The organism is Arthrobacter sp. 05T410 (genome assembly GCF_056396505.1).
On sequence record NZ_JBFTLP010000011.1, the window covers coordinates 1 to 55,465 of the forward strand.

Sequence of the window (55,465 nt, forward strand, 5' to 3'; positions counted from 1 at the left end):
CGCCGCTCGGGGACGAAGCCGCCGAGTTGCTTGCGGCGGTCCATCAGGTACTGGATCTCCGGGGAGTCCATGCCGGGGTGGTAGTACGGCGGCCGGTAGAGGTCCGCTTCGAGCTGGTCGTCCGTGATCGGGATGCGCAGGTGGTCGCGGAAGGCCTTGAGGTCCGCGAGGGTGAGCTTCTTCATCTGGTGGGTCGCGTTGCGGCCCTCGAAGTGGGTRCCCAGGCCGTAGCCCTTGACCGTGTGCGCCAGGATGACCGTGGGCTTGCCCTTGAACTCGGTGGCGGCCTTGTAGGCGGCGTAGACCTTGTTGTAGTCGTGGCCGCCGCGCTTGAGGTTCCAGATCTGGTCGTCGGTCAGGTCCTGGACCATTTCCTTGGTCTGCGGGGTCTTGCCGAAGAAGTGCTCGCGGACGAACGCRCCGGATTCGGCCTTGTACGTCTGGTAGTCGCCGTCGACGGTCTCGTTCATGATCTTCACGAGCGAGCCGTCYTCGTCCTTGGCCAGCAGGTCATCCCACTCSCGGCCCCAGACGACCTTGATGACGTTCCAGCCGGCACCGCGGAAGAACGCTTCGAGTTCCTGCATGATCTTGCCGTTGCCGCGGACGGGACCGTCGAGGCGCTGGAGGTTGCAGTTGATSACGAAGTTGAGGTTGTCGAGCTTGTCGTTGGCCGCCAGYTGCAGCAGGCCGCGGGACTCGGGCTCGTCCATTTCGCCGTCGCCCAGGAACGCCCAGACCTGCTGGTCCGAGGTGTCCTTGATGCCGCGGTTGTGCAGGTACCGGTTGGACTGGGCCTGGTAGATGGCGTTCATCGGGCCGATGCCCATCGAGACGGTGGGGAATTCCCAGAACTCCGGCATCAGGCGCGGGTGCGGATAGGAGGACAGGGCGTGCCCTTCCTTGGACTTCTCCTGGCGGAACCCGTCCAGGTCCTCCTCGGAGAGCCGGCCTTCCATGAAGGCGCGGGCGTACATGCCGGGGGAGGCGTGGCCCTGGAAGAAGACCTGGTCGCCGCCGCCGGGGTGGTCCTTGCCGCGGAAGAAGTGATTGAAGCCGACCTCGTACAGGGTCGCGGCGCCGGCGTAGGTGGAGATRTGGCCTCCGACGCCGATGTCCGCCCGCTGYGCCCGGTGCACCATCACGGCGGCATTCCAGCGCAGCCAGGCRCGGTATTTGCGTTCGATCTCTTCGTCGCCAGGGAATGCCGCTTCCTGGTCGACCGGGATGGTGTTGACGTAGTCCGTGGTGGTGACCATCGGAACACCCACGCTCTGCGCGCCGGCCCGCTGGAGCAGGCTTCGCATAATGTACTGGGCACGTTCGGTGCCTTGTTCCTGAATCAGGGTATCCAGGGACTCCAGCCATTCGGCGGTCTCTTCCGGATCACGATCAGGCAGCTGGTTTGTCAACCCGCTGAGGATATGGGAGGTATCTTCTCCTGCAGCCACGTCCACTAGCCGTGCGGGCTGATGGATGCGTAGCCGCCCTATGGACCCGTCCCCGTATTTCACGGGCATACTGGTTGTGTGACGAAGCGCTGCCCGGCAGCCTCCGGATCGTCCTGTGTGACGCAGAATATGGCGGATCGCGGTGCCAACAGCTTGAAGCGAGAGCCCAAAGGGTGTTGGCTTGGAGTAATGGAAATCACTAGTGCCATTGAAAACATGAAGCAATTCAAAAAGCATAGGAGCAACACGTGAGCGAGGCCGACGCCGCCACTTCGGTAAATGTGGCGGAGAAACTGGGTTTCAAAGACGGGGACCTGATTCAGGAATTCGGTTATGACGACGATGTCGACTTCGACTTGCGGGACGATATCGAAGATCTCACGGGCTCTGAGCTTCTCGATGAGGACGATCACGAGGTGGTCGATGCCGCCATTCTCTGGTGGCGGGCAGGTGACGGAGACCTTGTGGACACGCTGGTCGATTCGCTGACCACTCTCACCGAGGGCGGCGTTGTCTGGGTCCTGACTCCCAAGTCCGGCCGGGACGGCTACGTCTCGCCCGCGGACATCCAGGATGCCGCGCCTACCGCAGGGCTCCACTACACCACCTCCGCCGGCGTCTCGAAGGACTGGAGCGCCACCCGGTTGGTCACGCGGAAGAACAAGTGACCCAAGCGGTCCAGCACGAGGCCTCCGGGCCGGGCTCCGCCGTGAGCCCCGTTCCCGGTTCCGTTCCCGGCGTCGGCGATGCCGCGCCGGATTTCGAGCTCGCCAATCAATTCGGCGAACCGGTGCGCCTCTCAGACTTCCGCGGCCGCAACGTCGCCATAGTCTTCTACCCGTTTGCCTTCTCCGGGATCTGCACCGGGGAACTGTGTGAAATCCGGGACAACCTGGCACTGTTCGAGGATGCCGACGCCGCCGTGCTGGCAGTCTCGGTGGACAGCAAATTCGCCCAGCGTGCCTATGCCGAAAAGGAAGGCTACGGCTTCGATCTGCTGGCCGACTTCTGGCCGCACGGGGCCGTGGCCTCGGCTTACGGTGTGTTCGACCCTGACAGCGGCATGGCGCTGCGCGGCACCTTCATCATCGACGCGGCGGGAATCGTCCGCTACGTCGTGGTGAATCCGCGCGGCCAGGCCCGGGACTTCGCCGAATACCGGGCGGCCCTCGCGGGACTCGGCGGGAGCTGATCCGGTGAGGCAGCGGCGGCCAGGAATCGGCATGACCGGGTTTGCCAGCCTCCCGCCGGTCACGGCCGCCGGGAGCGCCGCGGAACTCCAGCGCACCGAGTTGGAGGCCCTGCAGGACATCCATGGCCTCCTGTCCGGGGAGCAGTTCGCCGTGCTGACGGGTGCCGGCCTGAGTACGGATTCAGGCATCCCGGACTACCGTGGGCCCGGCGCCGCACCGCGGACCCCCATGACCTACCAGGAATTCATCGGCGAGCCGGGAAACCGGCAGCGCTACTGGGCACGCAACCACATCGGCTGGTCACATCTGCGCAGGGCGGATCCGAACGATGGCCATGCCGCTGTAGCCCGGCTGGAGCAGCGGGGGCTTCTCACCGGCCTCATCACCCAAAACGTGGACCGGCTCCACGAGGACGCCGGCAGCGTCAACGTCGTGGACCTGCACGGCCGGTTCGACCAGGTGGTGTGCCTGGACTGCCACCGGCGGTTCAGCCGCCGGATGCTGGCCGGTGTCCTGGAAGAACTCAACCCCGGGTTCCTGGAACGGGCGCAGGCGGCCGGGGTGGTTGAAATGGCACCGGACGCCGATGCCGCCGTCGAGGACGCCGAACTGATTGGATCGTTCATCGTCGCCCGCTGTCCGGCCTGCGGCGGCACCCTGAAACCGGACTTCGTGTACTTCGGGGAAAACGTGCCCAAGGACCGGGTGGAGCGCTCGTACGCCATGGTCGACGCCGCCCGGGCGCTCCTGGTGGCCGGCTCGTCGCTGACCGTGATGAGCGGCCTGCGTTTTGTCCGCCACGCGGCGAAGCAGGGCAAAGCCGTGGTCATCATCAACAGGGGACCGACCCGCGGGGACGGCCTCGCCACCATCAAGCTGGAGGCAGGCGTCAGCGGGGCCTTGACCTGGCTCGCCGCCGAGCTGCCGCCCCTGTAGCGACGGCCGGGCCGATTGGCGCTTGGCCGGTGACATCCGGTACAGTAGCTGTTCGTTGGTTGAAGCGCTGAGGCGCGGAAACCGCGGTTTGGGTCTTTAGCTCAGCTGGTAGAGCGCCACGTTTACACCGTGGATGTCATCGGTTCGATCCCGGTAGGACCCACCACAGAAAACCCCGTCTTTCCGGACCACACGGTCCGGAAGGGCGGGGTTTTGTGCGTCCCGGCGGGGGATGCTGCACGGCCCGAAAATGTCAGGGCTCCGCCCTACTGTGACGGGCATGGAACACGTGATGGTGAAAACAGGCCCGGACGGGCGGCCCCTGGCGGTAGTGCGCGGGGGCAGGGAATGGTTGATCGGCGCCGAGCCCGTGCGTTGGTTCGAGCGGGTCAGCTGGTGGGAGGCCGAGCGCCGGATGCCCAAGGGCCTGAGCCGCGTGGATGTCGAGGTCTGGCAGGTCCAGGCGAGGCTCGGCCGCAACCGCGGATCTGCCCTGACCACCATGGAACTGATCCGGGATGGCCTCGGTGGGGGCTGGCGGCTGCGGGGGGCCGTTGCGGACGCCGCGTAGGCTGCCTGCGCGGGCAACAATCGCCCGGCCCGGCCCGCTCAAAAGGGGACCCCGGACCCTGGAATCACCCGGGCATTGGAAAAGCCTTCCACCGCGACTATTGGGGGATGCCGCGGTGGAAGGCTTGTAATGAATATACCGTGAACGCTTGGAAATGTGAAACACCGGCGGTGTTTCTGCGCGCCAGAATTACGCCAGTCGATGGCCTAATCGCGGCCCCCGGGAGTCCGCCGCCTAGGATGTTTTCATGACCGCCACGAGTGCCCGCCGAATCGCCAGAGTCCGCCCGCTTTCCCCGGCTGCCGGGGACGAAAACTTCTTCGTCGCCAACGACGCAGCGGACTTTGGCAGTGCGGCCGGCAACGTGTGGACGGTGACACCCTCTCCGTTCCCGGGTTCTGCCGCCAATGCCGGCAGCCTGCCCCGCAGCGGTTGGGAGGTCGGCGCGACAGTGGAGGAAGCGTCGTTTACGTTCCTCGCGCCCTGTGTCCCGGCCAACGTCCTGGGCATGGCGCACAATACCGGTGCCGCCGGTCGCGGGCTTCCGCCGCAGGCCTTCCACAAGGCGTCCACCAGCGTGGTCGGCCCAGGGGACGCGGTTGAACTCCGGCCGGGCGTGGGACGCGTCGAGCCGGAGGCCGAACTGACCCTCGTGATCGGGAGCAGCGCCCGCGGACTGACGCCCGGCAACGCCATGGGCGCGGTCCTAGGCTACACCATAGGAAATGACGTCTCCGCCAGGAACCTGCAGGAATCCGATCAGCTGTGGATCAGCGCCAAGAGCCAGGACACGTTCACGCCCGTGGGGCCCTGGATTGTCACGGACCTGAACGGTGACGACCTGGCGATCGGCATCAAACACAACGGTCAGGAACTCCAGGCAGCCAGCTCCGCCGACCTTGGCTGGAAGGTCGAGGAAATCCTCGCCTATCTCACATCCTTCATGACCCTTCACCCGGGTGACCTGGTGCTGACGGGATTCCCCGCCGAGTGTGCGCCGATCGTCCCCGGCGACACCGTCACTTGCCACATTGCCGGCATCGGCGAGCTGACGAACCCCGTGGTGTCTGCCGCCTAAGGGGCCGGCGGTCCCCGACGAGGCCCGCCGACGGGGAGCAATGGATGCACGGGCCCTGCCGGTCCCGGTTCAGGGCGCCAGACATTATGATGGTTAGTGTTCAGCTGACTGGACGGCATTCGAACGAGTGGCGCGGCGACTTGCGCGCGATACCTGAAGGAGAATCATGGCCGATTCCCGAGTTTCCCGACCCTCCGACGGATTGGGGAGCGCGTCACCCGCGCCGGCTGTTACCCGTGCCGCCGCCGTGCTGGAAGCCCTGGCGGCATCCGCGACCGGACGCCTCACGCTCAGTGATCTGTCCCGGGAACTGGGAATCCCGAAGTCCTCCACCTCCAACCTCCTGCTCGCGCTCGAGGAGGCGAGGCTGATCAGCCGCCAGGGCGCGGAGTTCACCCTCGGCCGGAAGTTGGTTGAGCTCGGCGCTGCGTACCTCAGCCGCCTCGACGAGGTCCAGGAGTTCTACCGCTTCTGTGAACAGGCCCCGACGCTCTCGGGAGAGACGGTCCGGATCGCCATGCTGGACGGAACAAATGTCATCTACCTGGCCCGCTACGAAGGGCACCCGGCGGTGCGCCTGACGTCCAATATCGGCGACAAGATGCCCGTGTCCCTCTGTGCCGTGGGCAAGGCCCTGATCGCACGGCTGCATGACCACGACGTCGACGAGATGTTTCCCGACGACGCCACCCTTCCGGTCCTGACGCCGAAGTCGCTGCGCACGGGTGCCGAGCTCAAGGCGCAGCTCACGCTCATCCGGGAACAGGGGTATGCGTTCGAGGACGAGGAATCCACCACGGGCGTCGTGTGCCTGGCCGTCGCCGTCCCGACCCGGGGCGCACACGGGCCCAGCCTAGGCCTGTCGGTCACCGCGCTGAAGGCCACTTACTCGCAGGAGCAGGGCGCCCTGATGGTGAAGGAACTCCAGGACCTCGCCCGGTCCCTCGGCAATCCCATGGGCTAGGGGCCCGCGCCGCTGGGCGTTTCGGGACGCCCCGGAATAAAACTGATTATTCATTGGCTAGCCGATCACTATGCTGTACGCTGTTCAGCATAGTGATCGACTCCTTGGGGTTGCTCACACCCACCAGACCAACGGGGGTCTGGAGTGTTCTTGAGGGAGTGCTTGTGACAACTAGTACTAATACACCGCTCGCTGAAGCGGACGGCGCCGTCGTCGATCCGGAACAGCTGCGACGGGCAACGCTTGCCAGCTCTGTGGGCTCCGCGCTGGAGTACTACGACTTCTACATCTACGGGCTGGCCTCCGCCCTGATCTTCGGCCCGCTGTTTTTCAAGCCACTCGGCGAGGACGGGGCCCTGATTGCATCCTTCGCCACGTACGGTGTGGGCTTCGCGGCCCGGCCCTTCGGCGGGATGGTCTTCGGCTACATCGGCGACCGGTTCGGCCGCAAGATGGTCCTGATCCTCACCATCGGCCTGATGGGGACCGCCAGCTTCGCCATCGGCCTGCTGCCGACGTACGAACAGGCCGGCATGCTCGGCGCCGTTCTTCTGGTGACGCTGCGCATCCTGCAGGGACTGGGCGCCGGCGCTGAACAGGCGGGCGCCACCACGCTCATTTCCGAAGTCGCGCCGCGCCGCCGTCGTGGCTTCTTCGCGTCGCTCCCGTTCGTCGGCATCCAGCTGGGGACCCTGCTCGGCGCCGGAACGTTTGCGCTCATTGCCATGGCAGACAAGGCCGTCCTGGAGGGCTGGCTGTGGCGGGTGCCCTTCCTGGCCAGCGTGCTCCTGGTTGTGGTGGCCATCTTCATTCGGCTCCGGCTGAAGGAAACGCCCGTCTTCCAGGAACTGGAAAAGCACAAGAGCGTGGTCAAGAACCCCATCGGCCAGCTGTGGAAGCACTCGAAGAAGAACGTGCTGATCGGCATCGGCCTGCGGATGGGCGAAAACGGCAATTCCTCGATCTACTCCGCGCTGCTCATCGCGTTCCTGGCGGCCAAGGACGGCGTTTTTCCCGGCGACAAGTTCATCGGTCCGGTCGGCCTGCTCATCGCCGCGGGCTTCGCGGCCGTCATGGTGATCACCTTCGGTGCGCTGTCCGACAGGTTCGGCCGGGTGCCCGTCTACCGCTACGGCGCGCTGTTCCAGGCGCTCATCGCGCTGCCGGCGTTCTACCTGGTGACGCTGGGCAATGTCACGCTGGTCTGGATTGTCATGGTGGTGGGCATCGCCCTCGGCGTTCAGTCCATGCTCGGCCCGCAGTGCCCGCTGCTGCCTGAACTCTTCGGCTCGCAGTACCGCTTCACCGGCGTGGCCATGAGCCGGGAGCTCTCCGCCGTCCTGGCCGGCGGCCTGGTCCCGCTGGTCGGCGCCGCGCTGCTGGCCGCCACGGACCATTCCTGGCTGGTGCTCGCCATCTACTCGCTGGTCCTGGCGCTGATCTCGTTCGTCACCACCTTCTTCACGCCCGAGACGGTGGGACGCGACCTTCTCCTGACGGAGGATGCGCGCTAGGCGGGATCCGGGCTGCAGACCTCCGTCCGCGCAGCACAGGCCGTGGCCCCTTCCACCCAGGAAGGGGCCACGGCCGTTTCTGCGCCACGGAATACCCGCGTCGACGGGCAAAATACCCGGCGCGCCCGGATCCCGCGGCGCAGGCACGGTCCCGCGTCGCTTGGGCGGAACCTGCCTCGCCCAACGCTAAGGGCGGCCCAACCGTTTCCGGTGGGCCGCCCTGTGTGCGCTGCGGCGCTGGTGCAGTGCGGAAGAGTGGACTCAGTAGAAGTGCACCGTGTCCACCAGGTGGGGGAGTTCGCCACCGTCGAGGTAGGTCCGCAGGTTGCTGCAAAAGCGTTCGGTGATCAGCCGGTTTTCGGCGGCACTGAGCGCCGAGGTGTGCGGGGACACCATCACCCTGGGGTGGTTCCACAGCGGGCTGTCCTGCGGCAGTGGCTCCACGGCGAAGACATCGAGGCAGGCATAGGAGACCTGGCCGTTGCCCAGGGCCTCCAGAAGCGCCTCTTCATCGACCACGGTGCCGCGGCCCACGTTGACGAAGACTGTTCCGGGCTTCATGGCGGCGAAGACGTCGCGGCTGAAGAGCTTCTCGGTGTACGGCGTGCCGGGCAGGGTATTGACGACGGCGTCTGCGGTGCCCAGCAGGCCGGCGAGGCCGTCGTTGTCCGTGACCGTCTCGATCCCGTCGATGGCCTCCACGGTCCGCTTGGTCCCGCTGACGCTCATGCCCAGGGCGCGGGCGATCCGTGCGGTCTCGAGCCCGATCTCGCCGAGCCCGGTGACCACCAAGCGGGAGCCGTTGACCAGGCGGGTGGGGGTGCGGAGCTCGGGCCAGAGCTTGGCCGCCTGGTCCTGGGCCAGCTCGGCGCTGCGCTTGAAGCCGTTGAGGATGCCCAGGGCGGCGAACTCGGCGAGCGGCAGGGCGTGCACCCCGGCCGAGGTGGTGACCCTGAACTTCTGCAGCGTCGCGGCGTCCAGCCCCGATGCCTTTACGGCACCGCCGGCGCCGGCCGCCATGGCATGGATCCACTCAAGCCGGGGATTGCTGCCGGCGATCCGGGCGAGGCCTGCCGGGCTTTCGTTGGGGAGCCCGTACAGGACCTGGGCCTTGTTGAGCATGTCCCAGTAGCGCTCTTCCTGCTCCGGCGTCCGGCGGAAGTCCGGGTCACCCGCATGGTCGGCGGGAAAACGTTCCGGCGGCAGGAGCTCGGGGTCGTAGAGGACGGTCACGGACGGATCTACGGCGCGGATGCGGTCCACCAGCTCTGCTTCGAGTGGGACGGCGATCGCGACGGTGGTTTTGGTCGTCATAGTGTTCATCATACTGAATGGAGGCTAGGATGCTGAACAGAATTCCAAGATTAACCACGACGAAGTGAGGCAACGCATGGAGATGGACCGCAGGGAGGCCGGGTTCGTCGGCCTCGGCCTGATGGGCGCGCCGATGGCCGCCAACCTCCTCGCGGCGGGATGGACCGTCACGGCCTGGAACCGTTCGCCGGCGGCGCTGGACGCCTTCGAGACCCTGGGCGGCTCGCGCGTGGCCAGGGTCGAGGCGCTCCGCGACCAGCCCGTCATTGTCTTCATGCTGCCGGATCTGTCCGACATTGAGGATGCGAGTGCCGCGCTCCTGGCCGGCTGGACCGCCAGCCCGCCCGCGCCCGGAACCGCCGTCGTGGTGATGAGCAGCGTGTCGCCGGCCGGCGTGCGGTACTTCGGGGCACGGGTCGCGGAGGCGAGCGGGGGCAACGCCGTCGTCGTCGATGCGCCGGTCAGCGGCGGCACCAAAGGCGCGGCGGACGGAACCCTCGCCATCATGGCGGGCGCCAGCGACAGCGACTTCCGCCGGCTCCTGCCGCTCTTTGGCGCGATGGGCAGCACCGTGCGGCGGCTGGGACCGCTGGGATCGGGGTCGCTCGCCAAGGCGTGCAACCAGCTGATCGTGGGAACCACGACGGCGGCGCTCGCCGAGGCCGCGGAGCTCGCCGAACGCTCCGGCATGGAGGTGCCCGCCCTTTACGAGGTGCTCGCGGGCGGACTCGCGGGCAGCCGGGTCCTGGACATCGTGGGGCCACGGCTCGCCGCCAGGGACTACGAGCCCACCGGGCCCGCCAAGTTCATGCACAAGGACCTCTCCTTCGTGCTCGAGAGCGCCGCGGCCGCGGGTGCCGCAGTGCCGATGGCGGCCGCCGGCGCCGAGCTCTACGCTGCCCTGCTGCGCCAGGGGCTGGGGGACCGGGACCTCGCCGTCGTGCGGCAAACCATCGCCAATCTCAGCGACAACGCACGTGACAACCCCAGCGACAAGCCAACAGCCAACACAGCAGCAAAGACCAATGAGGATCAGTGAACCATGAGTGGACTTTTTGACCTGACCGGGCGTGTGGCCCTGGTGACCGGTTCGAGCCGGGGGATCGGCAACGCCCTGGCCCGGGCCCTGGCCGGCGCCGGCGCCACCGTGGTGCTCAACGGCATCAACCCCGAGCGGCTCAAGGCCGCCGAGGCCGCGATGGCCGCGGACTACGCGCCGGGCCGGGTGCACAGCTGCGCCTTCGACGTCACCAGCGACACCGGGGCCGCCCAGGGCATCGCCTGGGTGGAGGAGAACGTCGGCCCGCTGGACATCCTGGTCAACAACGCCGGCATCCAGCACCGGGTGCCGATGCTCGAGCTCGACGTGGCCGACTGGGAACGGGTCATCTCCACGGACCTGACCAGCGCGTTCCTGGTGGGGCGGGAAGCGGCCCGGCACATGATCCCGCGGGGCCGGGGCAAGATCATCAACATCTGCTCGGTCCAGACCGACCTCGCCCGGCCCACCATCGCGCCCTACATCGCGGCGAAGGGCGGCCTGCGGAACCTGACCCGGGCCATGACCGCGGAATGGGCCGCCTCGGGCCTGCAGATCAACGGGATCGCGCCGGGCTACATCCACACCGAGATGACCCAAAACCTCGTCGACGATGAGCAGTTCAACGCCTGGATCCTGGGCCGGACCCCCGCGCACCGCTGGGGGACCGTGCAGGACCTGGCCGGACCCGCCGTGTGGCTGGCCTCCGACGGGTCCGACTTCGTCAACGGCCAGACCATCTTCATCGACGGCGGAATGACGGTGGTGGTCTGATGGGCGGCGTGGCAGCACTTCCGGCCACGGCCGCGGCGGTGGTGGCCCACGCCGCGGGCGACCTGCGGATCGAGGACATCCCCGTGCCCGCGCCGGCGCCCGGTGAAGCCGTCATCGACGTGGCCTTCGGCGGCATCTGCGGCTCCGACCTGCACTACTGGCTGCACGGCGCCGCGGGCGAATCCGTCCTCAAGGCTCCCATGGTCCTGGGCCACGAGATCGTAGGGACTGTGATCCGCGCCGCCGCTGACGGCTCCGGGCCGGGGCCCGGCACGGCCGTCGCGGTGCATCCCGCCACGCCGGGCCCGGGCGGCGCCCGGTACCCGGCGGAGCGTCCGAATCTGTCGCCGGGCTGCACGTATCTGGGCAGCGCCGCACGCTTTCCCCACACCGACGGAGCGTTCAGCCGGTATGTGAACCTGCCGGCCCGGATGCTCCGGCCGCTGCCGGCGGGGCTGGACCTGCGGACCGCGGCACTGGCGGAACCGGCCAGCGTCGCCTGGCACGCCGTGTCGCGCGCCGGCGACGTGGCGGGAAAGACGGCGCTGGTGATCGGCAGCGGTCCCATCGGTGCCCTGGCCGTGGCCGTGCTCAAACGCGCCGGCGCCGGCCGGATCGTGGCCGTGGACATGCACGAGCTGCCGCTGGAGATAGCCCGTGCTGCGGGGGCCGACGCGGTCCTCAAGGGGGACGACGCCGGGGCGATCGCCGCGGTTGAGGCGGACGTCGTCATCGAGTCCTCGGGCAGCCACCGGGGCCTGGCCTCGGCGATCACGGGCGCGGTCCGTGGCGGCAGGGTGGTGATGGTGGGGCTGCTGCCTTCGGGCCCGCAGCCGGTCCTGATCTCCCTGGCCATTACGCGCGAGTTGGAGCTGGTGGGCTCCTTCCGCTTCAATGACGAAATCGATGAGGTCATAGCGGCGCTCGCCGACGGCTCCCTGCGGGTGGACCCCGTGGTGACCCACACCTTTGGCCTGGACCGCGGACTGGAAGCGTTCGAAATCGCCAGGAACTCGGCTGTTTCGGGGAAGGTGTTGCTGGACTTCAGGCGGGCCCCTGCGTGAGGAGCGCCGCCGTCGGGCCCGGGACGGCCAGTGGCGGGTTAGTGGCGCTCGACCGGGACAAACACCCGTGGCTGGTTCTTCCAGCTCGGCTCCATCTCCGAGATGGTCTCGCGCATGATCCGGTTCGAGGCCTCGCGGGCGGCGGCGGCATTCCCGGCGGCGATGGCCTCGGCGACCTCCACGTGCCAGCGCAGCGCCGTCTCGCGCGGGTGGTCCGGCATCAGGCCGTGGATGGTGCGGCCGGTCAGCGTCTCGGTCACCTGGCCCACCATGTTGGCGAACATCTCGTTGCCCGAGCCGGTCAGCAGCAGGGAATGGAACAGGATGTCCAGCTCGAGGAACCGGGGCACGTCCCCGGCCTGCCCGGCGTCGCGCATGGCGTGCGAGATCTCCACGAGTTCGCGGCGGAGCTCCTCGGGGGCGTTGGCCGCGGCCAGTTCGGCGGCCACCGGCTCGACGGCGGTGCGGAGTTCGGCCAGGGAGCGCAGCTGGGCGCCGCGGCCTTCGCCGGCCAGCCGCCAGCGGATCACGAGCGGGTCGAAGGGGTTCCACCGGTTCGAGGGCAGCACCCGGATGCCGACGCGTTTGATGGTCTCCACCAGGCCCAGGGACTGGAGGACCCGGACCGCCTCCCGGACCACCGAGCGGGAGACCTTGAGTTCGTCCTCAAGGTGCTCGGCAAGCATGACGTGCCCGGCCGGAAGCTCGCCGGCCACGATCCGGGTCCCGAGGTGCTCAATGGCACGGTGGTGGAGGCTGGTTGACATAGTCGTAAGCATAATGCGGTGGGCCCGGTCCGGGCCGACCGGAGGGGCGGACGCCGGTGATCATAGACTGTTTATGACGCGCAGCATTCCGCTCCGTGGGCGCGGCTTTCCCGCGGCCCGCGGAAATACATATGGTTTAAGGACAGCCGCAATCCTCAAGAGTGGGTTCCGCCCTCCGCGGCGCAACCTGCCGAGTCCTAGATGAACGTCTGAGACGAATCGCCGTACACGTGGTCTACAGAAATCATCGTGTACAAAAATGAATTGGAGTTTTTGATGTCAGCACACATCGGTGTTACCGGCCTCGCGGTGATGGGGGCCAACCTCGCACGCAACCTGGCCCGGAACGGCTTCACCGTTGCCCTGCACAACCGGTCCGTGGAAAAGACAGACACCCTGCTAGCCAAGTATGGCGATGAGGGCGACTTCATCCGCACCGAGACCCTCCAGGAACTCGTTGATTCGCTGGAGAAGCCGCGTCGCGTGCTGATCATGGTCAAGGCCGGCAAGCCGGTCGACTCCGTGATCGAGCAGCTCGAGCCGCTGTTGGAAGCGGGCGACATCATCATCGACGCCGGCAACTCGCACTACGAGGACACCCGCCGCCGCGAGGCTGCGCTCGCCAAGAAGGACCTGCACTTCGTCGGCATCGGTGTCTCCGGTGGCGAGGAGGGTGCCCTCAACGGCCCCTCAATCATGCCGGGCGGTTCCAAGGAGTCCTACGACGCCCTCGGCCCGCTGCTGGAAAAGATCGCCGCGCACGTCGACGGCCAGCCCTGCTGCGCCTGGATCGGCACCGACGGCGCCGGCCACTTCGTCAAGATGGTCCACAACGGCATCGAATACGCCGACATGCAGGTCATCGGCGAGGCCTTCGACCTCCTGCGCTCCGGCGCCGGGATCGAACCGGCCGAGCAGGCCAAGATCTTCGAAGAGTGGAACAAGGGCGACCTCGCCTCGTTCCTGATCGAAATCTCCGCCGAGGTCCTCGGCCACGTCGATGCGAAGACCGGCAAGCCGTTCGTCGACGTCGTGGTGGATGCCGCCGGCCAGAAGGGCACCGGCCGCTGGACGGTCATCTCCGCCCTTGAGCTCGGCTCCCCGACGTCGGGCATCGCCGAGTCTGTCTTCGCCCGGGCACTGTCCTCCCAGGCCGAGCAGCGCGTGCTGGCACAGGAGCTGCTGGCCGGCGGCGAGGCCGCCGTCGAGGTCCCCGAGAGCTTCGTCGAGGACGTCCGCCAGGCGCTCTACGCCTCCAAGCTGGTCTCCTACGCCCAGGGACTGGACATGCTCACCTCCGCGGCCAAGGAATACGGCTGGGACCTGAAGCTGGATGAAATCGCCTCGCTGTGGCGCGGCGGCTGCATCATCCGCGCGGAACTGCTCAAGGAGATCACCAAGGCCTACGCCGCCGCGGAGAAGCCGGCCAACCTGCTCTTCGCCCCGGCGTTCACCAAGGCGATCGCCGAAGTCCTCCCGGCCTGGCGCCGGGTGGTGTCCACCGCGGTGCAGCTCGGCATCCCGGTGCCGGTGTTCTCCTCCTCGCTGGCCTACTACGACGGCCTGCGCCGCAAGCGCCTGCCGGCCGCCGTCATCCAGGGCCAGCGTGACCTCTTCGGGGCGCACACCTACGGCCGCGTCGATGCCGAGGGCACGTTCCACACCCTCTGGGGCGAGGACAAGTCCGAGATCGAGGCAGTCGACACCCACTGACCCACCCCGTTCCGACGCGACGGCCGGTACTTTCCAGATACGCTGGGAGGCGCCGGCCGTCCGTGTTTCCGCACCGCTCCGACCCCAGGAGTTCAGCGCCCAAGGAGTTCAACTCATGCCCCAGCCCGTAGCGTTTGTCACCGGAGCCTCCACCGGCATCGGCTTCGAAACCGCGAAAAAGCTTGCCTCGGCCGGCTTCACGGTCTATGCCGGGGCCCGCCGGGTTGAGCTGATGGAGCCGCTGAAGGCATCCGGGGTCAAGGTGGTGGCACTGGACGTGACCGATGAGGCCTCGATGAGCGCCGCCGTCGGGGACGTGATGGCCGCGCACGGCCGGATCGACGTCCTGGTCAACAACGCCGGCTACGGGACGTACGGTTCGCTCGAGGAGGTCGAACTGGCTGAGGGCCGGCGGCAGTTCGACGTGAACGTCTTCGGCCTGGCGCGCATGACGCAGCTCGTGATCCCCGCCATGCGGGCCGCCCGTGCGGGCAGGATTATCAACATCTCATCGATCGGCGGCAAGATGTACGAGCCGCTGGGCGCCTGGTACCACGCGACCAAGTTCGCCGTGGAGGGCCTGAGCGATTCGCTGCGGCTCGAACTCAAGCCGCACGGTATTGATGTGGCCGTCATCGAACCGGCCGGGACGCAGTCCGAGTGGGGCGCCATTGCGGCGCAGGGGCTGCTGGCCAGCTCCGGAAACGGCCCATATGCGGCCCAGGCCAAGGTGGTGGCGGCGGCGCTGGGCACCACGGACAACCCCGCAACGTCGTCGCGGCCCGAGCTCGCGGCCGAGGCGATCCTGCACGCAGCGACCGCCCGGCGGCCCAGGACCCGCTACCCGGTGGGTGCCAGCGCCCGCGGGATCCTGCTGCTGCGCCACCTGCTGCCGGACCGGGCGTTCGACGCCGTCCTGTGGAACATCTACAAGCGGTTCCCGGGTAGGGCTGCCTAGATACCGGTTCGGTTGGGAGCCGGTCGGGAGCCGGTCTAGATCCGGTATTCGATCAGGTACTCGGCCGGGTCGACGGCGGGCTTGGTCTCGCGCTGCGCGTCGCGGTGCCGCCAGGTGGCCGGCACGCCGGTGACGATTGATTCGGCCGGAGCGTCCTTGACCACCACGGCGTTGGCGCCGACGGCGCTGTCCCGGCCGATGGTGATGGGGCCCAGGATCTTCGCGCCCGCGCCGATCACCACACGGTCCTCGATGGTGGGGTGGCGTTTGATCTTGGCGAGCGAGCGGCCGCCGAGGGTCACGCCGTGGTAGATCATGACGTCCTCGCCGATCTCGGCCGTCTCGCCGATGACCACACCCATGCCGTGGTCGATGAAGAAGCGCCGGCCGATGGTCGCGCCGGGGTGGATCTCGATGCCGGTCAGGAACCGGGCGAGCTGGGAGATCAGCCGCGCCGGGAACCGCAGCGCCGGGTTCTGCCACAGCCGGTGCGTCAGGCGGTGGAACCAGATCGCGTGCAGGCCGGAATAGGCGAAGAAGTTCTCAAAAGAACCTCGAGCCGCCGGGTCGTGGGACCGGGCGGCGTCGAGGTCTTCCTTCAGTCTTGCGAAGAAGCTCACAAAGACCTTTCTGGGCAATCGTGGGTCAGCGGACTTAGCCGCGGATGTCGTCGTACAGCACGGTGGAGATGTAGCGCTCACCAAAGTCGCAAACCACAGCAACAATGAGTTTACCGGCGTTCTCCGGACGCTTGGCGAGCTCCAGGGCCGCCCAGACGATGGCGCCGGAGGAGATGCCGCCCAGGATGCCTTCCTTGATGCCGAGTTCGCGCGCCACTCGGACGGAATCTTCCAGCGTGGCGTCGATGACCTCGTCATAGACGTTGGTGTCCAGGATGTCGGGGACGAAGTTCGCGCCGAGGCCCTGGATCTTGTGCGGGCCCGGGGCGCCGCCGTTGAGGATGGGGGAGTCCTTCGGCTCGACGGCCACGATCTGGACCTCCGGCTTGCGTTCCTTCAGGACCTGTCCGACGCCGGTGACGGTGCCGCCGGTGCCGACGCCGGCGACGAAGATGTCCACCTTGCCGTTGGTGTCGGCCCAGACTTCCTCGGCCGTCGTGCGGCGGTGGATCTCCGGGTTGGCCTCATTGGCGAACTGCTGGGCCCAGATGGAGTTCTCCGTGTTGGCCACGATCTCCTGGGCTTTCTCCACGGCGCCGCGCATGCCCTCGGAACCGGGGGTCAGGACAATCTCGGCGCCGTACGCGCGCAGCATGACCCGGCGCTCGGTGGACATGGTTTCCGGCATGGTCAGGATGACCTTGTAGCCGCGGGCCGCGCCCACCATGGCCAGGGCTATTCCGGTGTTGCCGGACGTGCCTTCGACGATGGTGCCGCCGGGCTTGAGTGCACCGGACTTCTCGGCGGCGTCAACGATCGCGACGCCGATCCGGTCCTTGACGCTGTTGGCCGGGTTGTAGAACTCCAGCTTGACGGCCACGGTGGCGTCAAGGCCTTCGGTCAGCCGGTTCAGACGGACCAGCGGAGTTCCGCCTACCAGCTGGGTTACATCGTCATAGATCGGTGCCATGTATGTATGCCTGTCTTTGAAGAGGGTTGACTGAGGTCAGCCTAACGAGCGCCTACAGGCCCTAGCTAAGCATTAAGCCATGCAGAGTAATATTTCCTCGCCTTGGCCAGCTTGGGGTTAATGATGACCTGGCAGTAGCCCTGCTCCGGGTATTTGGCGAAGTAGTCCTGGTGGATTTCCTCGGCCACATGGAACTGGGGCAGCCGGCTGACCTCGGTGACGATCGGGTGCCGCCACAGGGCCTGGTTCCGCTCGATCGCCTCCTCGAACAGAATCTTTTCCTCGGTGGTCTCGTAGAACATCGAGGAACGGTACTGGGTCCCGACGTCGTAGCCCTGCCGGTTCAGCGTCGTGGGGTCGTGGAGGGCGAAGAACATGTCCAGGATGACCTCGGCGGGAATGACGTCCTCGTCGAACGTCACTGCCACCACCTCGGCGTGGCCTGTGGTCCCGGAACACACAGAGTAGTAGTCGGGGCTGCGGTCATGGCCTCCGGTGTAGCCCGACACGACCGAGCTGACGCCCTTGGTTTTCTGGTAGACGGCGTCGAGGCACCAGAAGCAGCCTCCGCCGAGGACAAAAGTTCTCATGATCTCTTCAATGGTTCGAGGGCCCCGATGATTCCCCACCCAACTTACGAGAGTGTTACGAGTGACCGGGCCGCCCGCGGATAGGGTAAAAATGGGGGTATGGAACCTGTGAACACCGATGTTTCAGCGGAATCCGACCGCCCTGCTGCCGCCGTCGACGCCGGTACCGGCACCGGGGAGGACACCGGCGCCGCGACGCTGGGCCTGATCCAGCTGGCGGTGGAGGAGCTCTGGCCCGAATCCCTGGCCGAGGACTGGGACGAGGTGGGTCTGGTGGCCGGCCACCCGAACGCCGAGGTGCGCCGGGTCATGTTCGCGGTCGATCCGACAATTGACGTGATCGAGGAAGCGATCGACTTCGGTGCCGAGCTGCTCATCACGCACCATCCGCTGCTGCTCAAGGGCGTGACGTCCGTGGCCGCGAATACGGCCAAGGGCAAGGCCGTGCACCGCCTCATCGAGTCCGGGACCGCGCTGCTGACCGTGCACACCAACGGTGACTCCGCCGTCGGGGGCGTTTCCGACGTCCTGGCCGACGCGCTGGGCCTGCAGAACGTGGCCCCGCTGACGCCGGCCGCGAACGGGCTCCCCGAGGAAGGCATCGGCCGCGTCGGTGACCTCGACGAGGTCCTGACGCTGGGTGATTTCGCGGCCCGCGTGTACGGCATCCTGCCCTCGGTGGCCGGCGGCGTGCGTGTCTCGGGGGACCGGGACGGGCTGATCCGGCGGGTGGCTGTCTGCGGCGGCGCCGGCGATTCCCTCTTCGGCGAGGTGCGGGCGAGCAACGCGGACGTCTACGTCACGGCGGACCTGCGGCACCACCCGGCATCCGAAGCCCGGGAGGCGGCGGTCAACGACCGGCCGTACCTGATCGACGTTTCCCACTTCGCCAGCGAATGGCTGTGGCTGCCTGCGGCCGCCGAAGCGCTGGGCAATGTGCTCACCGACCAGGGCCACGACGTCGAGATCCGGGTCAGCACCACCAACAGCGACCCGTGGGACTTCATTCTGACTCCGGGCTAAGCCTGGCGTGCGAGGGGCCCCGGGTGAGCGTAGCGAGGCCGGGGAGTACGCTAGGCGCTAGAGTCTAAGGAGCGCCGGGACGGTGCCCGGCTTCGGCCGGATTGGATTTAGCGGAGGTAAATAGTGGCCAAGGCAGCACCGGCGGAACAGTTGAAGTTGCTCGAATTGCAGGGACTCGATGCCAAGCTCAAGTCCTTGTCCAACCGCCGGCGAAGCCTTGAAAGCGATTCCCGCATCACGGACCTGGAAGCCGCCCTCAGCGTGGCCAACGGTGAGCTCGGTGCCGCGAAGGTGGCCGTCCACGATGCTGAACTGGAGCTCAAACGCTCAGAGGCCGACGTCGAGCAGGTCGCCTCCCGGATCGAACGCGACGAGGCCAGGCTCAACAGCGGCACGGGGCTGTCCAAGGACCTCGTCGCCCTGCAGCGGGACCTCGTCTCCCTGAACAAGCGCCGCTCGGACCTCGAGGACGTGGAGCTCGAAGTCCTCGAACGGCTCGACTCGCTCCGCGCCCGCCAAGGGGCGCAGCAGCAGATTGTGGACGACATCCAGGGCTCCTTCGGCTCCATCCGTGCCGAGCTGGACGAGCAGCTGGCCGAGATCGCCGCCGAAGCCACGGTGGTGCGCGGGCAGCGTGCCGAGTTCGCCGCCGGACTCGACGCCGGAATGCTCGCCGTCTACGAGAAGACCCTGGCCAAGCGTGGCGTCGGCGCTGCCCGGCTCTTCCACGGCACCTCGGAAGGCTCCGGCATGCACCTGAGCCCGGGCGACCTGGCCGAGATCAAGGCCGCGGCCGAGGACGACATCGTGTTCTGCCCGGACTCCGGCTGCATCCTGGTGCGCTCGTCCGAGTGGGCCTAAGCACCCGCCTGCGCGTCAGTTCGGCAGGATGATGTTCAGGGTGTGCGGCTTCCGGGCCGTGCCCTCAACGAGTTCGGCAACCCACTTCTCCGCCGCCGCCTTCTGCAGCTGTGCGGGGGTTTGGGGCGCCTTGCCCCGGCGGCTGAGCAAATGCCGTGCCAGTTCGCCCCGGGTGTGCTTGGCAAAGTGACTGACCACCTTGCGCACGCCGGCGGTCTCGGTGAAGACGTTCACGGCCACCGTCTGTTCCGGCGGGGGAGTCCAGGCCGCGGCGTAGGTGCTGGACCGGCAATCCACTAACAGCTCACCCGTAGTGGCCGCCGCCAGGGCGTCGTTCAGTTGAGGCTTCCAGAATGAGGCGAGCCGTCCGACGTCGGGCAGCGAAGTCCCCATCGACAGCCGGTAGGCGGGCACGCGGTCGGCGAAGCGGATGGCGCCCCACAGGGCAGAGACCACCAGCACCGATTCGTCGGCCTTCCTCCGCTGCGCCGGGGTCAGCGTGTTGTAGCCGAGGGCGTCAAAGAGCACCCCGGAATACACCTGGTGGGCCGGGGCGGCAGGTTCCGCGTGCAGCCGTGTATTGCGTTCGACGTCGGCGCTCAGTGAAGCGCCGACGCCCAGCAGCGCCAGCGCGTCCTCGTGGGCGCTGACGGTGCCGAGCGCCTCCAGGACCTTGGCGCGGGAGCTGTTGAGGGCGGGAAAGCTCAAGGCGCCCCAGTCGGCGGCGTCTCCGCGCACAGCGGGAGTCTTGCCCTCGGAGGGCGGCAACAGAATTAGCACCGTACGATCCTACCGGCGGCGCGTGCCGTGGGTTCCGGGATAATTAGGTCTGGCGGTCGGGGCTACGCGGCCTTGATCGGTGGTGCCGGCGTCGTTGTCGGTGCCTCTGGCGTCGCCGTCGCCGTCATCGCCGTCATCGCCGTCTTGGCCACATGGTCCTCGCGTGCCAGGAAAGCGGCCAGTTCGGCGATGGTGCTCATCAGGGGCGCTGGGAAGACGACGGTTGAGTTCTTGTCCACCCCGATCTCCACAAGGGACTGAAGATTCCGCAACTGCAGGGCGACCGGGTGGGCCATCATCGTGTCAGATGCCGCGCCGAGCGCCACGGCGGCGATCGCCTCTCCTTCGGCCGAAATGATCTTGGCCCGCTTCTCCCTCTCGGCCTCCGCCTGCCGGGCCATCGCCCGCTTCATGCTCTCCGGGAGCTGGATGTCCTTGAGCTCGACGAGCGTCACTTCGACACCCCATTCCAGGGTCATCGCGTCCAGGATTATCCGAATGTCGCTGTTGATGCGCTCAGTCTCCGACAGCGTCTGGTCCAGGCTGTGGCGGCCGACCACTTTCCGCAGGGTGGTCTGGGCGATCTGGTTGATGGCCGCGGCCACGTCTTCGATCGCCACGACGGACTTCACGGAGTCGATCACCCGGTAGTACGCCACTGCCGAGATATCGACGCTGACGTTGTCCTGGGTGATGATGCCCTGTGACTGGATCGGCATTGTCACGATCCGCAGGCTCACAAGCTGAAGCCGGTCCACCACCGGGATGATGAACCGCAGGCCGGGCATCCGTACCGCGACCACCCGGCCCAGGCGGAACAGGACGCCCTGTTCGTACTGGCGCACAATCTTGATCGACATCTTGGCGAGAATAGCCACCAGGACGATGGCCAACAGCCAGATGATGATGGCGGTCCAGTTCATCGGGATCACTCTTCCTTGACTAGCAGGAACCCTGCTTAAATTCTCCCACCGGCAGCCCCGAAAGGCCGCGGTGCGGCTGTGCCGGCCGGGAGAACGTAGAATGGACAGCGGATGGGTTGACCAGGCGGCCGCGCGTCACGCAAGTGGCTCGAGGAACGTCCGGGCTCCGCAGAGCAGGGTGGTGGGTAACGCCCACTCGGGGTAACCCGCAGGCCAGTGCCACAGAGAACAGACCGCCTGCATGCGGCGTGTGCGTGCACAGGCCACAGGGCAGGTAAGGGTGAAACGGTGGTGTAAGAGACCACCAGCTTCCCGGGTGACCGGGAAGGCTAGGTAAACCCCACCCGGAGCAAGGCCAGACAGGACACGTTTGAGGGCTGCTCGCCCGAGTGTTCGGGTAGGCCGCTGGAGGGCGTCGGCAACGGCGTCCGTAGATGGATGGCCGCTACTCCCGCGCCGGCAACAGCGCGGGAACACAGAACCCGGCGTATCGGTCAACCCATCCACCCACTTGGCCCCGTCCGTTCCGCCGTGTGCCGCCTACCGGCGGCTGTGCACGCCAGCCCCGGATGCTTGACATCATGGCCGCGGAACTAACACACTTCAATCAACGCTTCAAGGAGCGGTAGCTTCGGCGATGGTTGAGGAGTCATAGTGCCGGACGATGCTGAGTACGACTATGTGATCGCCGGGGGTGGTACCGGCGGCAGCGTTCTGGCTGGCAGATTGAGTGAAGACCCCTCAGTCCGTGTGCTTCTGCTCGAGGCGGGCAGGCCCGACCGCCATCCCTTCATCCATATGCCCGCGGGCTTCCCGAGATTGAAGGGAGGACCGTACCAGTGGGCATATAGCAGTGTTCCGCAAAAGCACAGCAACGGCCGGAGCATCCCGCTCCCTCAAGGCCGCGGGCTTGGCGGCGGCGGGTCCATCAACTCCCAGGTCTTCACCCGGGGAGTGGCTGGGGACTACGACGGGTGGGCCGGGGACTATGGATGTGAGGGCTGGTCCGCCGCCGAGGTGTCCAAGTATTTCATTCGCTCGGAGTCAAACACCAGGCTCTCCGGACCCCACCATGGAACCACAGGGCCGCTCGGCGTCTCTGACCTCCGGCGTCCGCACACGCTCTCGGCGGCATTCGTGCAGGCGGGCCAGGAGTTCGGGCTGCCCTACAACAGCGATTTTAATGGGGCGAAGCAGTTGGGCGTTGGCTTCTACCAGACCACCACCAGGAATGGGCGCCGGTGCAGCGCAGCCGTCGCGTATCTGAAACCCGCGCGCAGGCGGCCCAATCTCACTGTCCGCGTCAACGTGACCGTCTCCAAGGTGGTCATCAAGAATGGCCGCGCCGTCGGCATCCAGGCGATTGAAGGCGGAGTCGCGCGAACCTACGGTGCCCGGCGCGAGGTGCTGATCGCCAGCGGCGCGTTTGGCTCGCCCAAGTTGCTGCAGCTTTCAGGCATCGGCGACCCGGCAGACCTTGCTGCCGCCGGCATCGACGTGATCCACGCCCTGCCCGGGGTCGGGAAGAACCTGCAGGACCACCTTGACCTGGACATCATTTACGAACTCACCGATGACCACAGCCTGGACCGGTTCAATCGGGTGCGCCCGGCGACAATGCTGGCGGGCCTCGAGTATCTGGCTTTCCGCTCGGGACCGTTCGCGTCCAACCTCGTCGAGGCCGGTGGCTTCAGCTACGCCAACACAGATGAGAAGACCCCGGACCTGCAGTTCCACTTCCTGCCCGCGGCGCGGTCGGAGCCGGGCATTGCGTCGCTGCGGCCCGGATTCGGGGCGACGCTCAACTCGTACTTCCTGCGCCCCCGCAGCCGGGGGACAGTTCGCGTCGCGTCCTCGGATCCCACAATGACACCGCTCATCGATCCGAATTTCCTGGCGGATGACTACGATCTGGAGATGACGATCGCCGGGGTGCAGCAGAGCCGGCAGATCATGGAGCAGTCATCGATGGCAGCGTTCATACAGAAGGAGCACATCGGCGACGGTTCCCTGGTGTCAACCCGCGACCAGTACGTGAATTTCGTCCGCTCCTACGGACGGACCTCGTACCACCCGGTCGGCACTTGCGCCATGGGTACCACCGACGATTCCGTTGTCTCCCCGCGGCTGAAGGTCCACGGGCTGGAGGGATTGCGGGTCGTTGACTCCTCGATCATGCCCCGGCTGGTCAGTGCCAACACCCAGGCACCCACCATCATGATCGCGGAAAAGGCCGTCGACATGATCCTTGAGGACGCAGTGGGGCTGACGCCCGGAGCGGATGGTTTTGCCGACTTCGACGTGGCCCCGGACAGTGTGTGAGTCAATTCACGCGCAACAGGCACCCCACCCTGCCTGGCCGCCCGTAGAATTGATGGTGAACGTAGAAGTTCTGCCGCCGGGTCTGCGTTCGCAGCCGGCGGTTTTTCTTTGCGCTCGATGAGGCGCCCGGGGTGGACCGAATCCCCGCCGGTGCCCGGTACCGGACACCCTCCGGCGGCCGACTTCCCCCTACGAGGACGTAGGGGGTGGATTCTAGGAAGGTAGTTCTGTGAGCCAGACGTCAGATTCTTGTCTTGATACGTGGATGGGCCGTGAGGCACTCGCCGAGGCGATGATCCCCGTGATCGGCCGGCTGTACCGCGAGAACAACGTGGTGACCTCCATCCACGGACGCAGCCTGATCAACAAGTCCACCATGAATATCCTCAAGGCCCACCGCTTCGCCCGCCGGATGAGCAAGGAAGAATTGCGCCTCGAGGAGACCGCCCCGCTGCTGGAGGCCCTGACCAAGCTGGACCTCGGCGCCGCGGCGATCGACATTGCCCGCCTCACCGAGAAATACCGCGCCGAGGGCGACGGCGCCAGCCTGGATGAGTTCCTCCGCGCCGAACTCGCCGAGGTTGTCGGCAAGCGCGGCGGCGACGACCGGACCAGCACCGACGTCGTCCTCTATGGCTTCGGCCGCATCGGCCGGCTCCTGGCCCGGCTCCTGATCGAAAAGGCAGGCGGCGGCCACGGCCTGCGCCTGCGTGCCATCGTGGTCCGCCGCGGTTCCGACAACGACCTTGCCAAGCGCGCGAGCCTGCTGCGCCGCGACTCCGTCCACGGCTCCTTCGAAGGCACCATCAAGGTTGACCTCGAAAACGACACCATCACGGCCAACGGCGTCCAGATCCAGGTCATCTACTCGGACAACCCCTCGACGGTGGACTACACCGCCTACGGCATCCAGGACGCGCTCGTCGTGGACAACACGGGCCGCTGGCGCGACGCCGAGGGCCTGTCCCAGCACCTGTTGAGCAAGGGTGTTGCCCGCGTTCTCCTCACCGCACCGGGCAAGGGCGAGTTGAAGAACATCGTGCACGGCATCAACCACGGCACCATCGACGACTCGGACACGATCGTCTCGGCGGCGTCCTGCACCACGAACGCCATCACCCCTGTGCTTAAGGCGATCAACGACCGCTACGGCGTGGTGCACGGCCACGTGGAGACGGTCCACTCCTTCACGAACGACCAGAACCTGATCGACAACTTCCACAAGGGCGACCGCCGTGGACGCTCTGCCGCGCTGAACATGGTGATCACCGAGACCGGTGCCGCCAAGGCCGTGGCCAAGGCCCTGCCGGAACTGCTCGGCAAGCTCACGGGCAGCTCCATCCGCGTCCCCACCCCGGACGTCTCGCTGGCCATCCTGAACCTGAACCTGGAGAACGGCACCACCAAGGACGAGGTCAACGACTACCTGCGGGAAATGTCGCTGCACTCCGAGCTGCGCAAGCAGATCGATTACATCGATTCGCCCGAGGTTGTCTCCACGGACTTCGTCGGCTCACGCCGGGCAGGCATCGTCGACGGCCTGGCCACCATCTCCAACGAGAAGAACCTCGTCCTGTACGTCTGGTACGACAACGAGTTCGGCTACAGCTGCCAGGTGGTCCGCGTCATGGAGGAAATGGCCGGGGTCAACCCGCCGTCCTTCCCCGCCAAGGACGCTGCGTCCATCCTCGAGGCCGCAGGGCTGCCCGTCGAGGTCTAGTCAGGGCGAATGTCCCTGACCGGGACATGTTCCTCCTTTCCCGGCCGATGCACTGGAATCGGCCGGGAAAGGGAACCACAATGGAGCCATGGAACCGAACCCGGCTGTTGAACACGAGACCACCCTGGAACACGCGCTGGACGTCGCGCGGAGCAACGCGAAAGAAGCGAAGCGGCTGCTGGACGACGCCCTCGTCAAACGCCAGTCCGGTGAAGTCAACGACGACCGGGTGACCCAGCTCCAGGGCCTGCTGGATCTGGCCAACGAAGACCTGAAACGGGTCACACGGGAGCAATAGGCCCCCGCGTTCCGCCACCGGTCCCCAACACTGTGGACAACCGCCCGAGTGGCATGGCGTCCGCATAGGCTCAGGGCGTGCAGCCAAAACGCCGCGAGCGGCCGCCCACATGACCGTCACCTGGATGGATTTCCGCCGCGCCCGCCGCCACTCCCGCCAGGCCTGGATTCTCCTGGCCGCGGCCTGCTTGGCCGTCCTGGGCGGTCTGGTCTGGTTCTTCACGGCTGGCCAGTTTGCCGCCGCGGAGCCGCAAATCGCCGGCCCCCGCGAGGCCCCCGTCATTGCCCGAGGGTGGATGAACGCGGTGGACGCCGTCCGGGCCGTGCCGCAGGGAAGCGCTGCCGGCGTGCTCGACACCCTCGCGGTCAAGGGACGGTCGGCGAAGAACAACTATGACCGGGGCGCCTTCGGCCAGGCGTGGCTCGACGTCGACCGCAACGGCTGCGATACGCGCAACGACATCCTCCGCCGCGACCTGGCGGCCGCCGAATTCGTCAGTGGCTCCCGCTGCCAGGTGGCCGGCGGCACGTTCCAGGAACCGTACACCGGCCGCATGATCGTGTTCCGGCGCGGCGCCGAAACCAGTGCTGCGGTGCAGATCGACCACGTCGTGGCGCTGGGGGACGCGTGGCAAAAGGGCGCCCAACAGCTCACCTCGCAGCAGCGTGAACACCTGGCCAACGATCCGCTCAACCTGATCGCCGTCGACGGTCCCGCCAACCAGGACAAGAGTGCCTCCGACGCCGCCACCTGGCTGCCGCCAAACAAGGCTTTCCGCTGCCACTACGTCGCCCGCCAAATTTCGGTTAAGGCGGCCTACCGGCTGTGGGTTACTGCGGCAGAGAAGGAGGCGATGAAACGGATCCTGTCCTCGTGCCCAGCGCAACAGACGATCGTGCCGCGCTGACGCGCCCGTCCCGGCTTCGGGCTGGAGGACCCTTGCAGCCGTTCTGATGCACGGCGAGAATGGGCGCGGCGGGACAAACCGCGCGCCCCAAATGCTGGAACGGAAACCATGGCACATCGCACGGACAAATCAGGCAAGGGGCACGCCGGCCACAAGAAGGGCTCCGCACGGCGGCCGGCCCGGCTCGATGCCGGAATCTACGAGGCCGAACTTCTGCGGCTCCAGGCGGAACTGGTTGCCCTCCAGGAGTGGGTCCGGAGCACCGGGGCGCGGGTCCTCATCATCTTCGAGGGGCGGGATGCAGCCGGCAAGGGGAGTGCGATCAAGCGGGTCACCGAGTACCTGAATCCGCGGTTTGCCCGGATAGTCGCCTTGCCGGCGCCGACTGAGCGCGAACGCGGTGAATGGTACTTCCAGCGCTATGTGGCGCATCTGCCGGCCGCCGGGGAAATCGTCCTGATGGACCGCTCCTGGTACAACCGCGCCGGCGTCGAACACGTGATGGGCTTTTGCACCCCGGCGGAGCACAAACGCTTCATGGCCCAGTGCCCGGTTTTTGAACGGCTCCTCATCCAGGACGGCATCCTGTTCTTCAAGTACTGGTTTTCGATCAGCCATGGGGAACAGGAGCGGCGGTTCAAATCCCGGATGGATGATCCGATGCGGCAATGGAAGCTCTCGCCGATGGACCGGGAGGCAATCCTGCGCTGGGAAGACTACTCAAGGGCCAAAGACGACATGTTCGTACAGACAGACACCGCGGAATCTCCCTGGTACGTGGTGGAAGCCGAAGACAAACGCCGGGCAAGGATCAATCTCATCGCCCACCTGCTCTCCAGCATCGACTACACCGAAGTACGGACAGAACAGGTGACCTTGCCGGAGCGGCCGAAGGCCGTCAACTACACGCGCCCGCCGCGGGAACTGTTCCGCTACGTCCCGGACTTCGCGGCGAGCCTCGAAAGGCCGGCCAAGGACTGAGCAGGATCGATTGGCTCAGTAGACTGCAGCATGGACATTGTGAAATACGTGACACCGTTCCTTGGCGCCTGGCAGGGACAAAACCGCTTGCGGCTCATGCCCACGGACGAATACAAGGCTTCGGCGGCCACCGCCACGGTGACGGTGACCGCCGCACACTTCGCGAGTGTCGCCTACACCTGGTCAGACGGTGAGAGCCCGCAGGAAGGCCTCCTGATCCTGGCCGGCGGCGCGTCCGGCGCGGATCCCGCCACCGCTGTGTGGCTGGACTCCTGGCACACGGGCAAGGCGCTGATGCAGTTCTCCGGCATTGTGGGCGGCGACGGTGTCCTCCGGCTCAACGGCTCCTATGCGGCGCCGAACGGCCCGGACTGGGGCTGGCAGATCCACCTGCACCCGGCGGACGGCTCGGGCGGACGCATCACCATGCACAACCTGGTCCCGGGCGAGGACCCCTATCAGGTGGTGGAGCTGGTACTCGACCGGTAGGGTACCGGCATGGACATCATCCTCGTACCCGGATTCTGGTTGGACGCCTCGTCGTGGGCGGACGTCACCCCGCCGCTGACCGCGGCCGGGCACAAGGTCCATCCGTTGACCCTGCCGGGCCTGGAGTCGGCGGATGCGCCGCGCTCCGGGATCGGCCTGCGCACCCACATCGACGCCGTCGTGGAGAAGATCGATTCCTTCGACGCGCCGGTGGTCCTGGTGGGCCACTCCGGCGGCGGGGCCATCATCCACGGCGCCGTCGACGCCCGCCCGGACCGGGTGGCCCGGGCTGTCTACGTGGACAGCGGACCGCTGGGGGAGGGTGGGGTCATCAATGACGAGCTCCCGGCCGACGGCGACGAGGTGCCGCTGCCGCCGTGGGAGCTCTTCGAGGACCAGGACCTCACCGACCTGACCGACGAGCTGCGCGCCATGTTCCGTGCCCGTGCCATCCCGCAGCCCCGCGGCGTGGCCCAGGACCGGCAGCAGCTCTCGGATGAACGCCGCTTCGAGGTTCCGGTCACTATCATCGCCTGCGAATTCCCGTCCTCGATGCTGACGGAAATGGTTGCCGGCGGCCACCCGTTCGTGGCGGAGCTCGGACGGATCCGCCAGGTCGACTATGTGGACCTGCCTACCGGACACTGGCCGCAGTTCACCCGGCCGGCCGAGCTCGGCGCCGCGATCCTGGCCGCCGTCGACCGCACCTAAAGGAACCGGCTGGCCGGGTCACTGCTGAACTGGGGAAATCCCGCCGAAATTCCCCACCTTTGGGACCCGCCGCCGGCGCGTCCCGCCAAACCGCCGGCGATTTCCTGCGCATCGGCGTCAAACGTGGGGAAATCCGCGTGCAGCAGCGCCCAGCCGCGGCCGTCAGTGGCCGAACGGGTCCGGGTCCACTCCCGGCATCCAGGTCAGGCCGGGAACGCCCCAGCCGCTGCGCTTGGCCTGCTTCATGGCCCGGCGGGCATAGCGGTCAATGAGCCGGTTGACGTAGAGCTTGCCGTCGAGGTGGTCGTACTCGTGCTGGATGACCCGGGCGAACCAGCCGGTCGCCTCGAATTCCACCGGCTTCCCGTCACCGTCGAAGCCCTGGACCCTCGCCCATTCGGCCCGCTTGAGCGGATACTGGCCGCCGGGGAAGGACAGGCAGCCTTCCTCTTCCTCGTCGGGGTCCGGCAGGGCGCCGGAGATCTTGGAAAGTGTCAGGACAGGGTTGACCACGACGCCGGTGGGCGCGGCGCCGTCGTCGTTGTCGTACTTGTACACGAAGAGCCGCTTGCCGACCCCCACCTGGGGGGCCGCCAGCCCGACGCCGTTCGCGGCGTCGTTGGTCTCGAACATGTCGGCTATCAGGCTGCGGAGCTCGTCGTCGAAGACTTCGACTTCCGCGGCCCGGCGGTGCAGCACGGGCTCGCCCCAGATCGTGATGGGCAGGACGGTCATATCAGGAAAGATCCTCGGGTGCAGGTGGAGTCGCGGCGTCTCAGCCGGCGATGGTGCGGCCGACGACGTCGCGCATGATTTCGTTGGTGCCGCCGAAGATCGTCAGCAGCCGGGCGGCGAGGTAGGCCTGGGCCACCGGGTATTCCATGATGTAGCCGTACCCGCCGTGCAGCTGCAGGCAGCGGTCCGTGACGGACTTGGCGCGCTCGGACGCCCACAGTTTGGCACGGGCGGCGCCTGCGGCGTCGAGCTCTCCGGCGTTGAACGCCAGGATGGCCTGGTCCACATACGCTTCGGTGACCTCGACCTCCGTGAGGATGTCGGCGAGTTCGAAGCGGCTGTTCTGGAAATCGATGATCCGCTCGCCGAACGCGTTGCGGTCCTTCGTGTAGCGGACAGTCGCCTCGTAGGTGGCGCGCACGACGGCGGAGCTGGCCACGGCGATCGCCAGCCGGCCCTGGGGGAGCTGTTCGGCCGCGTACTGCAGGCCCTTGCCTTCCTCGCCGACGAGGTCCGCGTGCGGGACGCGGACGTTGTCGAAGAACAGCTCGGCCGTGTCGGAGGCCTTGAGGCCCATCTTGTCCAGCTGTTTGCCGGTGTTGTAGCCCTCGCCCTTCTGGACCATGAAAAGCGAGAACGAGTCGCGGTTTCCGCGTCCGGTGCCGCCGTCGGTGCGGGCAAGGACCAGGGAGGCGTCGCCGGAGATGCCGTTGCCGATAAACGTTTTCTGGCCAGTGATCAGCCAGTCGTCGCCGTCGCGGACCGCCTTGGTGCGGATGCCGCGCAGGTCGGAGCCGGCCCCCGGTTCGGTCCAGGCGACCGAGGTGACCTTTTCGCCCGAGACCATGCCCGGGAGCCAGCGGGCCTTGAGGTCATCGGAGCCGTAGGCCAGCAGGTGGGGGAGGACCATGTCATCGTGCAGGTGGAACGCCAGGCCGACCGCGAGGTGGTTGCTCTTGGCGAATTCTTCGTCCAGCACTGTCCGGAAGCGGTAGTCGGACATCCCCATGCCGCCGAACTCTTCCGGCACGGCCAGGCCCAGCAGGCCCTGCTCGCCGGCAGCGGACCACAGTTCCCGGGGCATCATGTGGTCCTCGTCCCACTGGGTGTAGTGGGGAGCGACCGCGCGCGCGTTGAACTCGGCGGCCATCTCACGGAACATCTCGTGGTCTTCTTCAAACAGCTTGCGCTTCACTGCGATTCCTTCCCATACAGACAACAAAGGCCGCACCGGATAACCGGTGCGGCCTTTGGAAAAGGTCGGACAATCACTGCCGTCCTTCATGAGGGTGAGCGACGGGGGTTGAACCCGCGACCTCCTGGACCACAACCAGGCGCTCTGCCAACTGAGCTACGCCCACCATGTGCCATATCAGGCCCTCCGGCGAACCGGCTGGCTGGAAAGGCAACGACAAATAGCTTACCTGCTGTTTGGGGGTGGTTTTGCCACTTTTGCGATTTTCGCCGAAATTTCCGCGAAACGTGGCGCAGATTACTTTTCCGCGCCACGTCCCCGGCGACGTTTCACCGGCCCCGCTGCGCGGAGGGTAGGTGTGCGGCCGCTACTCCGCCGGGGTGGGCTCGGCTGGTTCGCCGCCCATGACGCGTTTGGCGATCCGCTGCGCCGTGGCACTGTCCGGGCCCGGCGCGGGGACAAACACGGCCTCGCGGTAATACCGGAGTTCGTCGATGGAGTCCTTGATGTCGCCGAGCGCCCGGTGGCCGCCCAGCTTGGCCGGGGACTGGAAGTAGGCCCGGGCAAACCAGCGGCGGGAGAGTTCCTTGATGGTGCTCACATCGATGACCCGGTAGTGCAGGTGCTCCACCACGTCGGGCATATCGCGGACAAGGAACACGCGGTCGGTGCCCACCGAGTTGCCGCCGAGCGGCGCCTTCCGGGGATCCGGCACCCATTTCTTGATGTAGGCGAGCACGGCTGCCTGCGCTTCGGCCATCGTCTTGCCGTGCGGAAGCTCCGCCAGCAGGCCGGAGCGTGTGTGCATGTCGCGGACAAAGTCGTTCATCTGGGCCAGCGCGGCGTCGTCGGGCTTGATCACGACGTCGACGCCGTCCCCCAGGATGTTGAGCTCCGAATCGGTCACCAGCGCGGCCACCTCGATAAGGGCGTCATTCTTGGTGTCCAGGCCGGTCATTTCGCAGTCGATCCAGACGATGCGTTCGTTAGTAATAGGCACCCGCCCAGCCTACCGTTCCGACGCCACAGAGCCGTCCGGTGCTAGGATTTCGAATACGCGGCCGCCGAATTATTTCGGCACTGATTTCTTCGACGCGGCGCCCCGGGCCGGACACTGCGGCCGGCTGTGGGCGGAATTGTGGCCCACAACAGATTGGACGATCCTGACATGACGGCGCCTGTGCCTGCGGCGGGGGAAACGGCTGCCGGTACGTCCCGCCCGTCCACGTCCCGCCCCTCCGCGTCCGGCCGGACCGCGCTCACCCCGGCTGCGGCCTCCACTGAGGGGGAAGGGGCCGTCGGCGACGTCGACAACCCGCGGTCCCCGATCCTTGCCGGGTTCCTGGGCTCGCTGTTCATGACGATCGGTTCGATCGGCGTCGGCTGGCTTGCCCCCGCGTCCGAACTCCGCCGCGTCCCGCTGTTCATCTTTATGCGCACCGAGGCCCTGGGCGTCGCCCTCTGCATTGTCCTGCTGGCCTTCGGCGGCATGCTGCTGGTCCGCGCCTGGCTGCGGCTCGGCCAGCGCGTCCGGGTCTGGGGGGCCGGCGCCCGCAAGGCCACGCTCCAGGCGACGGCGGCGTGGGGGCTGCCGCTGATGTTCTCTGTGCCGCTGTTCAGCCGCGACGTCTACGCGTACATCGGCCAGGGCCGGCTCATGGTGGAGGGCTTCAACCCCTACGAAAACGGCATTTCGGCGCTGTCCAACTACTTCCAGCTGGGCGCCGACAGAATGTGGACCGAAGCTCCCGTCCCCTACGGGCAACTGTTCCTGTGGATCGAACAGTTCGTGGTCTGGGCCACCAACGTGCACCCTGAAGGCAGCATCATGCTGTTCCGGATCGCGGCCCTGGTGGGCGTGGTCCTCTGCGTGATCTACGTGCCCAAACTGGCCGAACTGCACGGAGTGAACCCGAACCGGGCCCTGTGGCTGACGGCGGCCAACCCGCTGTTCCTCACCAACTTCATCGCCAGCGTCCACAACGATGCCCTCATGATCGGCCTGGCCCTGGCCGGCCTTTATTACTGCGCCACGCGCCGGGTCATCCTCGGAATCGTGCTGGTCACGCTCTCCATCTCGGTCAAGCCCATCACGGTGGTCTTCCTGCCGTTCATCGGCCTGCTCTGGGCGGGCAAGGGCGCCAGCTGGCCGCGCAAGTTCGTCTTCTGGGCCCTCACGGCCGGCATCAGCCTGGCCTTGCTGTATCTCATGAGCCGGGTCAATGGCTTCGGCTTCGGCTGGATCAACGGGTTGTCCGCCCCGGGCAGCATCTGGATCTGGTACGCGCCTGTTGGCCTGGTGGGCCTGATCGTGGCCTCCATCTCCAACGCCTTCGGGCTCGACGGTTGGGGACTGGCCAAGTGGGCGTTCGACGCCGGCAAGCTGCTCGCCGTCGGCATCGTCGCCTGGCAGATTTTCCGCGGCGACTACGACCGCCTGATGCGCCGGCTCACCCTGGCGTTCGCCGCCGTCGTGCTGCTGTCCCCGATGATCCAGTCCTGGTACATCGTCTGGCTCATCCCGCTCTTCGCCGTCACGGGCATCCGCGACGACTGGCAGGTCAAGGCGCTCTACTTCATCGTGTCCTTCTTCATGGTGTACGCGATCTCGGACCAGCTCGACGTCTTCCCGTACCTGCAGACCGCGGATCTGGGCCTGGCCCTGGCGCTGGCCCGCAACGCCGCGGCGATCATTGCGTTGCTGTTTGCGCTGTACCTGATCTTCCTTGACCCGAAGACCAAGCTGCTGTTCACCAAGTCGGACGAGCCGGTCACCACTCGGCCGATCATCTAGCGCTGGTTCTGGCTAGGCCGCCAAGTTCCTGAGCGCTTCCTTGCGCGAGAGCGGACTGAGCTGGTCCGCATGCCGCCGCACGAATGCTTTCACCCAGGCCGGATCCGTCCTGGCGTACTGGCGCAGCGCCCACCCGATCGCCTTGCGGATGAAGAACTCCCGGTCCTCGAGGTTGGCCTCGATCACAGCGGCCAGGAGCTCCGTGTCCGTGGCGCCCTTCGCCCCCAGCTGTGCGGTGATCGCGGCCCGCCGGACCCAGAAGTCCTCGTCCCGGCTCCAGCGTTCGAGCACCGGCGTCAGTTCTGCCCGGTGGGCCTGCAACAGGGCGCCCAGCCGGTGGGCCACCCCGTCCACCAGGTCCCACCAGGCTCCGGTGCGGATGATTTCCTCATAGAGGGCCAGCATGCTCAGTTCCCCGGCTGCGGGCTTGAGCCCCGTGAGCTCGATCGCGGCATAGCGTTCCTCACGGTGGCCGGCGTTGCGCCACAGCACAAGAACCGCGGACTGCAGTTCCGCCAGGCTGCCCGGCGGGTGGTCCGAGGCTGCGGCCCTGACAATGCTGCGAACCTCGGGAACCCGCACGCCCAGGGATGGCATCTGCGATTTCATGTAGGCCTGTGCCCCCGCGGCGCGGCCAGGATCGGCAGCAGCCTGGAGGCTGCCGCGGATCGCGTCAATGAGTTCCGCGGTGGTCATGAGGCCACTGTAGACACGCCGCGGCGGGCTTTAGAGTTGAAGCCAGCAAGCCGCGGCTCCGCGTCGGAAGGGAAAGCCATGTCCATGATCAAGAGTCCCGAAGAGATCGCACTGATGCGCGAGGCCGGCCGGGTGGTCGCCACCACCCTCGCCCGGGTCCGCGACGCGGCCGCCGTCGGCGTTTCGCTCAAGGAACTGGACGATGTCGCCGCAGCGTCAATCGCCGATGCGGGAGCCACCCCGGCGTTCCTGAACTACCGGCCGCGGTGGGCGTCAGTGCCGTTCCCGGGGGTCATCTGCACGTCCGTCAACGACGCCGTCGTGCATGGCATCCCCAACGAGTACCGGCTCCAGGACGGGGACCTCCTGAGCGTGGATTGCGGCGCGTTCCTGGCCGGGTGGTGCGGCGATGCGGCAGTCAGCTTCATCGTGGGGACCGTGGACCCGGTGGACCAGGCCCTCATCGACGCCACGGACGCCGCCCTGGCCAGGGGGATCGAAGCGGCAAGGATCGGGAACAAGATGGGGGATCTCGCCTACGCGATCGGCGGGGCAGCGCGCCGGGCAGGCTACGGGCTGCTCGCCGACCACGGCGGCCACGGGATCGGCCGGACCATGCACGCCGAGCCGCACGTGCCCAACGACGGGCGTCCCGGTCGCGGCATCAAATTGACCGAGGGCCTGGTCATCGCCATCGAGCCAATGCTGATTCTCGGCCGCAAGGACGACTACTACTATGACGACGACGAATGGACCCTCCGCTCAGCGAACGGCCGCCGCGCCGCGCACAGCGAACACACCGTTGCCATCACCGCCGACGGGCCGGTGATCCTGACCCTGCCCTAGCGCCCGCGGTCCCTGCCGGGCCGGGGCACCATCAGGCGGACGACGGCGCGTCCCGGCACCGCGCCGCTGACCACTTCGCCGCTGACTACTGTGAAGCCAGCCGCCAAAAAGAGTCCCAGCGTGCCGTGGTAGAGGTCTGCCGGGCCGGCCTTGGGCCGTTGCGCGGGGTCGACCGGATAACCCTCCACCACCGTGGCGCCGTGCGCGGCGGCGTGTTCGACGGCGGCGGCAAGCAACGCCCCCGCCACGCCGGTCCGTCGGTGGCCGGGGGAGACGACAAAGCAACTGACGGACCACACATGATCCACGCCGGGATCCCGGGCGGCGTCAGGGGCCGACGCCAGCACCTTCGAGCGCAGGATCCTTGGGTAGCACCCGCGGGGCTCGACGGCGCACCAGCCCACCGGATTCCCGTCGCGGAAGGCCAGGACCCCGGGCGCCGGCTGGCCGCCGTCGAACTTGTCCCGCAACTGGTTCTTCCGCTCCTCCGGGGTGGACGCGGACCACTGCGGGCCGGTCAAGGCAAAGAACCGGCACCAGCATCGTGAGGGCTCGCCGCGGACGCCAAAGAGACGCTCGACGTCGGGCCAGTCCGCCGCGGCGGTGGTGATGGCTGCCTGGGCCCGGGGTTCTGCGTCGCGCATGGAAAGAGGGTAGCGCCTGGCGGTTTCCGCGTCAGCGCGTGCGCGTGCCCGGGCTGGCCTGGCGGCGGACGCGGTGCGCGGCGAGCCGGAGCTGGATGATGCGGGCGGCTCCGGCGATGGCGACCAGAACGCCGCCGCCGACGGCCGCGATGAACAAGGCGATGCCCAGCGGGACCGAGCCTTCGAGGCCAAAGAACTTCACCTGCACGTATTCCTGATTCTGCAGGATGAAAGCGATCAGCAGGATCAGCACCACGAGCGCGCAGGCAACCGCGGCCCAAACCATTCCCGCACGGGTGACCTGGCGCGTGTCCGGAGCGGGCGCCGGCGCGGGAGCCTGAGCCGTGGGTTCCTCGGGGCGGGAGGTTTCGGCGCGCCCCGCCGTCGTGGCGGCCACATCGGTGCCGGTCGCGGCCACGTCCGTGCTGAGGCCTTGCTCGGCGGACGAGGGCCCGGGCGTGGCGTCAGCGGACCCCGCGTACTGGGAGGTGGAGGCGTCGTCTGGATTGGTGGGGTCGAATCTGCGGGGTGTCTCGGTCATGGCGGCCGTACCTTTCGATTGCGGGCAGGGCGCACAGGCTATCCCTGCCGGCCTGCCAGTCCACTCAATACTAAGCGTGCTGAGGGCTGGCGGGGCTCAGGGCAGACGGTGTGCACGGTTCGGGCGATCTGCCCCAAGCCAGCATCTGTGCTTTGGAGCCCTGGCGGCGGCCGTCGGCGTCGTTCTTCCCGGCAGTCTTTCCGGGGAATGTTCCCGGAAAACCAGCGGCGCCCTCGGGGCAGTGCGGGCTGTTGGCACCGGCCCGGGGACGGTATAACGTCACAGCAAAGCGAATGCCTTGAAGAGGAGGCGCGGCCGTGACGATTATTGACAACGCCGTCTATGTGGACGGTCACCGGACCGCCGACCCGGAAGGGCTCGAGGAGACGTACTTTCTGCTGCGGCAGCGCCAGGGCATGGCCTGGATCGGGCTCTACCGGCCCGAAGCCGAGGAGCTGCGCTCCGTGGCCGAGGAATTTGACCTGAGCCACCTGGCCGTGGAGGACGCGCTCGCCGGCCACCAGCGGGCCAAGCTGGAGCACTATGGCGAGACGTTGTTCCTGGTGCTGCGGCCCGCGCGGTACCTGGACGATGTGGAGAAGGTCGAGTTCGGCGAGATCCATGTGTTTTCCGGCCCGGACTTTGTGGTGACTGTCCGCCGGGCGGAGTCTCCCGACCTGGCCCGGGTGCGCCGGCGGATGGAGTCCGAGCCGGAGTTCCTGGCACTTGGACCGGATGCGGTGTTGTACGCGATCCTGGACCAGGTGGTGGACGAGTACGAGCCGGTGGCGGCAGGGCTGGAAAACGATATCGATGAAATCGAAGACGACCTGTTCGCTGCCGACCCCGGCGTATCGCGCAGGATCTATGAACTCTCCCGCCAGGTCATCACGTTCCAGCGTGCCACGGCCCCGCTGGCCGGAATCCTGCAGAGCCTCATGGGCGGCGGACCGGACGGCGTGCCGGACGCCGAACTGCAGGATCATTTCCGCGACGTCCTGGACCACGCCATCAGGCTGGGGGAGCGGGTGTCTGCCTTCCGGGCGTTGCTGCAGAACGCCCTGGCCGTCAACGCGGCCCTGGTTGCCCAGCGGCAGAACGACGAAATGCGGCTCCTGACGGAGTCGAGCTTCGCCCAGAACGAGCAGGTCAAGCGGATCTCGTCGTGGGCGGCCATCCTGTTTGCGCCGACGTTGATCGCCTCGATTTACGGCATGAACTTCCGCGACATGCCCGAGCTCGACTGGATCTTCGGCTATCCGATGGCACTCGCGCTCATGCTCGGCATGGGCGGGATCCTGTTCCTGACGTTCAAACACAACAAGTGGATCTGATGTTCTGGTTGAAATAGGAGTTGGCGTAGGAAGCGGCCCTGACCTTGCGTTGTCGCAGGTCAGAGCCGCTCTCTTGTGCCCCAGGAGGGAATCGAACCCCCGACCGGCGGATTAGAAGGCCGCTGCTCTATCCCCTGAGCTACTGGGGCGCGCTGGCGCCCACCGGCTGCTGCCGGTGACGCCTCAAAAAGTTTACAGTGCCGGACGGCCGGTGGAGGTCAACGCCGTCCGGTTGGCTGGCCCTGCCGGCCCTGACTTCTCCCCAACACGGTCCCTACACCGTCGCCGGCAGCCGGTTATCCACATGGCACAGCCGGGTCCTCCCCGGCCACGGTCCACGGCGGGATGCTGGAACTGCCCGGCAGGGCACGACAATTCGAGACAGGACATGAGAATGAGCGACAACATTACGGTCCGTGGCTTCGTCGCCTCGGAGATCAGAAGCTCGACCACACCCGGTGGCGTGGCCACGGCGTCCTTCCGGTTCGGCGCCACCGAGCGCCGGTACGACCGCGGCTCCAGCACCTGGGTGGATGGCAACACCAACTGGTTCACCGTCCAGGGATACCGGCAGCTGGCCGGCAACATTGGCTGCAGCATCAAGAAGGGCCAGCGGGTCATCGTGGTTGGCAGGCTGAAGATGCGGAGCTGGGAGAAGGACGGCAGGGTCTACCACGTCGCCGAAATTGACGCGGAGTCAGTTGGCCACGACCTCATGTGGGGCTCTGCCAACTTCACCCGCTCAGCCGCAGCCGGAAGCCAGGCGGCCGCCGGCCCCGGTTCCCCAGATGCGCCCGGTAGCGGTGACGGCGACGGCGGCGGACCGCAGAGCCAGCCAGGGGACGACGACGGGGACGGCGACCACGGTGCCGACCACCACGACCACGGGACCTTCATCCATGACGAGAGCGGTGAGGAGGAGGAGGTGGACCAGGAAACCGGAGAACTGAAAGGGGCCGCAGCCTGAATCCGCGGGGACCGGCGGGCAGCGCCGTGGAGGCCGGGACTGGGCACCGGAACGCCGGAACGCGGCACTGCCGCGTGGCAGAATTGCCCGATGCAACACGCCAGGATCGCTGCGGGACGGGCGGACCCCACCCGAACCGCGGGAGGGGACGCCCGTCGCGGCGGCTGGGCCGTTCCGGCCGCCGCAACCTTGGTGCTCCTGCTTTCGGCCTCCGCCTGTGCGACGCCGGCCGGCAGCAGCGGAGCCATGGCCTCTGAAGCCGCGGATTCTCAGGGGACACCTTTCGCAACGTCCCCGGCACCGGCAGCCACTGCGTCGCCGCTGGCGAAACCCGGCCTGAAACCCGACAGGGAATCCGCCATGAAGTCCACGGTCGAGGCGGTCCTGAACGCCGCCATCCGCGCCGGCGGTCAGCCCGAAACGGCGGGCATCCGCGCGTCGTTGCTTAACGCAGGGATTCCGGCCGACGCTGTGGAAGTCACAGCCGGGCGGACGCCCACCGGCCTGGCTGTCGACGCCGTCGAGGCCGGAGTGCGCGACGGCAGCGACTGCATCGTGGCCCAGATCCGCACCGGCACCGTCACCGTCGCTGTGCTGCCGGGTCTGGCCTCCGGCGGCTGCCTCGTGGGCGTCCGGGACTGAGCCGAACCCCCGGACGCCGTTAAGTGGCCGATCCGGGCTCACGGAATGTGAGTTATCCCGCCCGAACCACTAGATTTGTAGGCATGGCGGAATTTATCTACACAATGACCAAGGCCCGTAAGGCTGTCGGCGAAAAACTCATCCTCGATGACGTAAGCATGTCCTTCTTCCCGGGGGCCAAGATTGGCGTTGTCGGCCCGAATGGTGCCGGTAAGTCCACCATTCTCAAGATCATGGCCGGCCTGGACACTCCCTCCAACGGTGAGGCCCGGCTCAGCCCCGGCTACACGGTAGGCATCCTGCTGCAGGAGCCGCCGCTGAACGAAGACAAGACCGTCCTGGGCAACGTCCAGGAAGGCGTCGGCGAAATCTACGGCAAGATCCAGCGCTTCAACGCGATCTCCGAGGAAATGGCCAGCCCCGACGCTGACTACGATGCCCTCCTCGAGGAAATGGGACAGCTGCAGGAAGCGATCGACGCGGCCGACGCCTGGGACATCGATTCCCAGCTGGAACAGGCTATGGACGCACTGCGCTGCCCGCCCGCCGACGCCGACGTCACCCTGCTCTCCGGTGGTGAGCGCCGCCGCGTCGCGCTGTGCAAGCTCCTGCTGCAGAAGCCGGACCTGTTGCTCCTCGACGAGCCCACCAACCACCTTGACGCCGAGAGCGTGCTGTGGCTGGAACAGCACCTCTCCAGCTACTCCGGTGCCGTCCTTGCCGTCACCCACGACCGGTACTTCCTCGACCACGTGGCCGAGTGGATCGCCGAAGTCGACCGCGGCCACCTGTACCCGTACGAGGGCAACTACTCCACGTACCTGGAGAAGAAGCGCGCCCGCCTGGAGGTCCAGGGCAAGAAGGACGCCAAGCAGGCCAAGCGCCTGACCGAGGAACTCGAATGGGTCCGGTCCAACGCCAAGGGACGCCAGACCAAGTCCAAGGCCCGTCTGGCCCGCTACGAGGAAATGGCCGCCGAGGCAGACCGTACCCGCAAGCTCGACTTCGAAGAGATCCAGATCCCGCCGGGACCGCGCCTGGGCGGGCTCGTGCTGGAGGCCAAGGGGCTCCAGAAGGGCTTCGATGACCGCACCCTGATCGACGGGCTGTCCTTCAGCCTGCCCCGCAACGGCATCGTCGGCGTCATCGGCCCCAACGGCGTCGGCAAATCGACCCTCTTCAAGACCATCGTGGGCCTGGAACCGCTCGACGGCGGCGAACTGAAGATCGGCGATTCCGTCAAGATCTCCTACGCCGACCAGAGCCGCGGCGGAATCGACCCGAACAAGACCCTGTGGGAAGTCGTCTCCGACGGCCTCGACTACATCCAGGTCGGCCACGTCGAAATGCCGTCCCGCGCCTACGTGGCCGCTTTCGGCTTCAAGGGCCCGGACCAGCAGAAGAAGGCCGGGGTGCTCTCCGGTGGTGAGCGCAACCGCCTCAACCTGGCGCTGACCCTCAAGCAGGGTGGCAACCTGCTGCTCCTCGACGAACCGACCAACGACCTCGACGTCGAAACCCTCAGCAGCCTCGAAAACGCCCTGCTCGAATTCCCGGGCTGCGCCGTCGTCGTCTCGCACGACCGCTGGTTCCTGGACCGGGTGGCCACCCACATCCTCGCCTACGAAGGCGACGAGGAGAACCCGTCCAAGTGGTACTGGTTCGAGGGCAACTTCGAGTCCTACGAGGAGAACAAGGTCGAGCGCCTGGGCCCGGATGCGGCCAAGCCGCACCGCGTAACCCACCGCCGCCTCACCCGCGACTAAGCCCGCAAGGCTTACAGCGCCACGAAAAAGCCGGCTCCCGCCTGAACTGCTTCAGGGGGAGCCGGCTTTTTGTGTGCGGTGGGCCTGTGTGCCGTTGACGCCGTGTGCCGAGGACGCCGTGTCCCAGCCGCCTCGGGGGAGTACTGGCAGCCCTTGGCCTTGCGGATCTGGTGCTGCAGCGCCCTCGATCAGACGGCGGCCTGCACGGCGCCCTTCTCCGTGTTCTTCAGGTCGGTGTTTTTGAAGTCGTTCGGGACGCGGATCATGCCTTCCTGGGCCACCGTCGCCACGTGCCGGCCGTCCCGGCTGAAGATTTTGCCCGTCGCGAGGCCCCGTGCGCCCTGCGCGCTGGGCGATTCCTGGACGTACAGGAGCCACTCGTCGACCCTGACCGGCCGGTGCCACCACATGGCGTGGTCCAGGCTTGCCACGGACATCCCCGGCGTAATCCAGCTCATGCCGTGCTTGCGGAGGATGGATTCGAGCAAAGTGTAGTCGCTCGCGTAGGCCAGGGCCGCCCGGTGCAGGCCGGCGTCGTCGGGCATCGGACCGAACGTCTTCATCCACACGGCGTTGCGGGCTTCCCGGGGTCCCTTGGCCGAGACATACAGCGCCGGATCGACGTGGCGGATGTCGAACGGCCGCTCGTAGGCCCAGTGCCGGGCCACGGGGTGATCGAACTTGCCCAGCAGGTCGGCCGTGCTCGGCAGCGATTCGGGGTCCGGGATCCCGGCGGGCATCTCGGACTGGTGCTCGATCCCGTCGTCCTCGGCCTGGAAGGACGCGATCATCGACAGGATGGGCATGCCCTCCTGATAGGCGTGGACCCGGCGGGCCGAGAAGGACCGCCCGTCGCGCAGTCGCTGCACACCGAAGGTGATCGGCTTGTTGGCGTCTCCGGGCCGGAGGAAGTAACCGTGCATGGAGTGCACGCTGCGGTCCGGATCGACGGTGCGGCTGCCGGCTATCAGGGACTGCGCCAGCACCTGGCCGCCAAAGACGCGCTGCTTGGGCTGTTGCTGGGAGGGACCCATGAAGATGTCCTCGTCCGTCCGGGCGCCCTCGAGCTCGCCGAGGTTGAGAAGTTGGATGAGCGAGGAGGTGGGGTCCTGGGTCGGGAGCCCCAGCAGTCCGGCTTCGGCTTCAGTCATGGTCTGACTCTAGACGGCGTCCAGCGCCGCTCCAAAGAAGCGCAGCCGGTAGAGTCAGTAGTGTGTCTGATGTCCTAACCCAGCCCCTGCAGTTCACCGATCCCCGCGACCTCGACGACCTGCGCACCTTCGCGACGCGCGCCAGGTCCATTGACGACGGCGCCATCCGGCTCCAGGCCGCGGGCCCCGTCCTGGCCGCCTACGTCTGCGTCCTGCGGCCCCGGCTCCTGGGCGAATCCACCCCCACCATCCTGGGCCTGCGGACCATGGCGCTGGCGCAGCCGGCGGACACTGACGTGACAGTGCCGCTGTCCGCCGTGCTGGACCGCCTGGCACGGGCGGGGGAGCACGACGTCGAACTTCCCGTCCCGCCGGTGACCGTCAGCGAGTCGTGGGCCGGGATCGGCGCGCCGCGGGCCGGCTGGGAACTGCTCGGCACCGTCCAGGACACTGCCCTGCGGACCGCAGCGGAGGCCGGGATCAGGGAGATCGCCGCGATCATTCCGGACAAGCCCGGTGCGCTGATCGTCAACAACGCCAGGGCAACGGTCTGGGGCCGGGAACTGCCCGACGCCGGCGGCCTGCCGGCCGGGGCCGCGTTCGCCGCGCTCACCCTGGGTTTCCTGGCAGAGAGCGAACAACGGCTCTACCGCGCCGGGCGCTGGTTCCGGCTCAGCGGCACCCGCGGCCACGTGCTGGTCCGGACCGGCACCGGGCTCTAGGAAGCTCCGGCGCCCTCCGCACTCAGGCCTCTGACGGGCTGTTCACCATGGACAGGGCTGCCCGCTCCATGTAATCCCAGAGCGTTCCCTCATACAGCGGCGGCAGTTCCAGGGCATCCACCGCGGCACGCATGTGGAACAGCCAGCGCTCTTTGGCCTCCGGCGTCACCCGGAACGGCATGTGGCGCATCCGCAGCCGCGGATGCCCGCGCTCCTCGCCGTACGTCGTCGGCCCGCCCCAGTACTGTTCCAGGAACATCAGGAAGCGCCGCTTGGCCGGGCCAAGGTCCTCTTCCGGGTACATGGCGCGCAACAGCGGATCTGTTGCGACGCCGTCGTAAAAGACGTCGATGAGCTTCACAAAGGTCTCGTGGCCGCCCACGGCGTCATAGAAGTTGTCCGTGTAGCCGGGCTGGCTGAACGGATCGTTCTGCAGCAGTTGCCTGGGCTGGCTGGGGTCGCTGGCGCTGGGAATCGTCATTTCACTATTCTCCGGCCTTCTGCTGGGGTGCGCTGTCGGCCTCGTCCGCCGGGGACGTCTCGGGCGGAATGTATGTGCCCTGGGAGCGGTTGCCCACGCGCAGGATTTCGCCGTTGCGCAGGTACCAGATGGTGCCGTCGTCGGCCCGGACCCGGGTGATCCGCAGGTTCATGGCCTCGACCGTGCCCACCACCTCGGAAGTCTCGATAATGTCGCCAATGCCGTACTGGTCCTCGAAGGTAATGAAGATGCCGGCGAGGAAGTCGCGGATCAACTGCTGGGCACCGAAGCCGATCGCCACACCGAGGATCCCGACGCTCGTCAGGATGGGAGCCACGTCCACGTTCAGGTACTTGAGCACGTACACGATGGTGAGGACGGCGATCAGGACGCCGACCACGCTGCGGAGCAGTGCGCCGATAGTCTCTGCCCGCTGGACGCGGCGTTCGTGGTCCAGGGCGCGGAACGCCGGAGCCACCCAGCGGAAGTGCGACTTCTTGAAAAGTGTGCTGCCCGCCGCGACCCGTTTGGTGATTCCGGTGATCACGAAGGATGCCACCAGCCACACGGCGACGCCGATGCCCAGGCTGATGAGGCCGCCTGGCAGGTTGACAGCCGAGATGTCCGGTGCGGTGATGGGTTCGATGGTGGTCAGGCTGATCATCGGTGAGGGAAAACTCCTTGTTTACTGCAACCCTGCTGCCGGCCGGCAGCAGGGCTGGGCGTCCGGAAAGGCGGCTGGCGTTCGCCGGGCGCATAACGCTCTGGTCTACTTCAACATTAGCGCCGTAGCGTGGCCCCATGCGCATCCTGGTCCTTGGCGGCACCGTCTTCCTGTCAGCTGAAATAGCCCGGCAGGCCCTCGCCGCCGGTCACGACGTCACATGCCTGGCCCGCGGCACCGCCGCCGCGCCGCCCGACGGCGCCACCTGGCTGCGCGCGGACCGCGCGCAGGGGAAGGCCGCGTACCAAGGGGCCGCCGGCAGCGGCGGGTGGGACGCCGTCGTCGACGTCTCGCGGGACCCCGCCCAGGCACGGGAGGCCCTCGAGACGCTGGCCGGCTCGGCCCGGCACTGGACCTTCATCTCCAGCTGCTCGGTCTACGCTGACCACTCAGTGGCCGGCGAGGCCGAAGACGCCCAGATGCTCCCGCCGCTGGCCCCGGGCACGGAACTGACCATGGATAACTACGGCGAGGCCAAGTCCGCGATCGAGCACCTGACCCGGGAACTGGCAGGGGACAAGGCGCACCTCTGCCGCGCCGGCCTGATCGGCGGCCCCGGGGACGGCTCCGACCGCTACGGGTACTGGCCGGCCCGATTCGCCCGGGACAACGATCCCGTCCTGGTCCCGGACATCCCCGCCGACGCCACCCAGATCATCGACGTCCGCGACCTCGCGGCCTGGATCCTCACCGCCGCCGAAAACGGAACCACAGGGGCGCTGAACGCCGTCGGTGAGCCGGTGCCCTTTGCCGCCTACCTGGAGGAAGCCCGCCAGCTGGCCGACGCCGACTCCGAGGTGGTTGTCGCCCCCGAGGACTGGCTGGCGTCGCACGGTGCGAACTACTGGGCCGGCCCGGACTCGCTGCCGCTGTGGCTGCCGCCAGGCCACGAGGGCTTCGCGACCCGCAGCAACGACGCTGCCCGGACAGCAGGGCTGCGGCTCCGGCCCTGGATGGACACGCTGCGGGACACCCTGGCGGATGAACGCCGCCGCGGACTCGGCCGTGAACGCAAGGCCGGAATGAGCCCGGAGACGGAGCGCCGGCTGGTGTCCGAGTACCGGACAGAGGCCTCGGCCGGCCCGGCTGACGGCGCCGCCTGAAAACTATTCAGTCAGCCTGGCCCTCCACCACAGCCGTCGGCTCGTGCAACACCGGGAAGTTCACGCTGCGGGCGATGAAACAGACCTTGTTGGCCTCCACGTGGAGTTCCTCGAGGACATCCGGTGCCGCCGCTTCCGCCACCGTCACCCGGGGCTTCAGCGTGACGGATTCGAACTGCCCGCTGCCGTCCCTGTTGGTCCGCATCAGGCCCTCGGCCCGGTCCTCGTAGGCCGTCACCACAACGCCGTGCTTCACGGCCACGTGCAGGAAGGAGAGCAAGTGGCACTGCGAGAGCGCGGCCAGCAGGAGCTGTTCGGGGTTGTAGCGCTCCCGGTCCCCGTGGAAGGTCGGATCGGCCGAGCCGCGCAGCACCGGCAGCCCGGGGATCTCGACGTCGTGGTCCCGTGAGTAACCGCGGTACGAGGACGTACCGGCCCCGCGGTTCCCGGTCCAGCGGACGGTCAGCGCATAGTGATGTTCGTCAAGGCTCATGACTCCAGCCTAGAACGACAGAACCCCGGCGCCGCACAGGGGCGGCGCCGGGGTTCCAGGCTTTCGGGGGTCCGGTGCCTTGGTCGTTAGCCGACGTCGGCCTGGCGGGCGCGCAGGGCGCGGGCAACGCCGTCGCGGTTCTCCAGCATCATCCGGCGCAGCGCCGCACTGCCCTCCGGCAGCGAGGCCAGGAACTCATCCGTGCGGTCCACCGTGGCCTGCGTGGTCAGCTGGGCCGGGTAGAGCCCGACGACGATCTGCGAGGCCAGCGCGTGGGTGCGGCTTGCCATGATGCCGGGGACGGCCTCGAAGTACTTCTCGGCGTACGGCTCGAGCAGGGACGTGTCCAGGACCCGGGTAAAGCCGGTCACCGCGGAGCCCTGAAGGGCGTTGGACAGATCGCCCTTGACCACAATCGATTCCCAGGCCGCGGCCTTGGCCTCCGGGGTGGGGATGGCGGCCGTGGCCAGGGCCGCCGCGTTCTGGCCGTTGGAGGTGTTGTCGTGCTCCAGTTCCTCGTCGATCCGCTCCTGCCCGGCGCGGCCGCCGGCCACGAGGGAGGCCAGCAGCTCCCACCGCAGGTCCTGGTCCACGCTCAGCCCATCGAGGGAGAGTGAGCCGTCCAGCAGCCCGGAGACCGTGTCCAGCTGCCCGGCGCTGCGGGCCAGCAGGGCGTAGGACTTCACGAACTGCAGCTGGGCGTCCGAGCCGGCCGGCACCGCCGAGGCGAGCTCCCAGAGCTTGTCGGCCGCGGCCACGGCGGTCGCCTCCTGGTGCTCCCCGGCCACGTAGAAGGTCAGCGTGGTGGCCAGCTGCCGGAGCTGGACCAGGATCACGGAGGAATCGGATTCCTCGGCAATGTTGGCGAGGATCAGCTCCACGTACCCGCGGGCCGGGGACTCGCCGTCGCGCGCCGCATCCCAGGCCGAGCCCCACACGAGCGTGCGGGGGAGGCTCTGGCTGAAGTCCTTCAGGTGCGCCGTTGCGGTGGCGAGGGACTTCGGATCCAGGCGGACCTTGGCATAGGCGAGGTCGTCGTCATTGAGCAGGATCAGGTCCGGCTGGGCCAGGCCGGCCAGGGCCGGAACTTCGGTGCGCTCGCCGTCGACGTCGAGCTCCTCGCGGTGCACCCGCTCCAGCTTGCCGGCCCCGTTGAGGTTGTAGAAGCCGACCGCGAGGCGGTGCGGGCGCAGGGTCGGTTCGCTCTCGATGGCCGACTGCACGATGGCGAAGGACTCGATGGTGCCGTCCGCGGCCGCCGAGATTTCCGGTGTCAGGGTGTTCACGCCGGCGGTCTCCAGCCAGAGCTGCCCCCACCGTTCCAGGTCGCGGCCGCTGGCCTTCTCGAGTTCGGCCATGAGGTCGCTGAGCTCGGTGTTCTGCCAGGCGTGCTTGCTGAAGTACTCCCGCACCCCGGACATGAATTGCTCCGGGCCCACCCAGGCGACGAGCTGGCGCAGCACCGACGCGCCCTTGGCGTAGGTGATCCCGTCGAAGTTCACCTCGACGTCCTGGAGGTCGTTGATCTCGGCGAAGATCGGGTGCGTGGTGGGCAGCTGATCCTGCCGGTAGGCCCAGGACTTCTCCACGGACGCGAACGTGGTCCAGGCGTGGCCGAACTCGGTGTTCTCGACGGCGGCCAGGTGGGACATGTATTCGGCGAAGGACTCGTTGAGCCAGAGGTCGTTCCACCAGCGCATGGTGACGAGGTCGCCGAACCACATGTGCGCGAGCTCGTGCAGCACGGTGATCGCGCGGCGTTCCACCTGGGCGTCGGTGACCTTGCCGCGGAAGACGTAGCCTTCCAGGATGGTGACGGCCCCGGCGTTCTCCATGGCGCCGGCGTTGAACTCCGGCACGAAGAGCTGGTCGTACTTCTCGAACGGGTATGGGCAGCCGAACTGGGCCTCGAAGAACTCGAAGCCCTGCCGGGTGAGCTCGAAGATGTTGTCCGCATCGAGGTACTGCATGAGCGACTTGCGGGCGAAGATGCCCAGCGGGGTGACCTTGCCCGCCGCCGACGTGACCTCGCTGCGCACCGACTGGTACGGCCCGGCGATCAGGGCGGTGACATAGGAGGACAGCCGCGGTGTCGGCGTGAACTCCCAGACAGAGCGGGCGCCCCCATCCGCGCCGGGGATGGTCTCCACCGGCACCGGGGTGGGGGAGTTGGACACGACATCCCAGTGCGAGGGGGCGGTGACGGTGAACGTGAAGCTGGCCTTCAGGTCGGGCTGTTCGAAGACGGCGAACATGCGCCGCGAATCCGGGACCTCGAACTGGGTGTACAGGTAGACCTCGTTGTCCACCGGATCCACGAAGCGGTGCAGGCCTTCACCGGTGTTCATGTACGGGGCGTCGGCGACCACCAGCAGGTGGTTCTCGGCCGCGAGGTCCGGGAGCTGGATCCGGACGCCGTCGGAGACCTCGGCCGGATCCAGTTCGCGGCCGTTGAGGCTCACGCTGTGCACGGCGTGGGTGACGGCGTCGATGAAGGTCGACGAGCCCGGCTTGGCCCGGAACTTCACGGCCGTGGTGGAGCCGAAGACCTTCTCGCCGCGGGTCAGGTCCAGGCTGACCTCGTAGGAGTCGACGTCGATCAGGGCGGCGCGCTCGCGGGCTTCGGCGCGGGTCAGGTTCATACCGGGCAAAGGGGCCTCCAGAAGAAGATGGATACTGCCGGCCGGCCGCGGCCGCGGCCGCCGGCGATACTGTGAAATTATTCTTTCACGTTAGCGGCCCTTGGCAAGTTAGCCCGGTCACAACCGGCCCCAAGGCCTCGGCATCCAGCCCACGATTTGCCACGAATGGCCGCTAAGCCGATGCCCTTGGCGGCCATTCGTGTCAGATGGGTGCGGTTGGGGCGGCCACGTTGACGTTGCCCCGGCGGTCTCTTGCTCGTGGCGAGGTCCGGGCGCCGGGCTACGTGCCTGATCCCACATTTGCTTCCCGTCCACCTCCTGACCTGCGCGCACGTCCCCAGATCCATCAAGGGGCGTCCGCGGTAGCGTTGGAGCATGGGAAAGATCCGTGACTCCGTCGATGCCAGGGCGCTGCGCTTTGCCATCGGTTTCCCCCTGATGCTGGCGGCAGGATTCGTGGTGTGTGCGCTTCTGGTACGCCCGGATCTGCCCGAGCCGCTGGCCGTCCGCTGGACCGCCGCCGGTGCCGCCGACTTCGCGCCGTTCGTGACGGTCGCGGGAGCCGGAGCCTCGCTGATCGTGGTGATTGGCTGGGCCGTGCTGCTGCAGGCCGTGCCGCTGTCGCGCCCCGCGATGATGCGCCGCATCATGATGGGCGCCGGCCTGTCCATGAGCCTGTTCGTCACCACAGTCCTTGCCGCCGTGCTTGTGGGCCAGCTGGGCCTGCCCGATGCGCGGGGATCCCATGTGGACGCCTCGGTCCTGGCTCTCGGCAGCGGCGCGGCCCTCGGCCTGGGCGTTGTGATGGGTTTTGTCTTCAAGGCCGACGAGCGCTGGTCCGTTGATGACGACGTCGCCGTCCGGCAGGCGCTTGAGCGTGAACAGGATCCGGATTTGGCCAGGGACCGGGTCAGCCTCTGGGTCCACGCCCGCAGCTCCATCTTCGTCATGCTCGGCATCGCAACGATTCTGCCGGCCGCTCTCCTGACCGTTGCCGTGCCGTGGCTGTCTGTCCTCCTGGTGGCGGCGGCCCTGGTGGCCGCGGCGTTCCTGGTGGCCCGGATCCGGGTCGACCGCGGCGGCCTGCACGTCTTCGCGGCAGGCTTCGTCCGGGTCATGGAAGTTCCGGCCGTGGCCATCGACGCCGCGACGCCCACGGACGTCACGGCGGCGGACTATGGCGGGTGGGGCTACCGGACCCATGGCAACACCACCGCGATGCTGGTCAGCAGCGGCCCCGCGGTGGTCATCGACCGCTCGGACGGGCGCCGGCTGGCGGTGAGCGGCGGCAGTGCCACCGCGGCGGACAATATCGCCCAAACGCTGTCCCGGGTGGCGGACAGGGCCCGGCGGAACGGCGGGACCACGGCCGTGTAGCACGGCGGTGTCGGTCCCCGGTGGAGTAGGACGGTGGAGCAGGACGGCGGAGTACGACGGCGTGCCGGGCCTGTGTAACACGACCGTCCAGTGAGGGGTTCGGCGGGCTGCAGCAAGGTCCCGGGAGGCCCGGCCTAGTAGGCTTGGACCAGACCCCAACCGCCCCGGCCGCCGCCCGGCGCCGCAACCGAACGGAACAGCCGTGACCATTTCTGACCTGCCCCGCGTGCACATTGCCACCGACCACGCCGGAATGGAGCTCAGCGCCCACCTGGTCAGCCACCTCGGCGCCAAGGGCTATGAGGTGGTGGACCACGGACCGAAGGTCTACGACGCCCTGGATGACTACCCGTCGTTCTGCATCAACGCCGCCCTCGCCGTCGTCGCGGACCAGGAGGCCGGAACCCACGCCCTCGGCATAGTCCTCGGCGGCTCTGGCAATGGCGAGCAGATCGCCGCCAACAAGGTCAAGGGCGTCCGTGCCGCGCTGGCCTGGAACCTGTCCACCGCCCAGCTGGCACGTGAGCACAACGACGCCAACGTCGTCGCCGTCGGCGGCCGCCAGCACAGCGTCGACGAGGCCACGGAAATCATCGAGGCGTTCCTGGCCGAACCCTTTAGCAACGATGAGCGCCACGTCCGCCGGATCGGCAAGATCGCCACGTACGAGCGCACCGGCGAGGTCATCGACTAGTGCCGGAGGGGCATTCCGTCCACCGGCTGGCCCGCCAGTTCGGGGACGTCTTCGCGGGGGAACGGCTCGCGGTCTCCAGTCCGCAGGGCCGGTTTGCCCAGGGCGCGGCGCTGCTGGACGGCCACACCCTCGTCAGTTCCGTGGCGCACGGGAAGCACCTCTTCCTGGAGTTCGGGCACGGGCTTCTCCTGCACGTCCACCTTGGCCTCTATGGCGCCTGGGATTTCGGCGGTGACGCCACCTTCCGCGGCGCCTCCAGCATTGGCGCGCCCCGGAAGGTGGGGGAGCGGGAAGTCTACGACGACGCTGAGGCGGCCGGGCCGGCCGCATATGAGGGCCCGCCCGCGCCGGTCGGTGCTGTCCGGGTCCGGCTCGCCGGCGCGCACGGCTGGGCCGATCTCCGCGGCGCGACCACGTGCGAGGCGATCACGGACGCGGAAGCGGCGGCCGTACTGGCGCGGCTCGGCCCGGACCCGCTGCGGAACCTTACGGGAGACCGGGACGCCTTCAGCGCCACCGTGGCGGCCAAACGCACACCGCTGGCGGCCCTGCTGATGGACCAAAAGGTGATTGCCGGCGTCGGGAACGTCTACCGGGCCGAACTCCTGTTCCGGCAGCGGCTCAACCCCTGGCTGCCCGGCGGCGAACTGTCACCGGACGCGGCCCGCCGGCTCTGGGACGACACCGCGGCCATGATGACCGACGGCGTCCGGGACGGCCGGATCATCACGACGCCGCCGCAGTACTGGAACGGGGCCGGAGCCGGCATATCCCGCGGCGTCCTGCCGGCCCCGGAGGAGGCGCACTTCGTCTACCGGCGGCACGGACTCGGCTGCAGGGACTGCGGAACGCCGGTGGCGCTGACCGAGCTTGGCGCCCGGAAGCTCTACTGGTGCCCGGCCTGCCAGCAGGCCTGAGCCGGTACGCCTGCCCTTCCACGCCTGCCCTTCCACGCCTGCCCTTCCAAGCCCCGGCCGCCGGGGCCCGGAGAGGAACGAAAAAAGCCCCTCCGGAGAGGGGCTTTTTCGTCATATTTCTGAGGGGACGACGGGAATCGAACCCGCGTAATCAGTTTGGAAGACTGAGGCTTTACCATTAAGCTACGTCCCCGGGATCTCACTGGAACTCCAGCAAAACTTCCGGGCGGCTGTTCAAGCCGGATACAACTAAACCCAATTCAAGGCCCCGGTGTCAAATGTGCAAATCGGCACAGTATGACCGTAGACTGTTCTGTGCACTTACGGGGTGTAGCTCAGCTTGGCTAGAGCGCCTGCTTTGGGAGCAGGAAGTCGCAGGTTCAAATCCTGTCACCCCGACTCTGCAAGCACTGCCAGCACGTGGCAATGCAGAACCCCATACCCCCCACACCAGGAGTACTTAGACTGTGAAGAGCGCTGTCGAGAACCTCACCCCCACGCGGGTCAAGCTCAATGTTGAGGTCCCCTTTGAGGAATTGAAGCCCAGCATCGCAGAGGCATACAAGACTGTTGCTTCGCAGATCCAGGTCCCCGGTTTCCGCAAGGGCAAGGTCCCCTCCAAGCTCATTGACCAGCGCGTTGGCCGCGGCTACGTCCTGGAGACGGCCATCAACGAAGGCCTCAACGGCTGGTACCAGGCCGCCGTGCAGGAAACCGGCATCCGCCCGCTGAGCCGTCCCGAGGTCGAGATCACCGAGGTTCCGGACCCGTCCGCCACCGACGGCGAGCTCAAGTTCCACGCCGAGGTTGACATCCGCCCCGAAATCGAACTGCCCGACTACGCAGGCATCAAGGTTGAGGTCGCCGCCGCCGAGTCCTCCGACGCCGACGTCGACAAGGCCCTGGACGAGCTCCGCGGCCGCTTCGGCACGCTGAAGTCCGTGGACCGCCCGGCCGCCGATGGCGACTTCCTGACGATCGACATCGCAGCCTCGATCGACGGCGCCGATGTTGACTCCGCTTCCGGCCTGTCCTACCAGGTTGGCGCCGGCACCATGCTCGAAGGCCTCGACGAGGCCGTCACCGGCCTCAGCGCCGACGAGGACGCCATCTTTGACACCACGCTGGTCGGCGGCGAGCACGCCGGCGAGTCCGCTCAGGTCAAGGTCACCGTCAAGGCCGTCAAGGAGCGCGAGCTCCCCGTCGCCGACGACGACTTCGCCCAGCTCGCCAGCGAATTCGACACCCTGGCCGAACTCCGTGAGGACCTCGCCAAGCAGGCCGCTGAGTCCAAGATTGTTGACCAGGGCGTCGAGGCCCGCGACAAGGTCCTGGACAAGCTCGTTGAGCTCGTCGAGGTTCCCGTCCCGGCGTCGATCGTCGAAGAGCAGCTCGAGCAGCACTTCAACGCCGAAAACGCCCACGGTGAAGGCGAGCACGACACCGAGGAGCACCGCGCCGAGGTCAAGGCCAACACCGAGCGCGCCTTCCAGAACGAGATCATCCTCGACGCCATCGCGGAGAAGGAAGAAGTCAACGTCAGCCAGAACGAGCTGATCGACTACATCGTCACCACCGCCAGCCAGTACGGCATGGATCCGAACCAGTTCGCCCAGATCATCGATCAGAGCGGCCAGGTGCCCATGATGGTTTCCGAGGTCCGCCGCCGCAAGGCACTGGCCGTCGTGCTGGGCCAGGCCGAGGTCACCGACTCCGAGGGCAACAAGGTTGACCTGAGCGACTTCGTCCGCCCCGGCGACGAAGCCGCCCCGGCCGCCGAGACCGTTGAGGACGAAGCGGCTTCGGCAGAAGCCAGCACCGAGGCCACGCCGAGCGATGACCCCGCAGCAGTGAAGTTCTAGCAGTCACTGAGACTTAGAACAGTCGGCCCCCGGATCACCGATCCGGGGGCCGCCTGTTTTAAGCCCCCGCCTGCGGCCATGCCCGGCCGGCACGGTCTGTTCGGGAGCCGGGAAGGGCCCGCATCCAGGACCCGGCGCGCGGGGTCCCGGCAATCGTGCGCCGTCAGCGAACAGCCCGGCGCCAGCGAACAAAGCGGGCGTGAAAACGGTTAGTGTCGCTGTAGGAAAGTTCAGTGATGTCGTCCAGTGGCGTCACCGTCGCCAGCGAGAGGTAAGTACATATGTCACAGCAAGCAGGGGCACCCCGGATGGCCACGGTCGATCCGGCAGCCCAGGATAACTACATTTACAACCGCCTGCTGAAAGAGCGCATCATCTGGCTCGGCTCCGAGGTCCGCGACGATAACGCCAACGCGATCTGCTCCCAGCTGCTGCTGCTCTCGGCGGAGAATCCTGAAAGGGACATCTACCTTTACATCAACTCACCCGGCGGCTCCGTCACCGCCGGCATGGCCATCTACGACACCATGCAGTTCATCCCGAACGATGTTGTCACGGTCGCCACCGGCCTCGCCGCGTCCATGGGCCAGTTCCTGCTCTCCTCCGGCACCAAGGGCAAGCGCTACGCCACCCCCAACGCCCGCATCCTCATGCACCAGCCATCCGGCGGCATCGGCGGCACGGCGTCGGACATCAAGATCCAGGCCGAGCTGATCCTGCACATGAAGAAAGTCATGGCCGAGCTGACCGCGGACCAGACCGGCCAGAGTGTGGACACCATCCTCAAGGACAACGACCGCGACAAGTGGTTCACGGCCCCGGAAGCCCTCGAATACGGCTTCTTCGACAAGATCGCCGCACACGCCGGATCCGTGGCAGGCGGCGGCGGAACCAACGCCAACGGCTCCGGGAACAGCGGCGGCGCTGCGACAGCCACCGAGAACTGACCGGCAGGTAGACAGCAATGAATTCAGGAGCAATGAACATGAACTACAACTTCGGTTCGACTGCCGGCAACCTGCCGAGCAGCCGCTACGTGCTGCCCCAGTTCGAAGAGCGCACCCCCTACGGCTTCAAGCGCCAGGACCCGTACACCAAGCTGTTCGAGGACCGCATCATCTTCCTCGGCGTCCAGGTTGACGACGCCTCGGCCGACGACGTCATGGCCCAGCTGCTGGTGCTCGAGTCCACCGACCCGGACCGCGACATCACGCTCTACATCAACTCGCCTGGCGGTTCCTTCACCGCCATGACCGCGATCTACGACACCATGACGTACATCCGGCCCGAGATCCAGACCGTCTGCCTCGGCCAGGCGGCCAGCGCCGCCGCCGTGCTGCTCGCGGCCGGCACGCCGGGCAAGCGCCTCGCACTGCCGAACGCCCGCGTACTGATCCACCAGCCTTCGCTGTCCGGCGGACAGGGCGGGCAGGCCTCGGACCTGGAGATCCAGGCCGCCGAGGTCATGCGCATGCGCTCCTGGCTCGAGGACACGCTGGCCAAGCACTCCGGCCGGACGCCGGAACAGGTCAACAACGACATCGAGCGGGACAAGATCCTCACGGCCGCCGAGGCCATGCAGTACGGCCTCATTGACCAGGTCCTCGATTCCCGCAAGATCAAGCCCCAGGCAATCGCGCGCTAATCAGCAATCCGCGGCGCCGGTGCGGCATTTTTACTTGGCCGCACCGGCGTCCGCTTTCCACCCAACGGGCCCAAAGTGACCTAGAGTGGAACATGTCACAGCCAGCAGCAAGCTACTAAAGGGGTTCACACATGGCTCGGATTGGCGAGAGCACAGATCTGCTGAAGTGTTCTTTCTGCGGAAAGAGCCAGAAGCAGGTCCGCAAGCTCATTGCCGGGCCCGGCGTCTACATCTGCGACGAGTGCATCGAACTCTGCAACGAGATCATCGAAGAGGAACTCGCGGAAGTAGCTGACCTGGGCAGTTTCGAGTTGCCCAAGCCCCGCGAAATCTTTGATTTCCTGCAGGAATACGTGATTGGCCAGGAACCCGCCAAGCGTTCGCTCGCCGTCGCGGTGTACAACCACTACAAGCGGATCCAGGCCGGCCACGCGCCGAAGAGCGGCAGCCTCGCCGACGGCGTGCACCACGACGACGTCGAGATCGCCAAGTCCAACATCCTGCTGATCGGACCCACCGGCTGCGGCAAGACCTATCTGGCCCAAACCCTCGCCCGCCGCCTCAACGTCCCGTTCGCCGTCGCCGACGCCACGGCCCTGACCGAAGCCGGCTACGTCGGTGAGGACGTTGAGAACATCCTCCTCAAGCTCATCCAGGCCGCCGACTACGACGTCAAGAAGGCCGAGCAGGGCATCATCTACATCGATGAGATCGACAAGATCTCACGCAAGAGCGAAAACCCGTCCATCACCCGGGACGTCTCGGGCGAGGGCGTACAGCAGGCGCTCCTGAAAATCCTCGAGGGCACGGTGGCCTCGGTCCCGCCGCAGGGCGGACGCAAGCACCCGCACCAGGAATTCATCCAGATCGACACCACCAACGTGCTCTTCATCGTGGCCGGCGCCTTCGCGGGGCTCGAGGACATTATCGGTTCGCGGTCCGGGCGCAAGGGCATCGGATTCG

Annotated in this window: 54 protein-coding genes, 5 tRNA genes, 1 other RNA gene and 1 pseudogene (1 of these 61 cut by a window edge); 39 read left to right on the forward strand and 22 right to left on the reverse strand. The window is 67.2% G+C overall.

The window, feature by feature from the left end; translation table 11 throughout:
• Window positions 1–1,451: pseudogene (locus AC1DFR_RS14255) on the reverse strand (pyruvate dehydrogenase (acetyl-transferring), homodimeric type); the annotation flags it as partial.
• A 248-nt stretch (window positions 1,452–1,699) separates the two neighbouring features.
• Here AC1DFR_RS14255 and AC1DFR_RS14260 point away from each other — a divergent pair.
• From AC1DFR_RS14260 to AC1DFR_RS14295, 8 genes are all read left to right on the forward strand, one after another.
• On the forward strand, window positions 1,700–2,119 hold the full coding sequence (locus tag AC1DFR_RS14260) for a DUF3052 domain-containing protein (protein ID WP_018773429.1): 420 nt from the start codon (window positions 1,700–1,702) through the stop codon (window positions 2,117–2,119).
• A 41-nt stretch (window positions 2,120–2,160) separates the two neighbouring features.
• Entirely contained in the window at window positions 2,161–2,643 is a 483-nt protein-coding gene (locus tag AC1DFR_RS14265) for a peroxiredoxin (protein WP_476873753.1), read from the forward strand.
• A gap of 4 nt (window positions 2,644–2,647) precedes the next feature.
• Complete coding sequence (locus AC1DFR_RS14270) at window positions 2,648–3,580, forward strand: NAD-dependent protein deacetylase (RefSeq protein ID WP_476848976.1); 933 nt, start codon at window positions 2,648–2,650, stop codon at window positions 3,578–3,580.
• A gap of 90 nt (window positions 3,581–3,670) precedes the next feature.
• Window positions 3,671–3,746: transfer RNA gene (locus AC1DFR_RS14275), tRNA-Val, on the forward strand.
• Window positions 3,747–3,872: 126 nt separating this feature from the next.
• The gene (locus tag AC1DFR_RS14280) at window positions 3,873–4,151 is read left to right on the forward strand and encodes a hypothetical protein (protein WP_018773424.1); all 279 of its coding nucleotides are present in this window, start codon (window positions 3,873–3,875) and stop codon (window positions 4,149–4,151) included.
• A gap of 247 nt (window positions 4,152–4,398) precedes the next feature.
• On the forward strand, window positions 4,399–5,229 hold the full coding sequence (locus tag AC1DFR_RS14285) for a fumarylacetoacetate hydrolase family protein (RefSeq protein ID WP_476873703.1): 831 nt from the start codon (window positions 4,399–4,401) through the stop codon (window positions 5,227–5,229).
• 166 nt (window positions 5,230–5,395) lie between these two features.
• Window positions 5,396–6,193 (forward strand): IclR family transcriptional regulator, encoded by a 798-nt coding sequence (locus tag AC1DFR_RS14290; protein WP_476856943.1) that lies wholly within the window; start codon window positions 5,396–5,398, stop codon window positions 6,191–6,193.
• A gap of 164 nt (window positions 6,194–6,357) precedes the next feature.
• Complete coding sequence (locus AC1DFR_RS14295; RefSeq protein WP_476848979.1) at window positions 6,358–7,707, forward strand: MFS transporter; 1,350 nt, start codon at window positions 6,358–6,360, stop codon at window positions 7,705–7,707.
• A 261-nt stretch (window positions 7,708–7,968) separates the two neighbouring features.
• On the opposite strand, the gene AC1DFR_RS14300 is transcribed toward AC1DFR_RS14295, so the two are convergent.
• Window positions 7,969–9,033: a D-2-hydroxyacid dehydrogenase gene (locus tag AC1DFR_RS14300; protein WP_476873704.1), complete on the reverse strand. Its 1,065-nt coding sequence runs from the start codon at window positions 9,031–9,033 to the stop codon at window positions 7,969–7,971.
• Between the two features lie 64 nt (window positions 9,034–9,097).
• Here AC1DFR_RS14300 and AC1DFR_RS14305 point away from each other — a divergent pair, with 64 nt between their 5' ends.
• Genes AC1DFR_RS14305 through AC1DFR_RS14315 form a run of 3 tightly spaced genes read left to right on the forward strand, consistent with a single transcriptional unit; the run spans window position 9,098 to window position 11,898 of the window.
• Window positions 9,098–10,060: an NAD(P)-dependent oxidoreductase gene (locus AC1DFR_RS14305; RefSeq protein WP_476873754.1), complete on the forward strand. Its 963-nt coding sequence runs from the start codon at window positions 9,098–9,100 to the stop codon at window positions 10,058–10,060.
• 3 nt (window positions 10,061–10,063) lie between these two features.
• On the forward strand, window positions 10,064–10,834 hold the full coding sequence (locus AC1DFR_RS14310) for an SDR family oxidoreductase (RefSeq protein ID WP_476873705.1): 771 nt from the start codon (window positions 10,064–10,066) through the stop codon (window positions 10,832–10,834).
• On the forward strand, window positions 10,834–11,898 hold the full coding sequence (locus tag AC1DFR_RS14315) for an L-idonate 5-dehydrogenase (RefSeq protein ID WP_476873706.1): 1,065 nt from the start codon (window positions 10,834–10,836) through the stop codon (window positions 11,896–11,898). The genes AC1DFR_RS14310 and AC1DFR_RS14315 overlap by 1 nt, the downstream gene beginning before the upstream one ends.
• A gap of 38 nt (window positions 11,899–11,936) precedes the next feature.
• Here the strand turns inward: AC1DFR_RS14315 and AC1DFR_RS14320 are convergent, their stop codons facing one another.
• Window positions 11,937–12,665, reverse strand: coding sequence for a FadR/GntR family transcriptional regulator (locus AC1DFR_RS14320; RefSeq protein WP_476858295.1), 729 nt, complete (start codon window positions 12,663–12,665; stop codon window positions 11,937–11,939).
• A 276-nt stretch (window positions 12,666–12,941) separates the two neighbouring features.
• Here AC1DFR_RS14320 and gndA point away from each other — a divergent pair, with 276 nt between their 5' ends.
• Window positions 12,942–14,378: an NADP-dependent phosphogluconate dehydrogenase gene (gndA, locus tag AC1DFR_RS14325; RefSeq protein ID WP_476858296.1), complete on the forward strand. Its 1,437-nt coding sequence runs from the start codon at window positions 12,942–12,944 to the stop codon at window positions 14,376–14,378.
• Window positions 14,379–14,493: 115 nt separating this feature from the next.
• A complete protein-coding gene (locus tag AC1DFR_RS14330) occupies window positions 14,494–15,336 on the forward strand; it encodes an oxidoreductase (protein WP_476873707.1) in 843 nt (280 codons plus the stop codon).
• Window positions 15,337–15,371: 35 nt separating this feature from the next.
• On the opposite strand, the gene epsC is transcribed toward AC1DFR_RS14330, so the two are convergent.
• The 3 genes from epsC to msrA all read right to left on the reverse strand — a co-directional run bounded on the left by epsC (window position 15,372) and on the right by msrA (window position 17,516).
• Window positions 15,372–15,956: a serine O-acetyltransferase EpsC gene (epsC, locus tag AC1DFR_RS14335; RefSeq protein ID WP_018773413.1), complete on the reverse strand. Its 585-nt coding sequence runs from the start codon at window positions 15,954–15,956 to the stop codon at window positions 15,372–15,374.
• Between the two features lie 34 nt (window positions 15,957–15,990).
• Window positions 15,991–16,926: a cysteine synthase A gene (gene cysK / locus AC1DFR_RS14340; protein ID WP_476873708.1), complete on the reverse strand. Its 936-nt coding sequence runs from the start codon at window positions 16,924–16,926 to the stop codon at window positions 15,991–15,993.
• 65 nt (window positions 16,927–16,991) lie between these two features.
• On the reverse strand, window positions 16,992–17,516 hold the full coding sequence (gene msrA, locus AC1DFR_RS14345) for a peptide-methionine (S)-S-oxide reductase MsrA (RefSeq protein ID WP_476848984.1): 525 nt from the start codon (window positions 17,514–17,516) through the stop codon (window positions 16,992–16,994).
• 99 nt (window positions 17,517–17,615) lie between these two features.
• Here msrA and AC1DFR_RS14350 point away from each other — a divergent pair, with 99 nt between their 5' ends.
• Window positions 17,616–18,539 (forward strand): Nif3-like dinuclear metal center hexameric protein, encoded by a 924-nt coding sequence (locus tag AC1DFR_RS14350; RefSeq protein ID WP_476848985.1) that lies wholly within the window; start codon window positions 17,616–17,618, stop codon window positions 18,537–18,539.
• Between the two features lie 123 nt (window positions 18,540–18,662).
• Window positions 18,663–19,400: a zinc ribbon domain-containing protein gene (locus AC1DFR_RS14355; protein ID WP_476873709.1), complete on the forward strand. Its 738-nt coding sequence runs from the start codon at window positions 18,663–18,665 to the stop codon at window positions 19,398–19,400.
• Window positions 19,401–19,415: 15 nt separating this feature from the next.
• Here the strand turns inward: AC1DFR_RS14355 and AC1DFR_RS14360 are convergent, their stop codons facing one another.
• Window positions 19,416–20,180 (reverse strand): YaaA family protein, encoded by a 765-nt coding sequence (locus AC1DFR_RS14360; RefSeq protein ID WP_230008953.1) that lies wholly within the window; start codon window positions 20,178–20,180, stop codon window positions 19,416–19,418.
• A 62-nt stretch (window positions 20,181–20,242) separates the two neighbouring features.
• Window positions 20,243–21,103: a slipin family protein gene (locus tag AC1DFR_RS14365; protein WP_476858300.1), complete on the reverse strand. Its 861-nt coding sequence runs from the start codon at window positions 21,101–21,103 to the stop codon at window positions 20,243–20,245.
• 112 nt (window positions 21,104–21,215) lie between these two features.
• Here AC1DFR_RS14365 and rnpB point away from each other — a divergent pair.
• From rnpB to AC1DFR_RS14405, 8 genes are all read left to right on the forward strand, one after another.
• An RNA gene (rnpB, locus tag AC1DFR_RS14370) (RNase P RNA component class A) lies at window positions 21,216–21,609 on the forward strand.
• A gap of 148 nt (window positions 21,610–21,757) precedes the next feature.
• Entirely contained in the window at window positions 21,758–23,425 is a 1,668-nt protein-coding gene (locus tag AC1DFR_RS14375; RefSeq protein ID WP_476873710.1) for a GMC family oxidoreductase, read from the forward strand.
• 229 nt (window positions 23,426–23,654) lie between these two features.
• Entirely contained in the window at window positions 23,655–25,145 is a 1,491-nt protein-coding gene (locus tag AC1DFR_RS14380; RefSeq protein WP_476871678.1) for a glyceraldehyde-3-phosphate dehydrogenase, read from the forward strand.
• Window positions 25,146–25,233: 88 nt separating this feature from the next.
• Entirely contained in the window at window positions 25,234–25,443 is a 210-nt protein-coding gene (locus AC1DFR_RS14385) for a hypothetical protein (protein ID WP_018773403.1), read from the forward strand.
• Window positions 25,444–25,552: 109 nt separating this feature from the next.
• A complete protein-coding gene (locus AC1DFR_RS14390) occupies window positions 25,553–26,350 on the forward strand; it encodes an HNH endonuclease family protein (protein WP_476873711.1) in 798 nt (265 codons plus the stop codon).
• 108 nt (window positions 26,351–26,458) lie between these two features.
• Window positions 26,459–27,331, forward strand: a complete 873-nt coding sequence (gene ppk2 / locus AC1DFR_RS14395) for a polyphosphate kinase 2 (RefSeq protein WP_476873712.1) — start codon at window positions 26,459–26,461, stop codon at window positions 27,329–27,331.
• A gap of 30 nt (window positions 27,332–27,361) precedes the next feature.
• On the forward strand, window positions 27,362–27,820 hold the full coding sequence (locus tag AC1DFR_RS14400; RefSeq protein ID WP_476873713.1) for a DUF1579 family protein: 459 nt from the start codon (window positions 27,362–27,364) through the stop codon (window positions 27,818–27,820).
• 9 nt (window positions 27,821–27,829) lie between these two features.
• A complete protein-coding gene (locus AC1DFR_RS14405) occupies window positions 27,830–28,531 on the forward strand; it encodes an alpha/beta fold hydrolase (RefSeq protein WP_476873714.1) in 702 nt (233 codons plus the stop codon).
• A 162-nt stretch (window positions 28,532–28,693) separates the two neighbouring features.
• Here AC1DFR_RS14405 and def read toward each other — a convergent pair whose 3' ends face one another.
• The 4 genes from def to orn all read right to left on the reverse strand — a co-directional run bounded on the left by def (window position 28,694) and on the right by orn (window position 31,461).
• Window positions 28,694–29,266, reverse strand: a complete 573-nt coding sequence (gene def, locus AC1DFR_RS14410; protein WP_476848995.1) for a peptide deformylase — start codon at window positions 29,264–29,266, stop codon at window positions 28,694–28,696.
• A gap of 40 nt (window positions 29,267–29,306) precedes the next feature.
• The gene (locus tag AC1DFR_RS14415; protein ID WP_476848996.1) at window positions 29,307–30,461 is read right to left on the reverse strand and encodes an acyl-CoA dehydrogenase family protein; all 1,155 of its coding nucleotides are present in this window, start codon (window positions 30,459–30,461) and stop codon (window positions 29,307–29,309) included.
• 93 nt (window positions 30,462–30,554) lie between these two features.
• Window positions 30,555–30,627 (reverse strand) — tRNA-His (locus tag AC1DFR_RS14420).
• Between the two features lie 201 nt (window positions 30,628–30,828).
• Window positions 30,829–31,461: an oligoribonuclease gene (gene orn, locus AC1DFR_RS14425; protein ID WP_476848997.1), complete on the reverse strand. Its 633-nt coding sequence runs from the start codon at window positions 31,459–31,461 to the stop codon at window positions 30,829–30,831.
• A gap of 168 nt (window positions 31,462–31,629) precedes the next feature.
• Here orn and mptB point away from each other — a divergent pair, with 168 nt between their 5' ends.
• The gene (gene mptB / locus AC1DFR_RS14430; protein ID WP_476848998.1) at window positions 31,630–33,255 is read left to right on the forward strand and encodes a polyprenol phosphomannose-dependent alpha 1,6 mannosyltransferase MptB; all 1,626 of its coding nucleotides are present in this window, start codon (window positions 31,630–31,632) and stop codon (window positions 33,253–33,255) included.
• A gap of 12 nt (window positions 33,256–33,267) precedes the next feature.
• On the opposite strand, the gene AC1DFR_RS14435 is transcribed toward mptB, so the two are convergent.
• Entirely contained in the window at window positions 33,268–33,951 is a 684-nt protein-coding gene (locus AC1DFR_RS14435; protein WP_476873715.1) for a DNA alkylation repair protein, read from the reverse strand.
• Between the two features lie 78 nt (window positions 33,952–34,029).
• Here AC1DFR_RS14435 and map point away from each other — a divergent pair, with 78 nt between their 5' ends.
• Window positions 34,030–34,797, forward strand: a complete 768-nt coding sequence (gene map, locus AC1DFR_RS14440; RefSeq protein WP_476873716.1) for a type I methionyl aminopeptidase — start codon at window positions 34,030–34,032, stop codon at window positions 34,795–34,797.
• Here map and AC1DFR_RS14445 read toward each other — a convergent pair.
• Both AC1DFR_RS14445 and AC1DFR_RS14450 read right to left on the reverse strand, forming a co-directional pair.
• Complete coding sequence (locus tag AC1DFR_RS14445) at window positions 34,794–35,441, reverse strand: GNAT family N-acetyltransferase (RefSeq protein WP_476871684.1); 648 nt, start codon at window positions 35,439–35,441, stop codon at window positions 34,794–34,796. The two genes, map and AC1DFR_RS14445, sit on opposite strands and share 4 nt — an antisense overlap.
• 31 nt (window positions 35,442–35,472) lie before the next feature.
• A complete protein-coding gene (locus AC1DFR_RS14450; protein WP_476849002.1) occupies window positions 35,473–35,982 on the reverse strand; it encodes a LapA family protein in 510 nt (169 codons plus the stop codon).
• A 317-nt stretch (window positions 35,983–36,299) separates the two neighbouring features.
• On the opposite strand from AC1DFR_RS14450, the gene AC1DFR_RS14455 reads away from it, so the two are divergent.
• Window positions 36,300–37,316 (forward strand): magnesium and cobalt transport protein CorA, encoded by a 1,017-nt coding sequence (locus AC1DFR_RS14455; protein WP_476873717.1) that lies wholly within the window; start codon window positions 36,300–36,302, stop codon window positions 37,314–37,316.
• Between the two features lie 76 nt (window positions 37,317–37,392).
• Here AC1DFR_RS14455 and AC1DFR_RS14460 read toward each other — a convergent pair.
• Window positions 37,393–37,465, reverse strand: a tRNA-Arg gene (locus AC1DFR_RS14460).
• Window positions 37,466–37,710: 245 nt separating this feature from the next.
• On the opposite strand from AC1DFR_RS14460, the gene AC1DFR_RS14465 reads away from it, so the two are divergent.
• The 3 genes from AC1DFR_RS14465 to ettA all read left to right on the forward strand — a co-directional run bounded on the left by AC1DFR_RS14465 (window position 37,711) and on the right by ettA (window position 40,691).
• Entirely contained in the window at window positions 37,711–38,283 is a 573-nt protein-coding gene (locus tag AC1DFR_RS14465) for a single-stranded DNA-binding protein (protein ID WP_476856925.1), read from the forward strand.
• Between the two features lie 90 nt (window positions 38,284–38,373).
• Window positions 38,374–38,925 carry a DUF6993 domain-containing protein gene (locus tag AC1DFR_RS14470; protein ID WP_476873718.1) on the forward strand — a complete coding sequence of 184 codons (552 nt, stop codon included), beginning with the start codon at window positions 38,374–38,376 and terminating at the stop codon, window positions 38,923–38,925.
• A gap of 83 nt (window positions 38,926–39,008) precedes the next feature.
• Window positions 39,009–40,691 (forward strand): energy-dependent translational throttle protein EttA, encoded by a 1,683-nt coding sequence (gene ettA / locus AC1DFR_RS14475; RefSeq protein WP_026266424.1) that lies wholly within the window; start codon window positions 39,009–39,011, stop codon window positions 40,689–40,691.
• Window positions 40,692–40,879: 188 nt separating this feature from the next.
• Here the strand turns inward: ettA and AC1DFR_RS14480 are convergent, their stop codons facing one another.
• Entirely contained in the window at window positions 40,880–41,842 is a 963-nt protein-coding gene (locus tag AC1DFR_RS14480) for an acyl-CoA thioesterase (RefSeq protein WP_476873719.1), read from the reverse strand.
• Between the two features lie 62 nt (window positions 41,843–41,904).
• Here AC1DFR_RS14480 and AC1DFR_RS14485 point away from each other — a divergent pair, with 62 nt between their 5' ends.
• Window positions 41,905–42,564, forward strand: coding sequence for a DUF8185 domain-containing protein (locus tag AC1DFR_RS14485; RefSeq protein ID WP_476856923.1), 660 nt, complete (start codon window positions 41,905–41,907; stop codon window positions 42,562–42,564).
• Between the two features lie 22 nt (window positions 42,565–42,586).
• On the opposite strand, the gene AC1DFR_RS14490 is transcribed toward AC1DFR_RS14485, so the two are convergent.
• Both AC1DFR_RS14490 and AC1DFR_RS14495 read right to left on the reverse strand, forming a co-directional pair.
• Window positions 42,587–43,045, reverse strand: a complete 459-nt coding sequence (locus AC1DFR_RS14490) for a globin (protein ID WP_476873720.1) — start codon at window positions 43,043–43,045, stop codon at window positions 42,587–42,589.
• A gap of 4 nt (window positions 43,046–43,049) precedes the next feature.
• Complete coding sequence (locus AC1DFR_RS14495) at window positions 43,050–43,709, reverse strand: mechanosensitive ion channel family protein (RefSeq protein WP_028277840.1); 660 nt, start codon at window positions 43,707–43,709, stop codon at window positions 43,050–43,052.
• A 137-nt stretch (window positions 43,710–43,846) separates the two neighbouring features.
• Between AC1DFR_RS14495 and AC1DFR_RS14500 the strand changes: the two genes are divergently transcribed.
• Complete coding sequence (locus AC1DFR_RS14500) at window positions 43,847–44,872, forward strand: NAD-dependent epimerase/dehydratase family protein (protein WP_476850150.1); 1,026 nt, start codon at window positions 43,847–43,849, stop codon at window positions 44,870–44,872.
• 7 nt (window positions 44,873–44,879) lie between these two features.
• On the opposite strand, the gene AC1DFR_RS14505 is transcribed toward AC1DFR_RS14500, so the two are convergent.
• The gene (locus AC1DFR_RS14505; protein ID WP_476873721.1) at window positions 44,880–45,365 is read right to left on the reverse strand and encodes an OsmC family protein; all 486 of its coding nucleotides are present in this window, start codon (window positions 45,363–45,365) and stop codon (window positions 44,880–44,882) included.
• 86 nt (window positions 45,366–45,451) lie between these two features.
• The gene (gene pepN, locus AC1DFR_RS14510) at window positions 45,452–48,007 is read right to left on the reverse strand and encodes an aminopeptidase N (protein WP_476858751.1); all 2,556 of its coding nucleotides are present in this window, start codon (window positions 48,005–48,007) and stop codon (window positions 45,452–45,454) included.
• Between the two features lie 375 nt (window positions 48,008–48,382).
• Here pepN and AC1DFR_RS14515 point away from each other — a divergent pair, with 375 nt between their 5' ends.
• The 3 genes from AC1DFR_RS14515 to AC1DFR_RS14525 all read left to right on the forward strand — a co-directional run bounded on the left by AC1DFR_RS14515 (window position 48,383) and on the right by AC1DFR_RS14525 (window position 50,995).
• On the forward strand, window positions 48,383–49,384 hold the full coding sequence (locus AC1DFR_RS14515) for a hypothetical protein (protein ID WP_476873722.1): 1,002 nt from the start codon (window positions 48,383–48,385) through the stop codon (window positions 49,382–49,384).
• Window positions 49,385–49,586: 202 nt separating this feature from the next.
• Window positions 49,587–50,078, forward strand: coding sequence for a ribose-5-phosphate isomerase (locus tag AC1DFR_RS14520; protein ID WP_290370304.1), 492 nt, complete (start codon window positions 49,587–49,589; stop codon window positions 50,076–50,078).
• A complete protein-coding gene (locus tag AC1DFR_RS14525; protein WP_476873723.1) occupies window positions 50,078–50,995 on the forward strand; it encodes an Fpg/Nei family DNA glycosylase in 918 nt (305 codons plus the stop codon). Before AC1DFR_RS14520 ends, AC1DFR_RS14525 begins: the two co-directional genes overlap by 1 nt.
• 122 nt (window positions 50,996–51,117) lie before the next feature.
• Here AC1DFR_RS14525 and AC1DFR_RS14530 read toward each other — a convergent pair.
• Window positions 51,118–51,188, reverse strand: a tRNA-Gly gene (locus AC1DFR_RS14530).
• 131 nt (window positions 51,189–51,319) lie between these two features.
• Here AC1DFR_RS14530 and AC1DFR_RS14535 point away from each other — a divergent pair.
• From AC1DFR_RS14535 to clpX, 5 genes are all read left to right on the forward strand, one after another.
• A tRNA-Pro gene (locus tag AC1DFR_RS14535) sits at window positions 51,320–51,394 on the forward strand.
• Window positions 51,395–51,462: 68 nt separating this feature from the next.
• Window positions 51,463–52,857 carry a trigger factor gene (gene tig / locus AC1DFR_RS14540; RefSeq protein ID WP_476850146.1) on the forward strand — a complete coding sequence of 465 codons (1,395 nt, stop codon included), beginning with the start codon at window positions 51,463–51,465 and terminating at the stop codon, window positions 52,855–52,857.
• A 308-nt stretch (window positions 52,858–53,165) separates the two neighbouring features.
• Window positions 53,166–53,804, forward strand: coding sequence for an ATP-dependent Clp protease proteolytic subunit (locus tag AC1DFR_RS14545; protein ID WP_028277848.1), 639 nt, complete (start codon window positions 53,166–53,168; stop codon window positions 53,802–53,804).
• Between the two features lie 38 nt (window positions 53,805–53,842).
• On the forward strand, window positions 53,843–54,502 hold the full coding sequence (locus tag AC1DFR_RS14550; RefSeq protein WP_026266422.1) for an ATP-dependent Clp protease proteolytic subunit: 660 nt from the start codon (window positions 53,843–53,845) through the stop codon (window positions 54,500–54,502).
• A 131-nt stretch (window positions 54,503–54,633) separates the two neighbouring features.
• Window positions 54,634–55,465, forward strand: partial view of an ATP-dependent Clp protease ATP-binding subunit ClpX gene (gene clpX / locus AC1DFR_RS14555; protein ID WP_243177221.1) — the 5' portion only. 452 nt of this gene lie beyond the right edge of the window; the window shows 832 of its 1,284 coding nt (coding positions 1–832); it begins with the start codon at window positions 54,634–54,636; its stop codon lies off the right edge, out of view.

Coding starts and splice junctions, on each gene's coding strand:
- AC1DFR_RS14280 (WP_018773424.1), top strand. CDS start 3,873: ATGGTGAAAACAGGCCCGGACGGGCGGCCCCTGGCGGTAGTGCGCGGG.
- AC1DFR_RS14285 (WP_476873703.1), top strand. CDS start 4,399: ATGACCGCCACGAGTGCCCGCCGAATCGCCAGAGTCCGCCCGCTTTCC.
- AC1DFR_RS14290 (WP_476856943.1), top strand. CDS start 5,396: ATGGCCGATTCCCGAGTTTCCCGACCCTCCGACGGATTGGGGAGCGCG.
- AC1DFR_RS14300 (WP_476873704.1), bottom strand. CDS start 9,033: ATGATGAACACTATGACGACCAAAACCACCGTCGCGATCGCCGTCCCA.
- AC1DFR_RS14305 (WP_476873754.1), top strand. CDS start 9,098: ATGGAGATGGACCGCAGGGAGGCCGGGTTCGTCGGCCTCGGCCTGATG.
- AC1DFR_RS14310 (WP_476873705.1), top strand. CDS start 10,064: ATGAGTGGACTTTTTGACCTGACCGGGCGTGTGGCCCTGGTGACCGGT.
- AC1DFR_RS14315 (WP_476873706.1), top strand. CDS start 10,834: ATGGGCGGCGTGGCAGCACTTCCGGCCACGGCCGCGGCGGTGGTGGCC.
- AC1DFR_RS14320 (WP_476858295.1), bottom strand. CDS start 12,665: ATGTCAACCAGCCTCCACCACCGTGCCATTGAGCACCTCGGGACCCGG.
- gndA (WP_476858296.1), top strand. CDS start 12,942: ATGTCAGCACACATCGGTGTTACCGGCCTCGCGGTGATGGGGGCCAAC.
- AC1DFR_RS14330 (WP_476873707.1), top strand. CDS start 14,494: ATGCCCCAGCCCGTAGCGTTTGTCACCGGAGCCTCCACCGGCATCGGC.
- cysK (WP_476873708.1), bottom strand. CDS start 16,926: ATGGCACCGATCTATGACGATGTAACCCAGCTGGTAGGCGGAACTCCG.
- msrA (WP_476848984.1), bottom strand. CDS start 17,516: ATGAGAACTTTTGTCCTCGGCGGAGGCTGCTTCTGGTGCCTCGACGCC.
- AC1DFR_RS14350 (WP_476848985.1), top strand. CDS start 17,616: ATGGAACCTGTGAACACCGATGTTTCAGCGGAATCCGACCGCCCTGCT.
- AC1DFR_RS14365 (WP_476858300.1), bottom strand. CDS start 21,103: ATGAACTGGACCGCCATCATCATCTGGCTGTTGGCCATCGTCCTGGTG.
- AC1DFR_RS14385 (WP_018773403.1), top strand. CDS start 25,234: ATGGAACCGAACCCGGCTGTTGAACACGAGACCACCCTGGAACACGCG.
- AC1DFR_RS14390 (WP_476873711.1), top strand. CDS start 25,553: ATGACCGTCACCTGGATGGATTTCCGCCGCGCCCGCCGCCACTCCCGC.
- ppk2 (WP_476873712.1), top strand. CDS start 26,459: ATGGCACATCGCACGGACAAATCAGGCAAGGGGCACGCCGGCCACAAG.
- AC1DFR_RS14400 (WP_476873713.1), top strand. CDS start 27,362: ATGGACATTGTGAAATACGTGACACCGTTCCTTGGCGCCTGGCAGGGA.
- AC1DFR_RS14405 (WP_476873714.1), top strand. CDS start 27,830: ATGGACATCATCCTCGTACCCGGATTCTGGTTGGACGCCTCGTCGTGG.
- def (WP_476848995.1), bottom strand. CDS start 29,266: ATGACCGTCCTGCCCATCACGATCTGGGGCGAGCCCGTGCTGCACCGC.
- mptB (WP_476848998.1), top strand. CDS start 31,630: ATGACGGCGCCTGTGCCTGCGGCGGGGGAAACGGCTGCCGGTACGTCC.
- AC1DFR_RS14435 (WP_476873715.1), bottom strand. CDS start 33,951: ATGACCACCGCGGAACTCATTGACGCGATCCGCGGCAGCCTCCAGGCT.
- map (WP_476873716.1), top strand. CDS start 34,030: ATGTCCATGATCAAGAGTCCCGAAGAGATCGCACTGATGCGCGAGGCC.
- AC1DFR_RS14445 (WP_476871684.1), bottom strand. CDS start 35,441: ATGCGCGACGCAGAACCCCGGGCCCAGGCAGCCATCACCACCGCCGCG.
- AC1DFR_RS14450 (WP_476849002.1), bottom strand. CDS start 35,982: ATGACCGAGACACCCCGCAGATTCGACCCCACCAATCCAGACGACGCC.
- AC1DFR_RS14465 (WP_476856925.1), top strand. CDS start 37,711: ATGAGCGACAACATTACGGTCCGTGGCTTCGTCGCCTCGGAGATCAGA.
- AC1DFR_RS14470 (WP_476873718.1), top strand. CDS start 38,374: ATGCAACACGCCAGGATCGCTGCGGGACGGGCGGACCCCACCCGAACC.
- ettA (WP_026266424.1), top strand. CDS start 39,009: ATGGCGGAATTTATCTACACAATGACCAAGGCCCGTAAGGCTGTCGGC.
- AC1DFR_RS14480 (WP_476873719.1), bottom strand. CDS start 41,842: ATGACTGAAGCCGAAGCCGGACTGCTGGGGCTCCCGACCCAGGACCCC.
- AC1DFR_RS14490 (WP_476873720.1), bottom strand. CDS start 43,045: ATGACGATTCCCAGCGCCAGCGACCCCAGCCAGCCCAGGCAACTGCTG.
- AC1DFR_RS14495 (WP_028277840.1), bottom strand. CDS start 43,709: ATGATCAGCCTGACCACCATCGAACCCATCACCGCACCGGACATCTCG.
- AC1DFR_RS14500 (WP_476850150.1), top strand. CDS start 43,847: ATGCGCATCCTGGTCCTTGGCGGCACCGTCTTCCTGTCAGCTGAAATA.
- AC1DFR_RS14505 (WP_476873721.1), bottom strand. CDS start 45,365: ATGAGCCTTGACGAACATCACTATGCGCTGACCGTCCGCTGGACCGGG.
- pepN (WP_476858751.1), bottom strand. CDS start 48,007: ATGAACCTGACCCGCGCCGAAGCCCGCGAGCGCGCCGCCCTGATCGAC.
- AC1DFR_RS14515 (WP_476873722.1), top strand. CDS start 48,383: ATGGGAAAGATCCGTGACTCCGTCGATGCCAGGGCGCTGCGCTTTGCC.
- AC1DFR_RS14545 (WP_028277848.1), top strand. CDS start 53,166: ATGGCCACGGTCGATCCGGCAGCCCAGGATAACTACATTTACAACCGC.
- AC1DFR_RS14550 (WP_026266422.1), top strand. CDS start 53,843: ATGAACTACAACTTCGGTTCGACTGCCGGCAACCTGCCGAGCAGCCGC.